Genomic DNA, 57671 nt, shown 5'->3' with positions numbered 1-57671 from the left:
GGCCCGTGGCCCGGGCCTGCCGCCGCTGGTGCTCGACGGCCAGCAGCTGGAACTGCTCTCGGTGACCCTGGCCGACCAGGAACTGAGCGCCGACGATTACCAGCTGACCGAGAACCACCTGACCCTGCAACCGGCCAGCGAAACCTTCACGGTCGACACCAGCGTCAGGATCCATCCGGAAACCAACACCGCACTGGAAGGCCTGTACAAGTCCGGCACGATGTTCTGCACCCAGTGCGAGGCTGAAGGTTTCCGCAAGATCACCTATTACCTCGACCGCCCGGACGTGATGAGCAAGTTCACCACCACCGTAGTGGCCGAGCAGCACAGCTATCCGGTGTTGCTGTCCAACGGCAACCCGATCGCCAGCGGCCCCGGCGAAGATGGCCGGCACTGGGCGACCTGGGAAGACCCGTTCATGAAACCGGCGTACCTGTTCGCGCTGGTGGCCGGGGACTTGTGGTGCGTTGAAGACTCCTTCACCACGATGGCCAATCGCAACGTGGCGCTGCGCATTTACGTCGAGCCGGAAAACATCGACAAGTGCCAGCACGCCATGAACAGCCTGAAGAAGTCGATGCGCTGGGACGAAGAGGTTTACGGTCGCGAGTACGATCTGGACATCTTCATGATCGTCGCCGTGAACGACTTCAACATGGGCGCCATGGAGAACAAGGGCCTCAACATCTTCAACTCCAGCGCCGTGCTGGCCCGCGCCGAAACCGCCACCGACGCCGCGCACCAGCGGGTCGAAGCGATCGTCGCCCACGAATACTTCCACAACTGGTCGGGCAACCGCGTGACCTGCCGCGACTGGTTCCAGCTGTCGCTCAAGGAAGGCTTCACGGTGTTCCGCGATGCCGGTTTCTCCTCTGACATGAATTCGGCCACGGTCAAGCGCATTCAGGACGTGGCGTACCTGCGTACCCACCAGTTCGCCGAAGACGCAGGTCCCATGGCCCACGCCGTGCGCCCGGACAGTTTCATCGAGATTTCCAACTTCTACACCCTGACCGTGTACGAAAAGGGCTCGGAAGTGGTCGGCATGATCCACACCCTGCTGGGCGCCGAAGGCTTCCGCAAGGGCAGCGACCTGTACTTCGAACGCCACGACGGTCAGGCCGTGACCTGCGATGACTTCATCAAGGCCATGGAAGATGCCAACGGCGTCGACCTGACCCAGTTCAAGCGCTGGTACAGCCAGGCGGGCACACCGCGTCTGGCGGTGAGCGAGTCTTACGACGCCGCTGCGAAAACCTACAGCCTGACCTTCCGCCAGAGCTGCCCGGAAACCCCGGACAAGGTTGAAAAGCTGCCGTTCGTGATTCCGGTGGAACTGGGCCTGCTCGACCGCCAGGGCAACGAGATTGCCCTGCGTCTGGCCGGCGAAGACTCGGCTCAAGGCACCACCCGGGTGATTTCGGTGACCGAAGCCGAGCAGACCTTCACCTTCGTCGACATCGCCGAACAACCGCTGCCGTCCTTGCTGCGTGGCTTCTCGGCGCCGGTGAAACTGAGCTTCCCGTATAACCGCGATCAGTTGATGTTCCTGATGCAACACGACACCGACGGTTTCAACCGCTGGGATGCCGGTCAGCAACTGTCGGTGCAGGTGCTGCAAGAGTTGATCGGCCAGCAGCAAAAGGGCGAAAGCCTGGTGCTCGACCCACGTCTGGTTTCCGCTTTGCGCACGGTGCTGTCGGACGAAACGCTGGATCAGGCGATGGTCGCGGAAATGCTCTCGCTGCCAAGCGAAGCGTACCTGACCGAAATCAGTGAAATCGCCGACGTGGACGCGATCCACACCGCCCGCGAATTCGCCCGTCAGCAACTGTCGGACAACCTGTTCGAGGCACTGTGGCTGCGTTATCAAGCCAACCGCGACCTGTCGAAGCAAACCCCGTATGTGGCCGAGGCCGAGCATTTCGCCCGTCGCGCGTTGCAGAACATCGCGCTGTCGTACCTGATGCTCAGCGGCAAGCCGCAAGTCCTGGCGGCAACCCTGGAACAGTTCGACACCTGCGACAACATGACCGAGCGCCTGACCGCGCTGGCGGTGCTGGTCAACTCGCCGTTCGACGAGCAGAAAGCCAAAGCCCTGGCCAGTTTCGCCGAGCACTTCAAGGACAATCCGCTGGTCATGGATCAGTGGTTCAGCGTGCAGGCCGGCAGCACCTTGCCGGGCGGTCTGGAGCGCGTGAAGGCGCTGATGCAGCACCCGGCGTTCAACATCAAGAACCCGAACAAGGTGCGTGCACTGGTCGGTGCGTTTGCCGGGCAGAACCTGATCAACTTCCACGCGGCGGATGGCTCGGGTTATCGCTTCCTGGCGGATCTGGTGATCGAGCTGAACGGCTTCAATCCGCAGATCGCCTCTCGCCAATTGGCGCCGCTGACGCGCTGGCGCAAGTACGACAGCGCTCGTCAGGCGCTGATGAAGGCGGAGCTGGAGCGGATTCTGGCTTCGGGGCAGCTGTCCAGCGATGTGTATGAAGTGGTCAGCAAAAGCCTTGCCTGAAGTCTTTTCAGGGCAATAAAAAACGCCGCTCGATGAGCGGCGTTTTTGTGGGTCGATGAAAAGCCCTTATTGGCGCAGATCAAACCGATCCAGATCCATCACCTTCGCCCAAGCTGCAACGAAGTCCGTGACGAACTGTTCCTTCGCATCGGAACTGGCGTATACCTCGGCCAGCGCCCGCAGCACCGAGTTGGAGCCGAACACCAGATCGACCCGGGTCGCCGTCCACTTCACGCTGCCGGTTTTACGGTCGCGGCCTTCGAACTCGGTTTTGGACGTTGGTTTCCATTCCACACCCATGTCCAGCAGATTGCGAAAGAAGTCGTTGGTCAAGGTGCCGGGTCTGTCGGTGAACACGCCGTGCTGGGTCTTGCCGACGTTGGTGTCCAGCACGCGCAGGCCGCCGATCAACACGGTCATTTCCGGCGCCGAAAGCGTCAGCAGTTGCGCCTTGTCGATCAGCAACGCTTCGGCCGGCACGCGATAAGTGCTGGCCGCGTAGTTGCGGAAGCCGTCGGTGTGCGGTTCAAGGAAGCCGAACGACTCGACATCGGTCTGCTCCTGAGTCGCATCGGTGCGCCCCGGGTTGAACGGCACGGTCACCGTGTGCCCGGCGTTTTGCGCCGCTTGTTCGACCCCGGCATTACCGGCCAGCACGATCAGGTCCGCCAGCGAGAGTTGCTTGCCTGCCGCCCCGGCGTTGAACTCGTTCTGAATGCCTTCGAGGACTTTCAATACCTTGTCCAGTTGCTCCGGCTGGTTGGCCTGCCAGAATTTCTGCGGTGCCAGACGCAGGCGCCCGCCATTGGCGCCGCCGCGTTTGTCCGAACCCCGGAAGGTCGATGCGGCCGCCCAGGCAGTGGAAACCAGTTCCGAAACGGACAGCCCCGACGCCAGTACCTTGCCTTTCAGCGCCCTGATATCGCTGTCGTCCACCAGTGGATGCGTGGCCTCGGGAATCGGGTCTTGCCACAGCAGTTCTTCCTGGGGCAATTCCGGGCCGAGGTAGCGCGACAGCGGGCCCATGTCACGGTGAATCAGCTTGTACCAGGCGCGGGCGAAGGCGTCCGCCAGTTGATCGGGATTGGCCAGGAAGCGCCGCGAAATCTTCTCGTAGGCCGGGTCGAAACGCAGGGCCAGGTCGGAAGTGAGCATGGTCGGGTCGATGCGTTTGTTCGGGTCGTGGGCGTGCGGAATGGTGCCAGCGCCGGCGCCGTTTTTCGGTTTCCACTGATGGGCGCCGGCGGGGCTCTTGGTCAGTTCCCACTCGAAGCCGAACAGGTTTTCCAGGTAGTTGTTGCTCCACTTGGTCGGGGTGGTGGTCCAGGTCACTTCCAGGCCGCTGGTGATGGTATCGGCGCCTTTGCCGGTGCCGAAGCTGTTTTTCCAGCCCAGGCCTTGTTCTTCGAGGCCGGCGGCTTCCGGTTCCGGGCCGACGTTATCGGCGGGGCCTGCGCCGTGAGTCTTGCCGAAGGCGTGACCACCGGCGATCAGGGCGACGGTTTCCTCGTCGTTCATGGCCATGCGGCCGAAGGTTTCGCGGATGTCCTTGGCCGAGGCCACCGGGTCGGGATTGCCTTCGGGGCCTTCCGGGTTCACGTAGATCAGGCCCATCTGCACGGCGGCGAGCGGGTTCTCGAGATTGCGTTCGCCCTGATTGGTGCGGCTCTCTTCATTGCCGTGTTCGGCAGGTTCAGCCACCAGCGTGCCTTCGCCCGGCGGCTGCATGGATTCCGGATCCTTGCCGTAACGGTTGTCGCCGCCCAGCCATTTGTTTTCCGAGCCCCAGTACACGTCTTCGTCCGGTTCCCAGACGTCCGCGCGGCCACCGGAGAAACCGAAGGTCTTGAAGCCCATGGATTCCAGCGCGACGTTGCCGGTGAGAACGATCAGGTCGGCCCAGGAAATGTTGCGGCCATACTTTTGCTTGATCGGCCACAGCAGGCGGCGGGCCTTGTCGAGGCTGACGTTGTCCGGCCAGCTGTTGAGCGGGGCGAAGCGTTGCTGGCCGGAGCCGGCGCCACCCCGGCCGTCAGCGGTGCGATAGGTGCCGGCGCTGTGCCAGGCCATGCGGATGAAGAGCGGGCCGTAGTGGCCGAAGTCCGCTGGCCACCACTCCTGGGAGTCGGTCATCAGCGCCGTCAGATCGCGTTTGAGGGCCTGGAAATCAAGGCTTTTGAAAGCCTTGGCGTAGTCGAAGTCCTTGCCCATCGGATCGGATGCGGGCGAGTGCTGACTCAGGATTTTCAGGTTCAGTTGATTCGGCCACCAATCGCGGTTCGTCGTGCCACCGCCGGCGGCGTGATTGAACGGGCATTTCGATTCATTTGCCATGTTCGGGTCCTTATCAGGTCTTCTGCGGCCGGCTCGTGCCGACTTCGGAGTAGTAAGGCTAGACCCGACTCGGCGAGTCAGCTAATAGGCGAAGTATTGCTATCTGATAGAGCTGCTCTCTCACAAAAAACGATGAGTAATGATGATCGTGGTGGTTACTTCGAATAGTGATAAAAAACTGTCGTAAATGACAGTTGGGGCGTGCAGTCGTCAAGTGTAGGTTTGAGTTGTGAAAGATGTAAAAGCCCCTCCATCCTTAAAAAAGGAAGTTTGTATGAGCCAAAATGTATACGGACCCAGCACAGGTACTTTTGATGCCTATATCAACGGCGTGCCGTTTCTTAAGAGCGACTTGGTTAAATTTCACAAGTCAAACAATGGGGACATCATTCAAGGTTATGACAATAAAAATAATTTCATAGTTTTTTTTATTGGTCTATTAGCGGGAGGGCCGCATGAAGTGATGTATGACCCGAACTCACCGGTCGCATGGACCGTCCAAATCGACAATGAAATTTATGCTATCGAATCCGGGCATGTGATCGTAACTATTGACCAAGATCACGCTAGCGTAACGGGTACAGTCAATTTCGTTTTGCAGGGTAATAAAGGGACGGTGACCGGGGATTTTAATATTACAAACCGGGTGGTTTAACCCAATAAGAAGCCGATTCAGGCAGACAGTGTGGCGGCCGGTGCGCTTTACCATCCAGGAGCAGCCTTCGGGTCGCTCCTGCATTGTCCACGGCGATCAACTGGATTGCGCCGTCTCGTCAGCCGGCGTTTCATCCAGCATATCTTCCTGCCCCGGCAGTTCGGTGATCACGCTGAAGTCACTGACTTCCACCGCGCCCAGCCCATACCCCAACAAGTGGAACGAGAACGCCTTGCGCGGTTGCGGGTTGTCGAAGCTGAAGTCCATTTCCAGCGGCTGATCCGCCGTGGCGACCATCTCGGTCGGCAGGCCCAGTTGCACGTCCTGCTCGAACTCCTTGGCCTTGAGCTGAATGTACGCCGCCTGCTGCGGATCCACCGAACGCACGGTCAGGCGCACGCGGGTGTGGGAGCCCTTAGGCATTTCCAGGTATTGCGCGCCGATCAGGTTGTCGGCCCAGTCGTCCTTGATCTGCGCTTGCAGCGGGATGACGTTGGCGCTGCCGAACTGATAGCGCTGGTTGAGCGGGGTGCGCAGCAGCGACAGGTCCAGGGCGGAGGCGCGGGCGGCGATGTCCCGGGCATTCTGGCCGCTGGCGTTGCCCTTGAACGTGGCGCTTTCGGCGATGAATCCTTCACTGGCGTAATTGCGGCAACGGCGTGGCATGTCGCATTCGGTCAGGAGGCCGCGACCGTCGTGATAACGCAGCTTGCCGTTGGTGAACGACATGATTTCGCGGCCAGAATCGTAATCGCGAAACAGCGAGCGACCGCTGAGGGCGGAGGGTACCGGAAAGTCGAAGTAATCCAGAATCGACGCGCTCAGGTCGACGTGACCGTAGACCCCGGCGTTCAGGCGCGGCAGTTGCGCCTGCTCTGGCGCGAGGGTCAGGTTGAAGCCCCAGGACGACGCGAGACGGACGCCATCGATGCCGTGGGATTCGTCCGAGGTGATGACCACCAGCGTGTCTTTCAGCACGCCCTGGCGTTCGAGGCCGCTGAGAAACTGTTCCAGTGCATCGTCCAGATAACCGACGGCGGCTTGTTTGGGTGTGTCGTAGCGTTGCAGGTATTCCTCCGGCGCGGAGTAGGGCTGGTGGGTGCCGACGGTCAGCAGCGTGAGCATCCACGGCTGTTTCTGCTTCTTCAGGTCGCCGACGTATTTCAGCGCGCCTTCGAAGAACGCCTTGTCATCCTTGCCCCACGGGAATTCCAGGTAGTTGGCGTTGGTGAACCACTCCAGGCCATGGGTCGCATCGAACCCGATGTGCGGCATGATCTTGTCTTTGGCCATGAACCGCAGCCCTGCGCCTTGCAGGTAGTGAGTGGCAAAACCGTGCTGACGCAACTGAGCCGGCAGGCAGGCCTGATTGCGCTCGTGCTGGGTCAGCATTTCCACGCCTTTGGGCGTGCCGTTGTCGAGTTTGTCGTAATCGCCGCAGAGCATGGCGTACAGACCGCGAATGGTCTGGTGGGTGTGCAGCACGTAATCCGGGGTGTTCATGCCGCGCTCGGCCCAGCGGCTGAGGTTGGGCATCAGGTCTTCCTGATAATGGCTGCCGATGGCCTGGCGATTGGCGCCGATGTAGGCGCCGGGAATGCCTTCGAGCGCGACGATCAGCACATTGCGCGCCTGGCCCTTGGCCGCCAGCAGCGGATGACCGTTCAGATCGACATCGGTGAGGCCGGCCATCGGTGGGGGAGCTACCTGAGTGTCGCCGTCCAGCCATTCTTCGGCCTGCATCTGCACGTCGGCGACCTGCGCGGCGAGCAGTTGGTGCGGCAGGTTGTACAGACGCCATGGGTCGGCATCGCTCGGGTTCAGGTGCTGCGCCCCCCAGTACGCGCAGAACAGCAGCACCGGCGTCGCCCAGGCTGTGCGGGGCAGAGCGCGAACCGGTGTTGCACGTCGAGTCCAATGACTGAGCAGCCACAGGGCCAAGGCCACCAGCAGCGCAACCGCCACACCGGGATGGGCGAATCCGCCGCCGGTGGAGTTTTCCACGAACTGCGGGTCGATCAGGTAATGCAGGTCTGCCACGGTCGGCAGGCGGCCGACTGCGCTGACCAGTTCAGCGGTCGCCACCGCCAGCAATCCCCAGAACAGCAGCACCGGCAGCGCCAGCCACCAGGGACGGCGATGCAACAAAACCAACAGCAGACTGCCGATGGCCAAGTCCGAGAGGTAACCGAACAGGCTCGACCAGCCGAGCGCCGCGCGCAGGCACACCGGCACGATCAGTACCATCAAAACCAGAGAAAGAAGGCGGGCATCCAGGCGCCGCAGCCGTTGAAAAAGAGCGCTCACAAAAAAGACCTTCCAGCCATTAAACCGTCATAAAAGTGTGGGCGATGATACCAAGGGTGGGCTGTCTGATCGCCTTTTTAAACGGCTGGGTGATCTGGTTCCGGAGGGCGCTGTTAGCCACCCGGATGAGCTGGGGCCTTGATTGGCGACCGTCATGGCGGTTTTCCGGCCTGATTGCGGCGGCGGTTTTATTGTTTCAGGCTGTTTAAGCGGCATTCACCTGCGTGTGACATTGTTCCCCGAAGCGGTCAGCGTAGAGGCGTCGGCGAGCAACGGGTTGCAGCGGTGTTCGATGGCCAGGACGCGGACTTGCAAGCGTTTCTGCAAGGCAGACGTTCAGGTGATATCAATATGCGATAACGGTATTTAAATTTCGTTTTTTATAGCGATAGAGTCCCGCCTCACAGATTTCCCTGTATATCACTGCGAGGTTGTCATGACCCTACCGTTCAAACGTTCTGCACTGACGCTGCTGGCGGCCTCGCTGGCTGGCGCACTGCTCGGCAACACTGCGCAAGCCGAAGGCAAGATCAGCATCGCCCAGCAATTCGGCATCGGTTATCTGATTCTGGATGTGGTGCGCGATCAGCAATTGATCGAGAAACACGGCAAGGCTCAGGGTCTGGACATCAAGGTCGACTGGAACAGCATTTCCGGCGCCACTGCGATGAACGAAGCGCTGCTCACCGGATCGCTGGACGTGGTCTCGGCGGGCGTGCCGCCGATGCTCACCGTATGGGATCGCACCAAGGGCAAGCAGAACGTCAAGGCCATCGCTTCGCTGGGCTCGATGCCCAACTACCTGCTGACCAATAATCCGAACGTGAAAACCCTCAAGGACTTCAGCGACAAGGATCGCATCGCCGTGCCGCCGGCGGGCGTGGGCTTCCAGTCACGCACGCTGCAGATCGAAACGGCCAAGGAATTCGGCAATGACCACTACAAGAAATTCGACGACATCTCCGTCAGCCTGCCGCACCCGGATGCCACGGCTGCACTGATCGCCGGCGGCTCGGAAATCAACGCGCATTTCTCCAGCCCGCCGTTCCAGTATCAGGCGTTGCAGAATCCCAACGTGCATAAAGTGTTGAGTTCCTACGATGTGCTCGGCGGCCAGGCCACGTTCAACGTGCTCTACACCACGGAAAAATTCCACGACGAAAACCCGAAAACCTACAAGGCCTTCTATGACGCCTTGGTCGAGGCCGAGAAGATCATCAAGGCCGATAAACCTGCGGCGGCTCAAGCCTACATTCGGGTTGAACAGTCGAAACTGCCGCTGGCGCTGGTTGAGAAAATCGTCACCGATCCGGAAATCGATTTCACCGTGGTGCCGCAACGCACCTTTATCTATGCAGAGAAATTGCAGGAGCTGGGTGTGCTGAAAAACAAGGCGGACAGCTGGAAGGATTATTTCTTTGAAGAGGCGCATGGCGGGGCGGGAAGTTGAGCAGCCGTGATTGCTGAACCATCCGCCCGTCCTCTTGCCGGATGAGCGCGCATCAGGTGTGCCCGTACTCGAAAGCGACGCGCAATAACATCCAGGCCGAAGTGACGCTGGTTTGAAACAGCGCCGGCCTGCCGCATTGCACGGGCAGGCCGGCTCGATCAGGCGATCAATGCATCTTGCTGTGATCGTGGCCTTCCATGGTCAGCGCCTTGACTGGTGCTTTCACTTCAACGGTTTCTTTTTCGCCCTTGGCGTTTTCCACGGTCAGGGTCAGCGGCACGCTGTCGCCTTCCTTCAACTGAGCGGTCAGGCCCATCAGCATCACATGGTAGCCATTCGGATCGAAGTTGATGGCTTTGCCCGCCGGCAGGTCGACCGATTTCACCGGGCCCATGCTCATCACGTCGTTCTTCATGGTCATCTCATGAATCTGCACGTCCTTGGCCGCCGGCGAAGCAACGCTGAGCAGCTTGCTGTCGCTGTCGGCGGTGACGGTCATGAATGCGCCGCTCGCCGACTGGTTCGGCACGGTCGCACGCACCCAGGCGTCGTCGACTTTGGTCTGCGCCGATACCTGGAAAGCCAGTCCCAGCAGGGACAGGCCCAGTGCGGCACGTTTGATGTGGTTCAGAAAAGGGTTCATCAGCAGACCTCCATGACGGTAAGCAAATCTTCCGTGCACTCTTGTGCAGAAAGCGATTGAGACAGGCCCACACGCAACGTGCCCCGGGTGTCGTAGACATAACTGGTGGCGGTGTGGGAAAGGGTATAGGTGTCGCCGGCCGGGACCTTTTCGTAGAACACGTCGAATTCCTTGGCCGTGGCCTTGGTTTCTTCGAGGGTGCCGTACAGCGCGACGAAGCTTGGATCGAAGGTCTTGACGTAGGCGTCGAGGATCTCCGGCGTGTCGCGTTCCGGGTCGAGGGTGATGAACACCACTTGCAGGATGTCGCCGTCCTTGCCCATCAGCTTCTTGATTTTCGCGGCGCGGGCCAGCGTCGTCGGGCAGATCGCCGGGCACTGGGTGAAACCGAAGAAGATCATCGGCATCAGGCCGCGAAAGCTCGACAGCGTCACGGTGTTGCCTTCGGTGTCTTTGAGCTTGAAGGTGCGTCCGAGGATCTTGTCGCTCAGATCCTTGCCGTACTTGTACGACAGTTCGCCGCGGGTGTCGCAACCGGCGAGCAGGCCGAGACCGAGCACGCCCATTCCCGCAAGCACCTTGCGGCGAGTCAACAAAGCCGTCATTTCATACCGCCCTTTGGAGCCCGCCAGTCGGCAGGACAGGCGGGCGGGTTAACCGTAAAAGCGGCGCATGATACCAAAATGATCCGGCAGGTCGGTTTTTGATCACCCGTCAATGTCGGAACGGGCGACAAAAGGTGTAAGAAAAAATGACTCAAGGTGTTGGCGGAAGTGGCTCGACCGGGCTCCAGCCGCCGCCCAGCGCAGTGTACAGATTCACTTGTGCTACCAGTTGCGCCAACCGGTCGGTAATCAGCCCTTGCTGAGAACTGAACAACGAACGCTGGGCATCGAGGAACGTCAGGCTGCTGTCGACGCCGCTGCGATAGCGGTGTTGTGCCATGTCGTAATAATCCTGGGTCGCCTGCACCAGATCGCGCTGGGCCTGGAGCTGTTGTTCGTAGGTCTGGCGCGCCGCGAGGCCGTCGGACACTTCCTGGAATGCCGTCTGAATGGTCTTTTCGTACTCGGCGACGCTGATGTGCTTCTGTAGCTTCGCGTAATCCAGGCTCGCCCGCAGGCTGCCGGCGTTGAAGATCGGCAGGTTGATCTGCGGCTGGAACGTCCAGGCCCCGGAGCCGCCCTTGAACAGCCCGGACAGATCGCGGCTGGACGTCCCGGCGTTGGCCGTCAGGCTGACACTCGGGAAAAACGCCGCTCGCGCCGCGCCGATGTTGGCATTGGCGGCGCGCAGCTTGTATTCGGCCTGGAGAATGTCCGGCCGACGTTGCAGCAGATCCGAGGGCAATCCGGCCGGCACGGTTGCCACCAGATCACTGTCCAGCGGACGCGCCGGCAGGTGCTCGGGCACCGGCGCGCCCACCAGCAACGTCAGGCTGTTCAAGTCCTGGGCGACCTGGCGCTGATAACGGGCCAGGCTCGCGCGGGTGCTGTCGACACTGGTCTGCGCCTGAATCTGATCCAGCGCCGAGGACTTGCCGGCCTCGCGGTTGCGAGTGGTCAGGTGCAGGCTGCGCTCGTCGGCGGCCAACGTTTCCCGAGCCAGCGCCAACAACTCCTGATCGGCGCGCCAGGTCAGGTAGGCGTTGGCGACGTTGGCCACCAGCGTTAATTGCGCACTGCGCCGCGCCTCTTCGGTGGACAGCCAGGTCAGCAGCGCCTGCTCGCTGAGGCTGCGCACCCGGCCGAAAAAGTCCAGTTCATAGGCGCTGATGCCCAGATTCACCGAGTAGGTCGAGGTGATTGCCGCTTGGGTGCGAGTCACGCTGGACGGCAGCCGCTGACGCAGCTCGTTGGCGTTGGCCGACACCGCCGGCAGCAGGTCGGCGCGCTGGATGCGGTATTGCGCCTGAAACGCCTCGACATTCAGGGCAGCTACCCGCAGATCGCGATTGTTGACCAGCGCGCTTTCAATCAATTGCTGCAACGCCGGGTCATTGAACAGCGCGCGCCAGTCCTCGAGGCGCAGAGTGGCCGGGGATTGCGCGGCATACGCCGGACCTTGCGGATACTGCGCAGCGCTCGGCGATGCCGGTCGCTGGTAATCGGGAATCAACGTACAGCCGCCCAGTAGCAGCGCGGCGCACAGCAGGGAAATCGACAACCTGGACATCAAACAGCCTCGTTCATGAAAGAGCGGACGCCGGGCGCCCGAAATGAGAAACGCCGGATCAGGCCCCGGCCATCCATTTCGCCAGACCGTGTCGCCCGCTGACCCCAAGCTTGGCGGCCGCACGCTTGAGGTAGGTCTCGATCGAGCTGTTCTTGACCCGCAATTTTTCCGCCATCTGCGGCACGGTGCCGCCGGTCAGCAGACCCAGACAGACCTCTTTCTCACGCACCGACAAGGTGATGTCGCCCAGCGCCAGACGCTCGTCGAACACCTGTTGCAACGGCGTCTGGGGTTGATCGGCTTGTGGCGCGCGGAGTTGGCGGGCGGTGACTTGGCGACTGATGTGCGCGTGGCGTTCGATCAAGGGCAGCAGGGTGTCGGACAGGCGCTTGAGGAACGACAGTTCCGGCAGGGAAAACACCCGATGCGTGCGGGGGCGGTAGAACGAGATGACGCATCGGCGGTTGGACGAGCGCGATACCAGGTTGCATTGGTGGACACTGTGGTGCGGGTGTCGATGCTGGAGCGAGGCTTTCAGTTGAATCAACAGCGAGTCGTTCATTTCGATCATTTGCTGCAACAGCGGGTGGTCATCCGGGTGCTGCAACGGATCCGGGGGCGGAAAGGTGTCCGGCAAACCCGCACTGCCCAACGCCTTGATCTCGACCACGCTGGACTGCCGTTCGTCCAGGGTCCACTCACTGAGATGGACGCGGTTGACCGGAACGAGGCTGTCGACCAGCTGGAACATGTTCGAGGCAAAACGCTCGTTGCCGGTGCTGGCGATCAATTCCCCCAGCTGCCAGTAGAAGTGCGGATTTTCCATGTTGCGAAGACTGCCGGTCAGATTCATATCCTTGTCATCCTTGATTTAAAGCCATTGCCGAATCGTCTGCCGTGCATGCACCCGTGAAACACCCACCCCACCGTTTCTCCATGAAATCGATCTGGAGCGGGATTTAAGCCTATGCATTTGTCCTACGTCTGTAGGGGAAAACAGGGACACAAAATGCCACCATCTCCGAAAAAATGGCGTCACGTTTCTGTCAGATGAGTGTGTCAGTTCACGTCGTCCGTGACTGAACGGTCTAGTACGAACCCCGGAATCCGGGGCTCGTCCCGCCGCGCTCCGAGTTTGCGAGGCGCTACCCGATAGCAAAGTGTGGCGATTGTCCTACAGGATTTTCAGCTATTTCTTTCCGAACTTTTAGGGGAATCGCTGACTTCTGCGGCCTTGTTGCTTCGCAGAACTGTACAAAGTGAGGAGAGTTGTCCGGGTTTCACGTGTCACGCGGATTTCAGGGCCGATGCTTGAATACGCGCCAAATCACGTGAGATGGATCTTATGAACCAATTTGCTGCCGATGCGGCGGACGGTCTGTCCGCGACTTCCGAGGCGTTCCCGCTGACCACTGCCCAGCGCGACATCTGGCTCGATCAACTGCGTCAGGGGAGTTCGCCGATGTACAACATCGGTGGCTATGTCGAACTGACCGGCCCGCTGGATCCGGCGCTGATGCAGGCGGCGCTTGAAGGTCTCGTGGCCAGGCATGACGCCATGCGCACGATTCTGTTGCCGGGGGCCGGTGAGCATGGGCTGCCGTTGCAGTGTTTTGCCCCGGCCATGCCGGTGCCGATGCAGGTCCACGATTTTCGCCGCCATCCTGATCCACACGCCGATGCGCGCCAGCTGAGTCAGCAATGCATTGAGCAGCCGTTCCTGCTGGACGGCGGGCCGTTGTACCGGTTTTGTCTGATCTGGCTCGATGACGACTGTCACTGGCTCTCACTCCAGGCCCATCACCTGATCGTCGATGGCTGGGGGTTCGGCGAGATGCTCAAATCCCTCGACGAGATTTACAACGCGCTGGCGCTCGGACAGCAGCCGCCCGATTCGGCGCCGTCCTATGTCGATTTCATCCATGACGATGCGCGATATTTTCAGTCCCCCCGTTACGCCCGCGACCGTACGTATTGGCTGGACAAATACCAGCACCGGCCCGAGCCGCTGTTGTTGCCGCGTTATCAGGAACGCTTTGCCGACGCTGCCGCACCGACGCGGATTTTCTCGCAGGTGTTTCCGGCTCGCTTGCACGAGCGCATGAAGCAGGTGGCCCGGGAGTACGGCGCCTCGGCGTTTCATGTGCTGCTGGCAGCGATCCATGTGTATTTCAGCCGCAGCGCCCAGCGTGACGAATGGGTGGTGGGGGTGCCGCTGCTCAACCGCTCCGGCGCCCGGTTCAAATCAACCCTGGGGCTGTTCACCCAGGTCAGCGCGGTGCGCATGGGGTTTGGTCGCGAGTTGTCATTCAAGACGCTGGTCAAGGCGATTCACGACGAATTGAAAAAAGACTTCCGCCACCAGCGTTTTCCCTTGAGCGAGATGAACCGCGCCCTCGGCTTGCTGCGCGAGGATCGCTCGCAGCTGTTCGAAGTGACCGTGTCCTATGAGCGCGACGCCCATGAATATCGCTATGGCGAAGCACAGGGGCGAGTGGTCAAAGTGTCGAACCACGAAGAGGGTACGCCGCTGTCCGTGCACTTGCGCAGCAGCCGGGGCGACGACGAGGACAGTCTGTACATGGTGTACAACGAAGCCTACTTTGACGCCGATGAAATCGCGGCGCTGAGCGGGCGCTTGCTGTGGGTGCTGGAGCAGGGGCTTGAAGACCCGGCGCTGATGGTGGGTGATTTCAGCCTGAGCCTGCCGGCCGAATCGGCGCTCTTGCAGCAGTGGAACGACACGCGCGCGCAATACCCTCAAAACCTGACCATCCACCAGCGCGTCGAAGCGCAAGTGGCGACACGCCCGGATGCGGTAGCGGTCGAATTGCAGGGACAGCGGCTGACCTATGCCGAGCTGAACCGACAGGCCAACGCCCTGGCCCACCATTTGATCGGGCTTGGCGTACGACCCGACGCCCGCGTGGCGCTGGTCGCGCGCCGAGGGCTGGACACGCTGGTCGCGCTGCTGGCGATTCTCAAGTCCGGCGCCGGTTATGTGCCGGTCGATCCGGCTCATCCTGCGGAACGGCTGAGCTATTTATTGCGCGACAGTGCTCCGGCCGTGGTCCTGACCCAGCGCGATCTGCGCGAACGCTTGCCGGTGCTCGACGTGCCGGTGATTGAAATCGATTCGCGTGCCTGGCCGATCAACGATCTCAACCCTGATGTTTCGGGTCTGACCACCGAGCATCTGGCCTACGTGATCTACACCTCCGGCTCCACCGGCCAGCCCAAGGGCGTGATGGTCGAGCATCACACGTTATCGAATCTGGTCGACTGGCATTGCACGGCCTTCGACCTGAGCGCCGGTTGCCACACTTCAAGTCTCGCCGGCTTCGGCTTCGACGCCATGGCCTGGGAAGTCTGGCCCGCGCTGTGTGCCGGCGCGACCCTGCACCTGGCGCCGTCCCGTGATGGCGGCGAAGACATCGACGCGCTGCTCGACTGGTGGCGTGCGCAACCGCTGGACGTGAGTTTTCTGCCGACCCCGATTGCCGAGTACGCCTTCAGCCGTCACCTCGAACACCCCACCCTGCGCACACTGCTGATCGGCGGTGATCGACTGCGCCAGTTCAATCACCAGCAGACGTTCGCGGTGATCAACAACTACGGCCCGACCGAAGCGACGGTGGTCGCGACCTCGGGCCGAATCGAACCGGGCCGGGCGCTGCACATCGGCAAACCCGTGAGCAATGCCACGGCCTATCTGCTGGATGACCGGCAGCGTCCGGTGCCGATTGGCGTTCCCGGTGAGTTGTACGTCGGTGGCGCCGGCGTAGCGCGGGGTTACTTCAACCGCCCTGAGCTGACCGCCGAACGTTTCCTCGACGATCCATTCAGCCGCGAGCCCAACGCGCGGATGTACCGCACCGGCGACCTCGCACGCTGGCGCCCTGACGGCACTATCGAATACCTGGGCCGCAACGACGATCAGGTGAAAATCCGTGGCGTGCGCATCGAGCCCGGCGAAATCGAAGCGGCGTTGAGCAGCCATGAATCCGTGCGCGATGCGGTGGTGCAGGTGCGCGACGGACATTTGCTGGCCTGGTTCACCGAACGCCAGCCGCTGGATATCACGCAGCTGCATGCTCACCTCAAGACCCGTCTGCCCAGCGCGATGCTGCCATCGGCCTACGTGCGTTTGACGGCGTTGCCCCTGACGGCCAACGGCAAACTGGATCGTCAGGTGTTGCCGGCGCCGGGGCCGGAGGCGTTGATCCGCCGCGAATATGAAGCCCCGCAAGGCGACGTCGAAATCCTCCTGGCGCAGATCTGGGCCGAGGTGCTGCAAGTCGAAAAGGTCGGGCGTCACGATCACTTCTTTGAACTCGGCGGGCACTCGTTGCTGGCGGTCAATCTGATCGAACGCATGCGCCAGCTCGGCATGAGCAGCGATGTGCGCGTGCTGTTCGGCCAGCCGACATTGGCGGCACTGGCCGCGTCGGTGGGCAGTGGCCGCGAGGTCGAAGTGCCTGCCAACCGTATTCCGCCGGGTTGCACGCAGATCACCCCGGATCTGTTGCCGTTGGCAGAACTGGATCAGGCCACCCTCGACCGGATCATCGCCACGGTGCCGGGCGGAGCGGCCAACGTGCAGGATATTTATCCGTTGGCGCCGTTGCAGGAAGGCATTCTTTATCACCACATCACCGCCGCGCAGGGTGATCCGTACCTGCTGCAGTCGCAGCTGGCGTTCGACAGTGTCGAGCGGGTCGAGGCCTATGCGGCGGCGCTGCGTCAGGTCATGGCGCGCCACGATATCCTGCGTACCGCCGTGGTATGGGAAGGCTTGACCAACCCGGTGCAGGTGGTCTGGCGCGAAGCCGAACTCCCGGTACAGGAAATCACCCTCGATCCGGCCGAGGGCGATGTCCTCACTCAATTGCACGAGCGCTTCGATGCCCGGCGTTATCGCATCGACGTCAGTCAGGCGCCGCTGATCCGGCTGATGTATGCGCGCGACCCGGCTCATGGGCGGATCGTGGCAATTCTGTTGTTCCATCACCTGGCGCTGGATCACATCGCGCTGGAAGTCCTGCGCCATGAAATGCGCGCCCACCTGCTGGGGCTCAATGAACCGCTGTCGCCAGCGGTGCCGTATCGCAATTACGTGGCCCAGACCCGGCTTGGAGTCAGCGAACGGGAACATGAAGCGTTCTTCCGCGAGATGCTCGCCGACATCGACGAGCCGACCTTGCCGTTCGGTTTGCAGGATGTGCAGGGCGACGGGCGCGGCATCGATGAAGCCGTGCGCATGCTTGCGCCGGAACTGGATCGGCGTTTGCGCCTTCAGGCGCGGCAGGCAGGCGTCAGCGTGGCCAGCCTGATTCACCTGGCCTGGGCGCAGGTGCTGGCGGCGACCTCGGGGCAGGAGCACGTGGTGTTTGGCAGCGTTTTTATGGGCCGGATGCAAGGCGGCGAGGGCGCGGATCGGGCGCTCGGGGTGTTCATCAACACCTTGCCATTGCGGGTGGACATGGACCGGGGCGCGCGCGATGCGGTGCTGCTCACCCACGCCCGACTGACCGACTTGCTCGGGCACGAACATGCATCACTGGCGCTGGCCCAGCGTTGCAGCGGTGTCGCGTCACCGGCACCGCTGTTCAGTGCGTTGCTCAACTATCGGCACACCGACCTTGAAGCGCAGGAATCGGTGTCGGACCCAGCCTGGCAAGGCATTCAGACCCTGGAAAACGAAGAGCGCACCAACTACCCGATGACCTTGAGCGTCGATGATTTGGGCAGCGCTTTGCAGATCACCACGCGAACCCTGATGAGCATCGGTGCGCAGCGCATCGGCGACTACGTGCAAACCGCGTTGCAGACGCTGGTGGATGCGCTGGAGCAAACTCCGCAACAGCCGCTGAATCGCTTGCCGATCCTGCCGGCGGCGGAGCTTGAGCAACTGCTGGTCGAGTTCAATGCCAGCGAAGTCGATTGCCCGCTCGATCAGCCGCTTCAGGTGCTGTTCGAGCAACAAGTGCAACGCAAGCCCGACGCCATCGCGTTGCAGGCTGGCGAGCAACAACTGACCTATCGCCAACTGAACGAACAGGCCAACCGTCTGGCGCATCATTTACGCGAGCACGGTGTGCAACCCGATTCGCGGGTGGCGATCTGTGTCGAACGCAGCCTGGACCTGGTGGTCGGCCTGCTCGGCATTCTCAAGGCGGGCGGCGCGTATGTGCCGCTGGACCCGGACTATCCGCTGGAACGCCTGCATTACATGCTGCAGGACAGCGCCCCGGTGGCGGTACTGGTGCATGACGCCACCCGCAATCTGTTGGGCGATCCGGGTGTGCCGGTCATCGATTTCGACCGTTGCACCTGGCAGGGCGCGTCGACTGAAAACCTGCAAGTACCGGGTTTGAGCGCTGCGAACCTGGCCTACATGATCTACACCTCGGGCTCCACCGGCACGCCGAAGGGCGTGATGATCGAGCACCGAAGCGCCTGCAACATGGTGCACTGGGGCTCGCAGATCAGCCCGCCGACCGAGCACGGCGCGCTGCTGCAGAAGGCGCCGTTCAGCTTCGACAGTTCGGTGTGGGAGATTTTCTGGCCGCTGTGTTCCGGCCTGCGGCTGGTGCTGGCGCGTCCCGACGGCAACCGCGATTCGGCCTATGTGACTCAGGTGATTCGCGAACGGCAGATCACCGTGGTCAAGTTCGTGCCGGCGCTGCTGCAACAGTTCATCGAACAGGACGATGTCAGCCAGTGCATCAGCCTGACCGACGTGCTCAACGGTGGCGGTGAGTTGACCGCCGCACTGGCCCGGCGCGTCCGCGAGCGCCTGCCGTGGGTGCGTCTGCATAACGTTTATGGACCGACCGAAACCACGGTCGACAGCACCGGCTGGACGCTGGAACCGGATCAACCGGTGCCGGAAGCCGTGGTGCCAATCGGCAAGGCCTTGAGCAACACCCGACTCTACGTGCTGGATGCCCACGATCAACCGGTGCCGTTCGGTGTCAGCGGACATTTGCACATCGGCGGGGTCGGGGTCGCGCGGGGTTATCTGGGGTTGCCGGACATGCAGGCCGAGCGCTTCATCGACAGCCCGTTCGTGGCCGGTGATCGCCTGTATCGCACCGGCGATCTGGTGCGCTACCGCGCGGACGACAACCTCGAATTCCTCGGCCGCAATGACTTCCAGATCAAGCTGCGCGGCCTGCGTCTGGAACCGGGGGAAATCGAAGCACGGTTGATCGAGCACCCGGCGGTGCGTGAAGCGGTGGTACTGGTGCGGGACGAGCGGCTGGTGGCGTATTTCACCGTGCGCGAAGGCTTCGACGCGCCCCCCATCGAAACCTTGCGCGCCCATGTGCTCGAGCGTTTGCCGGAGTACATGGCGCCGGGCGCCTACGTAAAACTCGACGCATTGCCCCTGACCCCCAACGACAAGGTCGACCGCAAAGCCTTGCCGGCACCGGGGGCAGAGGCGGTGCTCAGTCGCCGCTATGAGGCGCCCGAGGGCGAAGTCGAAATCCGGCTGGCGCAGATCTGGGCCGAGGTGCTGCAACTGGAGCAGGTCGGGCGCAATGACCACTTCTTTGAACTCGGTGGGCATTCGTTGCTGGCGGTCAGTCTGGTGGCGCGCATGCGTCAGGCCGGGCTGCACGTCGATGCGCGGACGCTGTTCAGCCAGCCGACTCTGGCCGCGCTGGCGGCGCAAACCTCGGCGCAGGCAAAACAGCTGGAAGTGCCGCAAACCACCATTCCGACGCTCAACCGCAAACGTCGGCTCTGAGGCGACATCGGCGTCGATTCGCGGTTCCCGCGGATCGACGCCATGACTGTCCGGTCACGGGGCTTGTCCCTGCTTCCCATGTCAGACACCCAAGCCCCGATGTTTTAGCTTTTCCAGGCTGCGCGCGACCGCACGGACTCGCCGCTGCACGCTCCTTTTTCCCGAATTTACAGCAGGTTACCCCCATGCAATTTCGCGAGCTGATGGCTGTTATTTCCACCCATGCGATCCGCCTTCAACAGGACGATGAAGACCTGGTCATTCTGGGCGATGACGACGCACTGGACGATGCGTTGTGGGACAGCCTCGCCAAGCACAAGGCGCAGTTGCTGGAGCTGGTGGCGAGCCACGGCGGCGACTGGTCTAGCCCGGCGCTGCGCATCACCCCGGACATGCTGCCGCTGGTGCAGCTGGATCAGTCGGCCATCGACCGTATCGTCGCCACCGTGCCGGGCGGCGTGGCGAACGTGCAGGACATCTATCCGCTGGCGCCATTGCAGGAGGGGCTGCTTTATCACCATCTCTCCGCGCCCGAGGGTGATCCCTATGTGTCGCAGGCGCGGTTCACGTTCGACAGTCGCGGACGGCTGGATACATTCACCGACGCGCTGCGTCGGGTGATCGGGCGCCATGACATTTTGCGCACCGCCATCCTCTGGGAGCATCTGGACGATCCCGTGCAGGTGGTCTGGCGTGAAGCCCCGCTGGTCTGTGAGGAAGTCGATCTGAATGATCGCGAGGACGTACTCGCGCAATTGCTGGCACGCCACGACCCGCAGTACTTTCGCCTCGACCTGCAACAGGCCCCGTTGTTGCGGCTGGTGTTCGACGAGGATCCGGCCAACAACCGAGTGGTCGCATTGTTGCTGTTCCATCACATGATCATGGATCACGTCGCGCTCGATGTGGTACGCCGGGAAATTCAGGCTTACCTGTCCGGCCGCGATGCGGAAGTCGCGAGGGCGGTGCCGTTTCGCGACCACCTGGCGAGGGCACGTCTGGGCTCGGATGAGCAAGCGCACCAGGCATTTTTCCGCGAGATGCTTGGCGACATCGACGAGCCGACGCTGCCCGGTGGCTTGCACGATGTACAAGGTGACGGTCAGGGCATCGAAGAAATCTCGTGCATGCTCGACAGCGATCTGAGCCAGCGCCTGCGTACCCACGCGCGACAGTCGGGCGTGAGCGTGGCGAGCCTGATGCACCTGGCCATGGCGCGGGTGCTGGGTCAGCTGTGCGGGCGCTCGGCGGTGGTGTTCGGCACCGTTCTGCTGGGACGGATGAACGCGGCTGACGGTGTCGAGCAAGCATTGGGGATGTTCATCAATACGCTGCCTTTGCGAGTGGATGTCGGCGCGTCGAGCGTTCATGACGGCGTGCTGGCGACGCACCGGCGCCTGACCGCGCTGCTCGCCCATGAGCAGGCGTCCCTGGCACTGGCCCAGCGTTGCAGCGCCGTGGCGGTGCCGACGCCGCTGTTCAGCGCCATGCTCAACTACCGCCACAGCAGCGTGGAGGAAGTCGCCGAGGTGATCGAGCTGTCGCCGGGGGTGCACGTGTTGGGTGCCCGCGAGCGCACCAATTACCCGTTGACCGTCAACATCGATGACCTCGGTCAGGACCTGCGCATCACGGTGCTGGCCGACGTGACGCTTGGCGCCTCACGCATCGCCGGTTACCTGCGCACGGCACTGGACAGTCTCGTCGATGCGCTGCAGAACAACCCGCAAGCCGCATTGCACAGCCTCAACATCCTGCCGCCCGCCGAGCGTGAGCACTGGTTGTATGGCGTCAATACATCGAAGGCGACGTTTCCCGACACGCCGTTGATTCATCAGCAATTCGAAGCGCATGCGCACACACGGCCCGAGGCAGTCGCGTTGCTGTTCGAGGGCAGGACTTACAGTTATGAGGCACTCAACCGACAGGCCAACCAGGTGGCCCATCGTTTGCTCGCACTCGGCATTCGTCCGGATGACCGGGTAGCGATCTGCGTTGAGCGCGGCCCGCAAATGATCGTCGGCCTGCTCGGTGTGCTCAAGGCGGGTGCCGGTTATGTGCCGATCGATCCGGCTTATCCGCTGGAGCGCATCACCTTCACCCTGCAAGACAGTGCGCCGGTGGCGGTGCTGATGCAGGCGGCGACTCTGGATCGGACTGCCGGGCTATCCGTGCCGCAGATCGACCTTGACGACCAAGGTTTGCAAAATGAACCGGAGTTCAATCCACAGATCCCTGATCTGAATCCGGCGCATCTGGCCTACGTGATCTACACCTCTGGCTCCACCGGGCTGCCCAAGGGGGTGATGGTCGAGCATCGCAACGTGGCCCGCCTGTTTGGTGCGACCCACGATTGGTTCCGGTTCAATGCGCAAGACGTCTGGGCGTTGTTCCACTCGTTTGCCTTTGATTTCTCGGTCTGGGAAATCTGGGGCGCGCTGGCTTACGGCGGTCAGTTGCTGGTGGTGCCGCAACACATCAGCCGCTCGCCGGACGGGTGTTATGCGTTGCTCTGCCGCACGGGTGTCACCGTACTCAACCAGACGCCGAGCGCTTTCCGGCAGTTGGTCGCCGCTCAGGGACGCAGTCCGCTGCAGCATTCGCTGCGCGAGGTGATTTTTGGTGGTGAGGCGCTGGAGCCGGGATCGCTCAAACCCTGGTATGCGCGGGTCGGCAACGCCGGCACCCGGCTGGTGAACATGTACGGCATCACCGAAACCACGGTGCATGTGACCTACCGTCCGTTGGCGGCGGCAGACGCGCAATTGACCGCCAGCAGCCCCATCGGCGTGCGCATTCCCGACCTGCAGCTGTACGTCCTCGATGCCCGGCGAGAGCCCGTGCCGGCCGGAGTGACCGGTGAGTTATATGTGGGCGGCGCCGGGGTTGCCCGTGGTTACCTGAATCGTGAGGCGTTGACCGCCGAGCGCTTCATCGCCGACCCGTTCAGTGGGCATGCCCAAGCGCGTTTGTACAAGACCGGTGATCTGGCACGCTGGACGGTGGAGGGCGAACTCGAATACCTGGGACGCAACGATGACCAAGTGAAAATCCGTGGTTTCCGTATCGAACTTGGCGAGATCCAGGCACGTCTTGCAGCCTGCGACGGCGTGCGCGATGCGCTGGTGATCGCCCGCGAGGACAGCCCCGGCGACACGCGTCTGGTGGCCTACTGGCTGGCCGCCGAAGGTGTCGAACCGAGCGTTGCGCAATTGCGCGATCACCTGCTGGCATCGCTGGCCGAGCATATGGTGCCGGGCGCGTTCGTGCGCCTCGATGCCTTCCCGCTGACAGCCAACGGCAAACTCGATCGCCGGGCGTTGCCGCAGCCGGATAACGAAGCCTTCGCCCGGCGGGCGTTTGAAGCACCGCTCGGCGAAATCGAAACCCGCATCGCTGTGATCTGGCAGACCTTGCTCGGGCTGGAGCAGGTGGGCAGGCATGACAATTTCTTCGAGCTGGGCGGTCATTCGCTGCTGGCGGTGAAGCTGATCGAGCGCATGCGTCAGCAGGACATGCAGTGCGACGTCCGCGTGCTATTCGGCCAGCCGAGCGTGGCGGCACTCGCGGCGACGCTGGGAGGGGACGCCAGGGTCAGCGTGCCGGCCAACCGCATCAAACCCGGTTGCACCCGCATCACCCCGGACATGCTGCCGCTGGCCACGCTGGATCAAGCGGCCATCGACCGTATCGTCGAGACCGTCGAGGGCGGTATCGACAACGTGCAGGACATCTACGCCCTGGCACCGTTGCAGGCGGGCATCCTCTATCACCATCTGGCCATTGCCGACGGTGACCCGTACGTGCTGCAAGCGCAGTTCGCCTTCGACGGACTGGCGCAGATCAAGGCGTTCGTTCGCGCGTTGAACAGCGTCATCGCTCGGCATGACATCCTGCGTACCAGTGTGGTCAGGGAAAACCTTGAGGAGCCGGTGCAAGTGGTGTGGCGTGCGGCGCCGCTGGCACTGGAGCGGGTGGATGCCGATCCGCAGGACGGTGATGTGTTGCGGCAAATGCAGGCGCGTTTCGATCCGCGACACTATCGCCTGGACTTGCAACGTGCGCCGTTGATGCGCTTCGCCTACACCGAAGACCCGTTGCAAAACCGCTGGGTCGGGATCCTGCTGTTGCACCACATCGTGCTCGATCACACCGCGCTTGAGGTGTTGGTGGCCGAGATGAGCGATGCCCTTCACGGGCAAGTCGGTGCGCTGCCGTCCCCCGTGCAATACCGCAACTATGTCGCTCAGGCTCGTCTCGGCTCGAATGCCGAGGCCCATGAAGCGTTCTTTCGCGAGATGCTCGGCGACATCGTTGAGCCGACCCTGGCGTTCGGCCTGCGGGATGTACTCGGCGATGGCACCGGCATCGTGGACAGCGAACGGGCACTGGATGAGCGTCTTGCCGGGCGCTTGCGCAATCAGGCCCGCACGCTGGGCATCAGTGTTGCGAGTCTGGTGCATCAGGCCTGGGGCCAGGTGCTTGCGCAGGTCTGCGGGCGCGAGGAGGTGGTATTCGGCACGGTGTTGCTGGGGCGCATGCAGGGGGGAGAGGGCGCCGATCGTTCGTTGGGTATGTTCATCAATACCCTGCCGCTGCGGGTCCATGTCGGGGCGATGGCGGTGGAGGCGGGTGTCAGGGCGACCCACGAGCGTCTGGCGCAACTGCTGGTGCATGAGCAGGCGCCGCTGATGCTGGCCCAACGTTGCAGTGGCGTGACGGGATCGGAACCGCTGTTCAATACCTTGCTCAACTATCGCCACAGTGCGCAACAGACGGCGACGCCGGGATGGGAAGGCATCCGGATTCTCGATTCTCGTGAGCGCAGCAACTATCCGCTGGTGGTCAGCGTCGACGACCTTGGACAGGGCTTCCGGCTTTCTGTCCAGGCAGTGCCCGACGTGGATGGCGCGCGGGTCTGCGATTATCTGCAAACGGCGTTGGACAATTTGCTCAGCGCGCTGGAGCAGGATCGCCATGCGTTAATGAATCAGGTGTCGATCCTGTCGGCGGCCGAACGCCAGCGCGTGCTGGTCGGTTTCAATGTCACCGGTCGCGACTTTGCCCACGGCCATGTGGTGCACCAATTGTTTGAAGCGCGAGCGGCGAGCCAACCCGACGCTGTGGCAGTGCTGCAGGGCGGGCAAAGTCTGAGCTACGACGGCTTGAACCGCCGCGCCAACCGCCTGGCCCATCACTTGATCGGCCTCGGTGTACGACCGGACGATCGCGTTGCGCTCTGCGTGCAGCGTGGTCCGCAGATGCTGGTCGGGCTGCTGGCGATCCTCAAGGCGGGCGCCGGTTATGTCCCGGTCGATCCCACGCATCCGGCAGAACGGATCGCTTACCTGTTGCAGGACAGCGATCCGGTGGCGGTCCTGGCACAGACGGCCACCCGCGACCTGCTGGGGGCCGTGCCGGTGATCAACCTTGACAGCGACGCCTGGCAGCATCTGCCGGACAGCAATCCACAGTTGCCGGAACTGACCCCGGCACATCTGGCCTACGTGATCTACACCTCAGGCTCCACCGGCCAGCCGAAAGGCGTGATGGTCGAACACGCGACCCTGGAAAACCTTGTGCACTGGCACGCCGAAGCCTTCGACCTGCACGCCGGCAGCCACACCGCCAGCGTGGCCGGGTTTGGCTTTGATGCGATGGCCTGGGAAGTCTGGCCGGCATTGTGCGTCGGTGCGACATTGCACCTGCCGCCGGAAACGGTGCGCAACGAGCACCTGGACGAGTTGCTCGACTGGTGGCGGGCGCAGCCGTTGCAGGTCAGCTTCCTGCCGACGCCGGTGGCCGAATATGCCTTCAGCCGCGAGCTGCAACATCCGACCCTACGCACCTTGCTGATCGGCGGCGACAAGCTGCGGCAGTTCAATCGCGAACAGACTTTCGCGGTCATCAACAACTACGGCCCGACCGAAGCCACGGTGGTCGCGACGTCCGGCCCGGTCGAAGTCGGCCAGCCGCTGCACATCGGCCGGCCGATGGCCAACGCCAAGGTATATCTGCTCGATGACCAGCAACGTCCGGTGCCGGTAGGCGTCACCGGCGAGTTGTACGTCGCCGGCGCCGGTGTCGCACGGGGCTACCTGAACCGTCCCGAGCTGACCGCCGAGCGCTTCCTGAAAGATCCGTTCAACGAAGGGCGCATGTACCGCACCGGCGACCTCGCACGCTGGCTGGCAGACGGCAACATCGAATACCTGGGACGCAATGACGATCAGGTGAAACTGCGCGGTGTGCGGGTCGAACTGCGGGAAATCGAAGCGGCGCTGGCCAGCCATCCGGCGGTGCAGGACGCAGTAGCGCTGGTGCGGGACGGGCAGTTGCTGGTGTGGTTCACCGAGCGAGCGCCGACCGATATCGAAGCCCTGCGCAATCATCTGCAAACCCGCTTGCCACAAGCCCTGATCCCGGCGGCTTACGTGCGCCTCGACGCCTTGCCGCTGACCGCCAACGGCAAACTCGACCGCAAGGCCTTGCCGGATCCGGATCAAAGCGCCTGGCTCAGCCGCGAATACGAAGCCCCGCAAGGCCCGGTGGAAACCGCGCTGGCGCAGATCTGGGCCGATGTTCTGAAGCTGGAAAAAGTCGGACGCCACGACAATTTCTTCGAACTGGGCGGCCACTCGTTGCTGGCCGTGAGCCTGATCGAACGCCTGCGCCAGATCGGCCTGAATACCGATGTGCGCGTGTTGTTTAGCCAGCCAACCCTGGCAGCCCTGGCTACGGCGGTGGGCAGCGGGCGCGAAATCGAAGTGCCGGCCAACCGCATTCCTGCCGACTGCACCCGCATCACTCCGGAGTTGCTGAGCCTGACCGAACTGGATCAGCCAAGCATCGACCGGATCGTTGCCACGGTGCCGGGCGGTGCCGCCAACGTGCAGGACATTTATCCGCTGGCGCCGTTGCAGGAAGGCATCCTTTATCACCACTTGAGCGCAGAGCAGGGCGATCCGTACTTGCTGCAATCATGCCTCGCCTTTGCCAGCGTCGAGCGCTTGCACGCTTTTGCCAACGCCTTGCAAAAGGTGATCGCGCGCCACGACATCCTGCGCACCAGTCTGGTTTGGGAAGGATTGCCGAGCCCGCAGCAAGTGGTGTGGCGAGAGGCTGCGCTGGCGGTGCAACCGGTCGCTCTGAATCCGCTGGATGGCGATATCCTCCATCAGTTGCGTGCACGATTCGATGCCCGGGATTTTCGCCTCGACCTCGGTCAGGCACCGCTGATCCGTCTGATGTACGCCGAAGATCCGCTGCATGACCGGGTGGCAGGCGTGTTGTTGTTCCATCACGTCGTGCTGGATCACACGGCGCTGGAGGTGGTTCGCCGGGACATGCAGGTGTATCTGCCGGGACAGCTTGAGTCTTTGCCGCCCGCCGCGCCGTACCGTAACTACGTCCATCAGGCCCGCCAGGGCATCAGCGAGGACGAACACGAAACCTTCTTCCGGGAAATGCTCGGAGATATTGACGAGCCGACCCTGCCGTTCGGATTGCAGGACGTCCAGGGCGATGGTCGCAACATCGAGGAGCACTCGCTTACGCTGCCGGTGGAATTGAATTGGCACTTGCGTCGCCAGGCGCGGCAATACGGGGTCAGCGTCGCGAGCCTGTTTCATCTTGCCTGGGCGCGGGTGCTGGCGGCGACTTCCGGACGCCGGGACGTGGTGTTCGGCACCGTGCTGCTGGGCCGCATGCAAGGCGGCGAGGGCGCGGATCAGGCATTGGGGATGTTCATCAACACCTTGCCGCTGCGCGTGCAGGTAGACGGACAGAGTGTGAGTGAAGCGGTCCGCACGGTTCATGAGCGGCTGGCGGCTTTACTGGGACACGAACATGCGTCGCTGGCACTGGCTCAGCGTTGCAGCGCCGTGGCCGCGCCTTTGCCGCTGTTCAGCGCGGTACTCAACTATCGACACAGCGGCCACGACGCTGCGCGACAGACGGTTGATCCGGTCTGGCAGGGCATCGAATTCCTGGCCCAGGACGGACGCACGAATTATCCGCTGACCCTGAGCATCAATGACCAGGGCGATGCCTTCAGCCTGTCGGTGCTGACCCCGGATCATGTGGGGGCGCAGCGAGTCTGCGAGCTGATGCACAGCGCTCTGACGGAGCTGGCGGCAGCGTTGGCTGACAACCCCGGACAGGCCTTTGAACGTCTCAGCGTCCTGTCGCAGGCGGCGCGCGCGCAGCTGCTTGGCGACTTCAACGCGAGCACGGCGGTTTACCCGTCAGCGCAAGGTGTTCATCGTCTGTTCGAAGCGCAGGTTGCGCGCACGCCGGAGGCCGTGGCGGTTCAGGCGGGCACGCAGCGCCTGACGTTCAGGCAATTGAACCAGCGCGCCAATCGCCTGGCCCATCATCTGCGGGGGCTAGGTGTTACCACCGATACGCGAGTGGCGATCTGTCTCAAACGCAGCCCGGAGATGCTGGTCGGGTTGCTGGCGATCCTCAAGGCCGGCGCCGCTTATGTACCGGTCGACCCGGCTTATCCGCCCGAGCGCATCGCTTATATGCTGGCCGACAGTGCGCCGGCAGTGGTACTGGTTCGCGACGTGGATTTGCCGAATCAGACAGGTGTGCCGGTGATTGATCTCGCTCATGAGAGCTGGCAAGGCCTGTCGGATGCTGACCCGCAGGTCGCCGATTTTACGCCGGACAACCTGGCCTATGTGATCTACACCTCGGGCTCCACTGGCCAGCCAAAAGGCGTGATGGTCGAGCACGCGACCCTGGAAAATCTTGTCCACTGGCACACCGACGCCTTCGACCTGCACGCCGGCAGCCACACCGCCAGCGTGGCCGGGTTTGGCTTTGATGCGATGGCCTGGGAAGTCTGGCCGGCGCTGTGCGTCGGCGCGACGTTGCACCTGCCGCCGGAATCGGTGAGCAATGAACATCTGGACGAACTGCTCGACTGGTGGCGGGCGCAGCCGTTGCAAGTGAGTTTCCTGCCGACGCCGGTGGCCGAATACGCCTTCAGCCGCGAGCTGCAACACCCGACCCTGCGTACCTTGCTGATCGGCGGCGACAAGCTGCGGCAGTTCAACCGCGAACAGACTTTCGCGGTCATCAATAACTACGGCCCGACCGAAGCCACGGTGGTCGCCACCTCTGGTCCGGTCGAAGTCGGGCAACCGCTGCACATCGGCCGGCCGATGGCCAATGCCCGTATCTACTTGCTCGATGACCAGCAACGCCCCGTGCCAGTAGGTGTGACGGGGGAGTTGTACGTCGCCGGCGCCGGCGTGGCGCGGGGTTACCTGAACCGTCCCGAGCTGACCGCCGAACGCTTCCTGAAGGATCCGTTCAACGAAGGACGCATGTACCGCACTGGCGACCTCGCACGCTGGCTGGCAGACGGCAACATCGAATACCTGGGCCGCAACGACGATCAGGTGAAACTGCGCGGCGTGCGGGTTGAACTGGGGGAAATCGAAGCAGCGCTGGCCAGCCATCCAGCAGTGCAGGACGCAGTAGCGTTGGTGCGCGACGGGCAGTTGCTGGTGTGGTTCACCGAGCGTGCGCCGACCGATATCGAAGCGTTGCGCAATCATCTGCAAACCCGCTTGCCGCAAGCGCTGATCCCGGCGGCTTACGTGCGCCTCGACGCCTTGCCGCTGACCGCCAACGGCAAACTCGACCGCAAGGCCTTGCCGGAACCGGATCAAAGCGCCTGGCTACGCCGCGAATACGAAGCTCCGCAAGGCCCGGTGGAAACTGCGCTGGCGCAGATCTGGGCCGATGTTCTGAAGCTGGAAAAAGTCGGTCGCCACGACAACTTCTTCGAACTGGGCGGCCACTCGTTGCTGGCCGTCACCCTGATCGAACGCCTGCGCCAGATCGGCCTGAACACCGATGTGCGTGTGCTATTCAGCCAGCCGACCCTGGCAGCCCTGGCGGCAGCGGTGGGCAGCGGTCGCGAGATCGAAGTGCCGGCCAACCGCATTCCTGCCGACTGCACCCGCATCACTCCGGAGTTGCTGAGCCTGACCGAACTGGATCAGCCAAGCATCGACCGGATCCTTGCCACAGTGCCGGGGGGCGCCGCCAACGTGCAGGATATTTATCCGCTGGCGCCGTTGCAGGAAGGCATCCTTTATCACCACCTGAGTGCGGAGCAGGGCGACCCGTACTTGCTGCAATCGTGGCTGGCGTTCGACAGCCTCGAGCGGCTCGACAGCTTCGCGGCGGCGCTGCGCAAGGTCATTGCACGCCACGACATCCTGCGCACGGCGGTGATCTGGCAGAAACTGGCCGAGCCGATGCAAGTGGTATGGCGTCACGTCGAGTTGCCGGTGCAGGAGATCCTGTTCGACCCGGCGGATGGCGACGTTCTTGAGCAGTTGCACGAGCATTTCGATGCCCGGCACTACCGCCTCGACATCAGCCAGGCACCGTTGCTGCGTCTGGTGTATGCCCGTGATCCAGCCCACGGTCGGGTGGTCGCGATGTTGCTGTTCCACCATCTCGTGCTCGATCACACCGCGCTGGACGTGGTGCAGCAGGAAATGCTCGCCTGCCTGCAAGGGCATGAAGCCTCGCTCGGCGCGGCCGTGCCTTACCGCAACTACGTGGCGCAGGCGCGGCTGGGCGTCAGCGAGCAGGAGCACGAGGCGTTCTTCCGCGACATGCTCGGCGACATCGACGAGTCGACCCTGCCGTTCGGCTTGCAGGATGTGCAGGGAGACGGTCGCGACATCGAGGAAACGCAACAGGCCCTGACCGCTGCCACCGCTCAGCGTCTGCGCAGCCTCGCGCGGCACCTGGGCATCAGCGTGGCCAGCCTGTTCCACCTTGCGTGGGCGCAGGTGCTGTCGGCGACATCCGGGCAGGAGCGGGTGGTGTTCGGCACGGTGCTGATGGGCCGTATGCAGGGCGGCGACGGGGCCGACCGGGCGTTGGGGATGTTCATCAACACCTTGCCGCTGCGGGTCGATCTGGGGGCAACCCCGGTGCGCGAAGGCGCTCGGGAGACGCATGCGCGGCTCAGTGCGCTGCTCGGCCATGAACACGCGTCACTGGCGCTGGCCCAGCGTTGCAGCGGCGTGGCCGCGCCGTCGCCGCTGTTCAGTTCGATGCTCAATTACCGGCACAGCGCCGACGAGGCGCAACAGCACAACCGGCGTCAGGCCTGGCAGGGCATCGAGACCCTGAGCAGCGAAGAACGCACTAACTATCCATTGAGCATGGGCGTCGATGATCTGGGCAGCGGTTTTGTGCTCACCGCCATGACCCCGGCGGGCGTCGGCTCGCAACGGATCTGCGACTACATGCAGACCGCGCTGGAGACACTGGCGGATGCTCTGGAACAGGCACCGGATCAGCCGCTGAACCGCTTGCCGATCCTTGACGGCGCAGAACGTCAGCGGGTGCTTTACGACCTTAACGTCACCGGCACCGCCGACAATCTGGAGCAAACCGTTCACGGGCTGTTCGAGGCGCAAGTGCAACGCACGCCGCTAGCCGTTGCTTTGCAGGCCGGTGAGCAGCGGCTGACCTACACCGAGCTCAACGCACGGGCCAATCGTCTGGCCCATCACCTGCGCGAACTGGGCGTGGGGCCGGATTCGCGGGTGGCAATCTGTGTCGAGCGCGGGGTGGAACTGATCGTCGGTCTGCTTGGCATTCTCAAGGCGGGCGGTGCCTATGTGCCGCTGGATCCGGCGTATCCGAAGGAGCGTCTGGATTACATGCTCAAGGACAGCGCCCCGGTGGCGGTGCTGGTGCATGGGGCGACTCGCGCCTTGCTCGACGAGAGCACTGCGCTGGTGATCGATCTGGATCAGGCGCAATGGACATCCAACCCGGATGACAACCCGCAAGTGCCGAACCTGAGCGCTTCGAACCTGGCTTACGTGATCTACACCTCCGGTTCGACCGGTGCGCCGAAAGGGGTGATGGTCGAACATCGTGGCGTCGGCAACCTGCTGCACTGGAGTTCGCAGCTGTGTCCCGCCGTGACGGACGGCGCCCTGTTGCAGAAAACCCCGTTCAGTTTCGACGCCTCGGTCTGGGAGCTGTTCTGGCCGCTGAGCGCCGGTTTGCGGCTGGTGCTGGCGCGTCCTGACGGGCACCGCGAGCCGGCGTATCTGGCGCAGGTGATTCGCGAGCAGCGGATCAGCGTGATCCAGTTCGTGCCGGTGCTGTTGCAACAGTTCCTCGAGCAGGATGACGTCAGCCAGTGCAGCAGCCTCACCGATGTGTTCTGTGGCGGCGGCGACCTGACGCCGGCGCTGGCGCGTCTGGTACGTGAGCGTTTGCCGCAGGTGCGTCTGCACAACGTTTACGGCCCGACTGAAGCCACGGTCGACAGCACGGTGTGGACGCTGGAGCCGTCGATGGCGGTACCGGACAGCGCGTTGCCGATCGGACGGCCGATCAACAACACCCGTCTGTATGTACTCGATGCTGCCGAGCGGCCGGTGCCGATGGGCGTCATCGGTCAGTTGTTCATTGGCGGTGCCGGGGTTGCGCGGGGCTACCTGGGGTTGCCGCAGTTGATGGCCGAACGGTTTATCCCGAGCCCGTTCGTGGCCGGCGATCGGCTATACGCCACGGGCGACCGGGTGCGCTATCGCACCGATGGGCAGCTCGAATTCATCGGGCGCAACGACTTCCAGGTCAAGCTGCGTGGCCTGCGTCTGGAACCGGGTGAAATCGAGGCGCAACTGCTCAGCCATCCGGCGCTGCGCGAAGCCGTGGTGCTGGTGCGTGAGGAGCGTCTGGTGGCGTACTTCATCTGTAACGCCGAGGCGGGGCAACCGGGGATCGAGGTGTTGCGCGAACACCTGCTCGCACGTTTGCCGGATTACATGGTGCCGTCGGCATTCGTCGCGCTCGACAGCCTTCCACTGAGCCCCAACGGCAAGGTGGATCGCAAGGCATTGCCCGCACCGGATTCGGCTGTAGTCAGCATTCGCGAATACGAAGAGCCGGTCGGCGAGATGGAAATCCTCCTTTCGCGCCTGTGGTGCGAATTGCTCAAGGTCGAGCGCGTCGGGCGGCAAGACCATTTCTTTGAGCTGGGAGGGCATTCGTTGCTGGCGGTCAGCCTGATCGGGCGCCTGCAACAGGCAGGTATCGAAGCCGATGTCCGGACGTTGTTCGAGCAACCGACTCTGGCTGGTTACGCAGCCATCACGGAAAGAATGGAGATCGTCCTGTGAACCTGAATGAACTGTTGGCGACGCTGAAGACAAAAGACATCCAGTTGGCAATCACGGACGGGCAGTTGCGGGTCAATGGCAACAAGCAGGCCCTGAGTGAGCCAGGTTTGCTGGCCGCATTGCGCGAGCACAAGTCGGCATTGATCGAGCTGATCGAGGCGGGCGATTACTCGGCCGCACGAGAGGGGCAGGTTGCAGTGCCGGTCAATGGCATTTCACCGGGCACAACACGGGTCACCCCGGCGATGCTGACAATGGTTGACCTGAATCAGGACACCCTCGATCAAATTGTCGCGCAGATCCCTGGCGGCGGCGCCAATGTCCAGGACATCTATCCACTGACGCCGTTGCAGGAGGGCATCCTCTACCACCACGCGAGCGCTGCACAGGGTGATCCGTATGTGATGCAGGCGAAATTCGCGTTCAGCGGACCCGAGCGGTTCGAGGCATTCGTCCAGGCCCTGCAGACCGTCATCGAGCGCCACGACATTCTGCGCACCGCCATCGTCTGGGAAGGACTGGACACGCCGGTGCAAGTGGTCCTGCGACGTGTCGGGTTACCTGTGGAGGAAGTGCAGCTCGATGCGGCTCAAGGCGATGTCCTGGAGCAGTTGCATGCGCGATTCGACGCCCGGCACTTTCGTCTCGACGTGACACGCGCGCCGCTATTGCGCCTGGCCCATGCCTGGGATGCAAAGACCGGGCGTATCGTCGCGATATTGCTGTTTCACCACATGGCGATGGACCACTCGGCGCTCGCGGTGGTCAGCGAGGAAATGCAGGCGTGCCTGTCAGGACAGAGCACCAGACTGGGAGCGCCCGTACCGTTTCGCAATTATGTCGCCCAGGCGCGGCTAGGCATCAGCGAGTCGGAGCACGAGGTTTTTTTCCGCGAGATGCTCGGTGACATCGACGAACCGACGTTGCCGTTCGGCCTGCAAGGCGTGCATGGCGACGGCAGCGACATCGAAGAATGCGGTGTGCCACTTGACCCGTTGCTGGGGCAGCGCCTGCGAGCCAGTGCCCGGTCGCTCGGGGTGAGTGTCGCGAGTCTGTTCCATCTTGGCTGGGGGCAGGTCCTCAACGCACTCACCGGAAAATCTGCTGTTGTGTTCGGTACCGTGCTGATGGGGCGGATGCAAGGGGCGGAGTCGACCGACCGCGCGCTGGGCATTTTCATCAACACCTTGCCGCTGCGGGTCGAGGTCGACGCGCTGGCAGCGGGTGAGTCGGTGAAGGCCACCCATGCACGTCTGACCCGTCTGATGCGCCATGAGCACGCCCCGCTGGTGCTGGCCCAGCGTTGCAGCGGGGTGGTCGGGTCATCGCCGCTGTTCAGTTCACTGCTCAATTATCGGCACAGCACCTCGAGCGCCAATGCCAGTGCCGAAGCGCTCTCGGCCTGGGAGGGGATCAGCGTCCTGCATGCGGAGGAACGCACCAATTACCCGCTGACCTTGAGCATCGATGACTTTGGCGATCACTTCAGCCTGACGCTGCTGGCCAGTCGTGAAGTCGAGGCGCAGCGGATCTGCGGCTATATGGTGTGTGCCATGGAAAACCTGTTGCAGGCATTGGAGCACGCGGCGGATACGCCGCTGAGTCAACTGTCGGTGTTGCCCGCCCTAGAGCGCGAACAGCTGTTGACGGGGTTCAACGCCAGCGATGTCGAATACGTTCGCGGACAGACAATTCATCAACGCTTCGAGGCGCAGGTCGTCGCGCGACCGCAAGCGCTGGCGGCGGTGCACCTGGACAAGCAACTGACGTTCCACGAACTGAACCGCCAGGCCAACCTTCTGGCACATCGCTTGATCGAGCTGGGCGTGCAACCGGATGACCGGGTAGCCATTGTCGCCCGGCGAGGGCTGGATACCCTGGCCGGATTGCTCGCCGTCCTCAAGGCAGGCGCCGGGTATGTGCCGATCGACCCCGCGCATCCGGCCGAACGCCTGAATTATCTGCTGAGCGATTGCGAGCCAGTGGCGATTCTGACTTCAAGTGACCTGCTCGCACGGCTGCCGGGACAGGAGCTGCCGGTACTCGATCTTGATCCGCGCACCTGGCGCTCAGGCAATGACGCAAACCCGGTGGTACCAGATCTGTCCGAGGCGAACCTGGCTTATGTGATCTACACCTCGGGCTCCACCGGTTTGCCCAAGGGCGTGATGGTCGAACACCAGACACTGGCCAATCTGGTCGACTGGCACAGCAGCGCCTTTGACCTGTGTGCTGGTCGCCATACGTCGAGTCTGGCCGGGTTCGGCTTCGACGCAATGGCATGGGAAGTCTGGCCAGCTCTGTGCGTCGGCGCGACCCTGCACCTGGCACCTGCGCAGGACGGCGGCGAAGACGTCGACGGGCTGCTGGCCTGGTGGTGCGCGCAACCGCTGGACGTGAGTTTCCTGCCGACGCCGGTCGCCGAATACGCCTTCAGCCGGCATCTCGAGCACCCGACATTGCGCACCTTGCTGATCGGCGGCGACCGCTTGCGTCAGTTTTCGCGCAATCAGCATTTCGATGTGATCAACAACTATGGCCCGACCGAAGCCACCGTAGTCGCAACGTCCGGACGGATCGAGGCGGGGGAGGCGCTGCACATCGGTAAACCGGTGAGCAATACCTCGGTGTATCTGCTCGACGAGCAACAGCGTCCGGTGCCGATCGGGGTGGCCGGCGAGCTGTATATCGGTGGCCGAGGCGTGGCGCGTGGTTACTTGAACCGTGCGCAACTGACCGCCGAACGCTTTCTGCCGGACCCGTTCAGTCAACGCCCGAATGCGCGTCTGTATCGCACCGGCGACCTTGCCCGCTGGCGCCCGGACGGGACAATCGAATACCTGGGGCGCAACGATGATCAAGTGAAAATCCGCGGCATGCGCATCGAATTGGGGGAAATCGAAAGCCGTCTACAGCAGCTTCCCGGGATTCAGGAATTGGTGCTGCTGGCCCGTGAAGATGAGCCCGGGCAACCACGGCTGGTGGCCTATTTCACCGAGCAGGCGCAGGTGCAGCCACTGGCTGTGGCGCAACTGCGTGAGCATCTGCTGGGCCAGTTGCCCGAGTACATGGTGCCGGTCGCGTTCGTCCGGCTCGACAGCCTGCCGCTCACCGCCAATGGCAAACTGGACCGCAAAGCCTTGCCGTTGCCGGAGCGCACGGCGCTGCTCACTCGCGAATACGAGGCGCCGCAAGGCGAGCTGGAATGCACGCTGGCGCAGATCTGGGCCGAGGTGCTGCAGGTTGAACGGATAGGCCGACAGGATCATTTCTTTGAGCTGGGCGGCCATTCGTTGCTGGCCATGCGCATGGTCGCGCAAGTGCGTCAGCGGCTGGGCGTGGAGCTTGCGCTCGGCGAGTTGTTCGCCAATGCCGAGCTGGCGTCGGTGGCGCAGTCGCTTGCCCGGGCCGGACGCTCGACGCAGCCACCGATTCTTCCGGTACCTCGGGAAGGTGTATTGCCGCTGTCGTTTTCCCAGCAGCGCTTCTGGTTTCTGGCGCAGATGGAAGGTGCCAACACGGCTTACAACATTCCGATCGGTCTGCGTCTGCGCGGTGTGCTCGACGCCGATGCACTGCAACGGGCGCTGGCCAGGATAGTCGCCCGGCACGAAAGCCTGCGCAGCCGTTTCACGCCGTACAACGGCGAAGCCCAGGTGTTGATTACTCCGCCCGACAGCGGTGTGCTGCTGCGGGTCGAGGACCTGCGCCAGCACCCGCAGGCCGACGAAGCCTTGCAGGCGCTGATTCAGGGGGAAGCTTCCGGCCCGTTCGACTTGCAGGATGATCCGTTGATTCGCGGACGACTGGTGCGTATGGCCGACGATCACCATGTGTTGCTGATCACCTTGCATCACATCATCTCCGACGGTTGGTCGATGGAGGTGCTGACCCGCGAGCTGATGGCGTTGTATCAGGCTTTCAGTCAGGGGTTGGCGGACCCTTTGCCGCCGCTGGCGTTGCAATACACCGACTATGCCGTCTGGCAGCGGCGCTGGCTGAGCGGGGAGGTTTTGCAGCGCCAGAGTGAATACTGGCAACGTACGCTGGCCGATGCGCCTGCCTTGCTGACGTTGCCTGCCGACCGACCGCGACCACCGCAACAGGATTACGCCGGCAGCAGCGTCGAAGTTTGCCTGGACGAACGCTTGAGCGCCGGACTCAAAGCCTTGAGCCAGCGCCATGGCGTGACGCTGTACATGACGATGCTGGGCGCGTGGGCGATGCTGCTCAGCCGGTTGGCCGGGCAGTCGGACATTGTGGTCGGCTCGCCGGTGGCCAACCGTTTCCGGGCCGAAATCGACGGACTGATCGGGTTGTTCGTCAACACCCTGGCGTTACGCATTGATACCTCCGGTGAGTTGAGTACCGAAGCGTTGCTGGCGCGGGTCAAGGCGCTGACCCTGCAGGCCCAGGATCATCAGGACTTGCCATTCGAACAAGTGGTGGAAATCGCCCGACCGGCCCGCAGCCTGGCCCACAGCCCGCTGTTCCAGACCATGTTCAACTGGCGCAGCAGCGACGGACCGGTGTTGGCGCTGGGGGATCTGACCCTGGAAGCGGTGGCCGAGCCGAGTCACTTCGCCAAGTTCGATCTGACCCTGACCCTGGGGGAGTCGCCCAACGGGATAAGTGGCTGGATGGAGTACGCCACAGCGCTGTTCGATGAGGCGACGGCACGGCGTTATGCCGGTTACTTCCAGCGCTTGTTGCAGGCCATGGTCAACAACGACCAGGCAGTGCTGGAGCATGTGCAGATAATCGAGGATCAGGAACGCACGCAGTTGCTCGACGAATTCAACGCCACCGCACCGGACTGTCCGCAAGTGCTTACCGTGCACCGGGTCTTCGAGATGCAGGCCGCCGAGCATCCGCAAACCGTTGCCGCGGTGCACGGGACGCAGGTGTTGAGTTACGCGGAACTGAACCGCAGCGCCAACGGCCTGGCGCATCATCTCATCGCTCAAGGTGTGCAGCCCGGCGATCATGTGGCGATTCTGTTGCCACGCTCGCTGGAGTTGTTGGTCGCGCAGTTGGCGATCATCAAGTGTGCGGCGGCCTATGTGCCACTGGATATCCACGCACCCGCCGAGCGTCAGGCATTCATGGTGCAGGATTGTCAGGCGGTCGCGCTGTTGACCGGCAGCGATCAGGCCATCGATTACCCGGTACGGCGAATGGATCTGGATACCCTGGCGCTTGCCGAGAGTCCTTCGCACAACCCGGACGTGCCTCAGTCCTCGGAGGCCTTGGCGTACATCATGTACACCTCGGGCTCCACGGGCACCCCGAAGGGGGTCATGGTGCCGCATCGCGGCATTACCCGCCTTGTGATCGACTGCGGCTACGCCGATTTCAACCCGAGTGACCGGGTGGCATTCGCTTCGAACCCGGCGTTCGATGCGAGCACCATGGATATCTGGGGCGCCTTGCTCAACGGTGGCCAGGTGGCCGTGATCGATCATGCGACCTTGCTCGACCCGCAGGCATTCGGTCGGGAACTGAAGCGCTGCGGGGCGACAATCCTCTTCGTCACCACCGCGTTGTTCAATCAGTACGTGCAATTGATTCCCGAGGCGCTCAAAGGGCTGCGCATCCTGCTGTGCGGTGGGGAGCGTGGCGATCCGGCGGCGTTTCGAAAGCTGCTCGCCGAAGCACCGGACCTGCGCCTGGTGCATTGTTATGGCCCGACCGAAACCACGACGTACGCCACCACCTTCGAAGTGCGTGAGGTGGCGCCGGATGCGGACAGCGTTTCGATTGGCGGCCCCATCGGCAATACCCGCGTATATGTGCTGGATGACCGGCAACAACCGGTGCCGTTCGGCGTCACCGGCGAGTTGTACATCGGTGGTCAGGGGGTTGCGCTGGGCTATTTGAACCGGCCTCGACTGAGTGCCGAGAAATTCCTCCGTGATCCGTTCAGCGACAATCCGCAGGCCTTGATGTATCGCACGGGCGACCTCGTGCGCTGGCAGGCGCCGGGGCGACTGGAATGCATCGGCCGCAACGATGACCAGGTGAAGATCCGCGGCTTCCGCATTGAGCTCGGAGAAATCGAAAACCGCCTGTTGAGCTGTCCGGGGGTCAAGGAAGCGGTGGTTCTGGCCCGACGCGACGGACAGGAACCAACGCGGCTGGTGGCCTATTACACGGCGCACGATCCTGCATTGCAGGGCGCTACTCTCCGCGCGCTGCTGCAAGCCAGGTTACCGGAGTACATGGTGCCGACTGCCTGGGTGGCGCTGGAGAGCCTGCCGCTGAACAACAACGGCAAGGTCGATCGCAAAGCGTTGCCGGCGCCGACACACCAAGCGCTGGTCATGCGTGACTATGAAGCGCCGGCCAATCCTCTTGAGGAATCACTGGCCGGGCTCTGGGCGCAAGTGTTGCAAGTCGAGCGGGTAGGCCGCCATGACAACTTCTTCGAACTGGGCGGGCATTCGCTGCTGGCGGTGCGGCTCGTCGATCTGATGCAAAAGTCCGACAGGCCGATTTCGTTGGCCGAGCTGTTCCAGCATCCGACCGTCGCAGGGACTGCCACGCTGCTGTGTCAGCACAGCGACGCTGTGCCGCTGCATGACGGCGTGGTCGTGGTGCGTGCAAGTGACCAAGGCACGCCGTTGTTCCTGGTGCATGAGTTCAGTGGTCGTGACCTTTATTTCCCGGCGCTGGGCCTGCATATTGGCGGCGAGTTCCCGATTTACGGCTTGCCGGGTATCGATCCCGGTATGACGCAACTGCGCACCATGGAGTGCCTGGCGGCCCGGCTGGTCGAGGTGATCCGCGCCAGACAACCCCACGGCCCCTATCGGCTTGCCGGATGGTCGTTCGGTGGCGCGCTGGCTTATGAAATCGCGGCGCAACTGCTCGGGATGGACGAGTCAGTGGCGTTCGTCGGGCTGATCGACACCTATGTGCCGCGCCTGGCCGATCCGAACAAGGCGCAGTGGAACGATGCACATGTGCACAAGCGCCAATTGCTTTTGCATTGCACGGCGCATTGGGCCGGGCACGAGGCACAGGAGCAGCAAGCACTGGCGCGTCTGGCGGTGTTGCAGACCGAACTTGAGCAGTGGGCGTTCGCCGATTTGTTCAACCACTGTCACGAGCAGCAGTTGCTCAGACCCGAGCTGGCAGCTGTCTCGGCAGCGGATGCCTGGCAATACCTCGACCGGGAAGTGGCCCACGGGCATGCGTTGGCCCATTACCGGATCAACCCGATCGGTTTGCCATTGCATCTGCTGCGTGCCACGGAGCGTTCGGCGCCAATGTCACGACTCAGCCCCACGCGCGGTTGGGCAGAAGAATTGCCAGGTGTGGAGCTGAACTGCATCGACGTACCGGGCGACCACCAGAGCATGATGAAAGCACCGCACGTTCAGGCGCTGGGGCAGGCCCTGACTCAGGCGCTGGAAACGGCAAATGCGCCCGCGCCAACGGCGTATCAGCCGATCCTGACCATTCAGACCGGTCACACCGGGCATGCACCGATTTTCTGCGTGCCGGGGGCCGGCGACAGTGTCACCGGGTTCATCCACCTGACCGAGGCGCTGGGGCCGGAGTGGCCGATTCATGGGCTGCAACCTCGAGGCCTCGACGGCGCAACGGTGCCGCACAGCCGGGTCGAAAGCGCGGCCACGTTCTATGTACGGGCGCTTGAGCAGTTGTACCCGCAGGGGGCGGTGCATCTGATCGGGCATTCGTTCGGTGGCTGGGTGGCTTACGCCATGGCAGCTCAGTTGCAGGCGGCGGGGCGCGAAGTGGCGTCCCTGACCCTGATCGACAGCGAATCACCGGGCGGCAACAGCGTGGTGGGCAAGCCGTACACCACGACGGCGGCGTCGTTACGCCTGATCGAGTCGCTGCAGCTGTCCAGCGGCAAGTCTCTGGGCATCGATGCGCTGGCCTTTGCCGAAGCCGACGACAGCACGCAAATGCGCCTGCTGCACGAGGGGATGGTGCGCGCGGGTGTGCTGTCCGAACGTGCATCAGCCGATGCGATGCACGGCCCGGTACGCACCTTCGCCACCGCGCTGCGCACGGTCTATCGGCCAGCACTGGCCTACACCGGGCCGGTGCGTCTGGCGTTGGTGGACGACCCGACGCTGGACGCCTCGGGCAACCGGCGCGAACAGGCGGCGATGCTCGAAGGCTGGCAGCGTGAGGCCAGGGATCTGGCGGTGTGGTACGGCCCGGGCAACCACTTCACGATCCTCAAGGCGCCCAACGTCTTCAGTCTTGCAGCGTGGTGGCATGACGGGCTGACGGTGGCGGCGGGGCAAGTGTTGTCCTGATTGACGTTTTTATCCTGGAACCCGGCCGCTGGCCGGGCTCAACCCTGAACGGAATTGTGGTCATTTATGGAACAGTCGAAGGTGCGCAAAGTCGGTCTGGGAATCGCGTTGACGCTGGTGGCCGGGTTGGTGTTCTACACGGTGCAGGCGCCGGCCGAAGCACCGCAATACCTGACCGCCACGGTCGAACGCGCTGACATTGAAAACGCAGTGCTGGCCACCGGTCTGCTGGAGGGCATCAAGCAAGTGGACGTCGGCGCCCAGGTTTCGGGGCAGTTGAAGTCGCTGAAGGTCAAGGTCGGCGACAAGGTCAAGAAGGGCCAGTGGCTGGCGGAAATCGACCCGTTGGTGCTGCAGAACACCCTGCGTCAGGCACAGGTCGATGAGGAAAACCTGCAAGCCCAGCGCCGGGCGACCCAGGCTCAGTTGCGCCAGACCAAGGCGATCTACGAGCGCTATCAGAACCTGCAGGAGGACGCCTCGATCTCGCGGCAGGATTTCGAAACCGCGCAGTCGAACTACGAAGTGCAGCAGGCCAACCTGATGTCGCTGGATGCGCAAATCAAAAGCGCGCACATCCAGATCGACACCGCCAAGGTCAATCTGGCCTACACGCGGATCGTCGCGCCCATCGACGGCGACGTGGTGGGCATCGTGACTCAGGAAGGCCAGACCGTGATCGCCAACCAGCTGGCGCCGATCCTGCTGAAACTGGCGGACCTGGACACCATGACCGTCAAGGCTCAAGTGTCGGAGGCCGACGTCATTCACATCACGCCGGGGCAGGAGGTGTACTTCACCATTCTCGGCGAGGACAAGCGTTATTACGGCAAGCTGCGCGGTACCGAGCCTGCGCCGCAGAACTTCCTGGAAACGCCGCCCGCCGGCACGCCGAAACAGAACACCGCGGTGTTCTATAACGCGCTGTTCGAGGTGCCGAATCCCGATCACCGTTTGCGTATTTCCATGACCGCTCAGGTGCGGGTGGTGCTCGACACCGCCAAGTCGGTGCTGACGATTCCGGTCGCCGCGCTGGGCCCACGCAACAGCGATGGCAGCTTCCCGGTGCGGGTGCTGGACGCCAAGGGCCAGGCGCAGTCGCGCAACGTGCAGACCGGGATCAACAACAACGTCAAGGTGCAGGTCAACGACGGCCTGGCCGAAGGCGACCGGGTGGTGATCGGTGATCCGGTGGCGAAAGTGGCAGGGGCATGAGCATGAACGAACCTCTGCTGCAACTGACCGGCATCAGCCGCAGCTTCACGGCTGGCGATCGCGAATTTCTCGCGCTGAAGAACATCAACCTGACGATCAATGCCGGGGAAATGGTCGCGATCATCGGTGCCTCGGGCTCCGGCAAATCGACCCTGATGAACATTCTCGGTTGCCTCGACTACGCCACGGCCGGAAGCTACAAGATCAACGGCCGGGAAACCCGGGATCTGGACAATCAGGCGCTGGCCGAACTGCGTCGCGACTATTTCGGCTTCATCTTCCAACGCTATCACTTGCTGCCGCACTTGAGCGCGATGCACAACGTCGAGATGCCGGCGATCTATGCCGGCACGCCGGAGCCACAACGGCATGCGCGGGCCCGTGAATTGTTGGCTCGGCTGGGCCTGGAAGGCCACCTGACCCATCGCCCAAGCCAACTCTCGGGCGGTCAGCAGCAGCGGGTGAGTATCGCCCGGGCCTTGATGAACGGCGGCGAAGTGATTCTCGCGGACGAGCCCACCGGCGCCCTCGATACCACCAGCGGCAAGGAGGTGATGCGGATTCTGCTGGAGCTGCACGCGGCCGGGCACACGGTGATTCTGGTGACTCACGACCCCAAGGTCGCGGCCAACGCCGAGCGCATCATTGAAGTCAGCGACGGCGAAATCCTCAGCGACCGCCGCAACGAGCGCGACAGCACGGCACTGACCAATGAGGGCGCGGTCCCCAAATCCACAGCAGCGCGGCGGCTGGTGGCCAGCCTCGGATTGTTCAAGGAAGCGTTCAACATGGCCTGGGTCGCGCTGATTTCCCATCGCATGCGCACACTGCTGACCATGCTCGGGATCGTCATCGGCATTACCTCGGTGGTGTCGATCTCGGCCATCGGCGAAGGGGCCAAGCGCTATGTGCTCAAGGACATTCAGGCCATCGGCAGCAACACCATCGATATCTATTCCGGCACCAGTTTCGGCGACAGTCGCTCGGCGGCCATCGAAACCCTGGTGCCGGCGGATGTGGCGGCGCTCAATCAGCTGTACTACGTCGACAGCGCCACGCCGGTGGTCGGGCGCAATCTCCTGCTGCGCTATCGCAATATCGACCTCGATGCGCAGGTCAACGGCGTCAGCGATCTGTACTTCCAGGTGCGCGGGATCAAGATGGAGTCGGGCATCCCGTTCAGCGAAAGCGATGCCCGGCGCCAGGCTCAGGTGGTGGTTATCGATCACAACACTCGCCAACGGTTATTTGGCGAGGGAGTCGATCCGCTGGGGCAGGTGATCCTGATCGGTAATTTGCCGTGCACCGTGATTGGCGTGGCGGCAGAGAACAAGAATATCTTCTCGTCGAGCAAATCCTTGAATGTCTGGGTGCCTTACGAAACCGCAGCCGGCCGGCTGTTGGGCCAGCGTTACCTGGACAGCATCAGCGTGCGGATCAAGGACGGCCAGCCGAGCAAGGTGGTGGAAGACAACGTCAACAAACTGATGCTGCAGCGCCACGGCACCAAGGACTTCTTCACCAACAACCTCGACAGCGTGATGCAGACGGTGCAGAAAACCAGCCGCTCGCTGGCGCTGTTGCTGTCGCTGATTGCGGTGATTTCGCTGGTGGTGGGCGGCATCGGGGTGATGAACATCATGCTGGTGTCGGTCACTGAACGTACCCGGGAAATCGGCATTCGCATGGCGGTGGGGGCGCGGCAGTCGGACATCCGTCAGCAGTTTCTGGTGGAGGCGGTGATGGTCTGTCTGCTGGGCGGGGCGATTGGAATTTCGTTGAGTTACGCCATCGGCCATTTGTTTTCGCTGTTCATCAAGGAATGGGAGATGGTGTTCTCGCTGGGCTCGGTGCTGACAGCGGTGTTCTGCTCGACGCTGATCGGCATCGTGTTCGGCTTCGTGCCGGCGCGCAATGCTTCGCGGCTCGACCCGATCGAGGCCTTGGCGCGGGACTGAGGGGCCGGACATGAAAAAAACCGTCGTCCCTGGCAGGACGGCGGTTTTTTTACAGGCGCGTGATCGATCAGGCCGCGTTGGAAGGATCGCAGGCGGCCGGGCAGTCCTCAGGTGAATACATCCAGCGCATCAGCGAATGGCGACCGCTGATCCCCAGTTTGATGGCGGCGCGCTTGAGGTAGCTCTCGACGGTGTTGACCTTCAGTTGCAATTGCTCGGCCAGTTCAGGCGCGGTGCGCCCGGCCAGCAGACCCACGCACACTTCCATCTCTCGGTTCGACAGGCTCAGGCCCAGTTGCTGCACGCGCTCGCAAAAACGCAAGCGCAGGGTCTCCAGGCCTTGAAGCGATGCTTCGGTCGCTGCGGCTTGCACTTCGGGATCCGCACTCGCCGGTTGCAGCGCGTGGATATGCTTTTCCACCATCGGCAGCAGCACCGGGGAGATGTCCTGCAACAGGCTGCGCTCTCGCGCGGAGAAGCGCTTCGACGGGCCGCAGCGGTACACGGAAATCACATAACGGTAACCGTCCTTGCGCCGGGTCAGGTGCAACTGCGACGCATCGGTGACCGTGGAGGGTTCGGGGGCGGGCACGTCACTGTTAGCGGGATCGGTGCTCAGTTCGGAATACACCGTCTCGGCCGTCAGTGCCGCCTCTTTGGGGCATTCAGGGTCGATGCGCGGTTGTGCACGCCCGACCGGCTCCACGCGCATCTGCCGGATGTGTGTGGCATCCACGGCCAGTTGGGTGAGGATCAGGTCGTGCAGCATCCGCGGAAAATGCCGGCTGCCAGTGCTGGCGATGACTTTGCCGATGTGAGGGAACAGGTGTGAGTTCATGTGTTTCATCCATGAGTAGCAATGGGGGAATTGCGCTTTCCCGAGTCTCCGGCGGATGTCCTTGGCCGGCGACCACAAATCGGGAAATTTGGATCCTATCCTAGTACAACGTTTGAGCGACGGATTAATGAAGGGGCTATTAGCTCATAACCCGAACATTCAATGGCCGGACAGGCGCCGGTCCTCATGAGCGCGCGGTGTTCGAGCGATGATTGACCGCTCCAGAGCGTTTTGAAGTTTGCAGGAAACGGGCAAAAGCCATTTTGTCGATGGGCCGGCTCATGAAATAACCCTGCACTTCGTTGCATTGATCCTTGCCGAGAATGGCCAGTTGCTCTTCGGTCTCGACGCCTTCGGCCGTGACATTCAGGCCCATCGCCTTGCCCAGACCGATGATCGCTTGCACCACCGCACGATCATTGCTGCCAGTGCTGATCGAAGCAATGAAACGCTTGTCGATCTTGATGCCGTCGAACGGATAGGCGCGCAGGTAGCCCAGCGAGGAGTAGCCGGTGCCGAAGTCATCCATGTTCAACCTCACGCCCAGCTCTTTCAGCGCGTTCATGGTTGTCAATGCACCGTCGGTGTCGTTGAGCATGACGTTTTCAGTGATCTCCAGTTCCAGACGACTGCCCGGAAAGCGGGTTTCGACCAGTACCTCGCGCACATCCTGGACGACATCGCTCAGTGCAAACTGGGCAGGGGAGAGGTTCACCGACAGGAGGATTTCTGCAGGCCAGGTCAGGGCGGTCTGGCAGGCTTCGCGCAATACCCAGCGACCGAGGGGGACGATCAGGTCCGTCTGCTCCGCCAGCGGAATGAACAGATCGGGACCGAGCAGCCCTTTCGTCGGATGCTGCCAGCGCACCAGGGCTTCAACCGAAACAATTTCCTTGCCGTCCACCTTGTAGCGGGGCTGGTAGTGCAGCACCAGTTCGTTGTCTTTCAGCGCTTTGCGCAAGTCGTCTTCCATTTGTCGACGCGTCTGAATCTGGTCGCTCATGTGCGCTTCGAAATAGCACCAGGTGTTCTTGCCCTCCGACTTGGCCTGATAGAGCGCGATGTCGGCGCAGCGAATCAGCTCTGCGGCTTCGAAGCCGTGGCGCCGGCTCAGGGTGATGCCGATGCTGGCACCGATGTGCAACGGATGATGCTCGAACATCACCGGCTCATGCAGGCTGCCGATCAGACGTGTGCAGAACCGGTCGATTTCCTGATGCGAGTCCATGCCACTGAGTACGACGACGAATTCGTCGCCGCCCAGCCGCGCAACAATGTCGTGATCACGCGTGCATTCGCGCAGGCGCCTGGCGACTTCCTGCAGGACCGCATCACCGGCCGGATGCCCCAGTGAGTCATTGATCGGCTTGAAGTTGTCCAGATCGATCATCAGCAGTGACAGGGGTGCGGCATGCTCTTTGAGTTGCAGGGCCTCTTCCAGATAGCGCGCCAGTTTGTTGCGATTGGGCAGCCCCGTCAGTGCGTCGTGCATGGACAGGTGCTGGATCTGTGCATGGGCCGCCACTTCATCGGTAATGTCGCTGGCGGTGCCGCGATACCCGACGATGGAATGGCTTTCGACGATCGGCCGGGCGGACAGCCGGCAATAGCGTTGCTGTCCTGTTTCATCGCGGTAGGTACAGCGCAGGTCACTGGCGTTGACCTCTTCGTTCAGTTTCTTGAGCCATAGCTCCAGCGGCGTGGTATCGCAGGACAGTAACTGCATGATGTCCTGTCCCAGCCACTGTTCACGTGGGTAGCCGGTCACAGTACTGAAGCGCGCCGAGAGATAGGTGAGAGACAGGTGCCGGTCGATTTCCCAGATCCAGTCCGAAGCCGCTTCAGCCACGGCGCGAAAACGTTCTTCACTGGCCTCAAGTGCCTGATTGGCCGCTTGCATTGCGCGGTGTGAGGTCTGCATCGCTTCGAAGCTGTTGTCCACGTACTGCGACGAGCGCAAGGCATGCCGGAAAAAGTAGCCGGTCAACAGCATGAGGATGAGCAAAATGCTGCCAAGCGTCGGCAGCAATGACCACAGCAACTGTTGCCCCGGACGCTCGAGGTCTGCGACCAGACTGTAACCGGTACTGTCCAGCGGCACTCGGGGCTGGCCCGCTTCGATGGTTTCGTCCGGGGCCAGGGTCAGGTTGTTCAGGCCGAAGCCGCTGCCGATCTTCCGCAGTTTGGCAGGCGTCAGCTTGTCGACGAATACCAGCACGGAGGTGTTACGGGGTTCTTCGGTGGGGCGCTCGTCATTGGGAATGATGGCCGCCGCCGTCACCAGCGCCGGCCAGTCTTCAAACAACGAATAGGTACTGACGGGCTTGGTGAGGTCGCTCTGCAGCTGTACCTGGTCGACCAGTGCAGTGGCCGACGCCTTGAGAAAACCGGAAATGTTTGCTTCGACCAATTGGCCGCGCACCACCGCATATTTGGTCTGTTCCCGGTTCAGGACAAATACGCCGTCATAGCCATCGCTGGTGAACAGGGTTTTGCCGAGGTTTTGTTCAACGTAGGCCCAGTTCGTGTCGACCTGAGCGCTCAGGTGCTCATAGGCCGTTGTCCAGTAGGCGTAACTGGTGATGTAGTTTTTTGAAGCCAGGATGCGGTTTTCCAGGGCTCGGGTCGAATAGAACAGGTTGTCGTTCACATCGTCGTCATCGAGCCGCGTCGCAATACTGAACAGGGCACCGACGGCGGTGATGACACCGGCTATGAACAGCACGCCTACGGCAAAGGCCAGGCGTCGGGTGGCGTTACGTTGAGGCGAGGGGAGCGGGGCCGCATGAGTGGAAAAGTCCATTCGCTCATCCTTGATCCGTGATTACGGCATCTAGAACACTTGGATCGACGCAATGTTCAGTCTTGTCTGCGCCACCGTTTGAAGGGTAGCAGGCACTTCGGACTTTCATCGACAATGCGCGTCCACCAACTCGATCCAGTGCCTGACGGGCGTGCGGCCGGCGCCGTCGAGGTGGATCTGGCAGCCGATGTTGGCGGTGGCGATGATCTCGGGATGACCACTCTCCAGCGCATCGAGTTTGTTGTCGCGCAGTGACCTGGCCAGCGCCGGTTGGGTGATCGAGTAAGTACCCGCCGAGCCGCAGCACAGATGAGCGTCGGGGACGGCAGTCAGGTCGAAGCCCAGGCGGGTCAGCACCGACTCCACCGCACCGCCGAGTTTCTGTGCATGTTGCAAAGTGCACGGGCAATGGAAAGCTACACGTTGATTGGCGCGGATGCCGAAGGACTCGAGCGGCTCCTCGCGCAGCACCTCAACCAGGTCTTTTGCCAGCGCGCTGACGGCTTTGGCCTTTTCGGCATAAGCCGGATCGGCGCGAAGCAAGTGCCCGTAATCCTTGATGAACGCACCGCAACCGCTGGCAGTCTGTACGATCGCCTCGGCGCCCTGTGCGATGGCCGGCCACCACGCATCAATGTTGTGGCGCGCGCGCTCAAGACCGCTGGCCTGGGCGTCGAGGTGATAATCCACCGCGCCGCAACAACCCGCCTCGCGGGCAGGAATCACGCTGATGCCCAGACGATCCAGCACTCGGGCTGCTGCGGCATTGGTATTGGATGACAAGCCTGGCTGCACGCAACCCTCGAGCATCAGCACTTGTCGCGCATGACGGATGGCGGGACGTGGGGCAGGCAGCACCACGTTGCGTGGCAGTTTGTCTTGCAGGGAATGGGGCAGTAGCGCCCGGAACATCCGGCCGGCTTTGATCAGCCCTTTGAACATCTGTGGATTGGGCACGACGCGTCGAAGACCTTCACGCAACAGACGCTGCCCGAGCGGCCGCGCAACGGCGTCGTCGACCACCGCCCGGCCGATGTCGAGCAGGTTGTGATAGTCCACGCCGGAAGGGCAGGTGGTTTCACAGTTGCGACACGACAGGCAGCGATCCAGATGCTGCTGGGTTTTGGCCGTGACTTCGTTGCCTTCGAGCACTTGCTTGATCAAGTAGATGCGCCCGCGCGGGCCGTCCAGCTCATCGCCGAGCAATTGGTAGGTCGGGCAGGTCGCATTGCAGAACCCGCAATGCACGCACGTGCGCAGGATGCTTTCGGCCTCTTCGGCACGGGGCAGTTGTCGGGCTTGCGGGCTGAGGTTGGTCTGCATGGCTCAAAGCTCCGCGTACAGACGCCCGGGGTTGAAAATGCCCCGGGGGTCGAGTTGTCGTTTGAGTTGGCGGTGATAGTGCAGCAGGGCGGGTGCCAGAGGATGGAACGGTTCATCGATCAGGCCGTGGCTGTAGCAGGTCGCGTGGCCGCCGACGTGGCCGACCACTTTGCGAATGTTCGCCGCTTCTGCCGTGGATTTGAGCCAGCGTTGCGCACCGGCCCAGTCAAGCCACTGCTCGCCGGGCAGGTTCAGCGGCGGGGTGTTGAGCGGCACGGACAGGCGCCAGAGCGGTTGGTCTTGATCAAAGAAGCCCAGACGCTGTTCGTTGAGATCGGCCCAGAACGAACTGTCGATCAGCTCGCCGCCAAGTCGATCATGGGCGGCCGCCACTGAGCCTTCGCCGCCCTCCAGACGCAAGTGCAGTTGCCGGCCATCGTGACAGGCAGCGCTGATCGGCAACGGCTGCTGGCCCCATTCGGCCAGACGCAGCAACGCCTGTTCGCCGGACATCTCCAGACTGAGGCTCAGGCACGCTCGCGGTTTGGGCAGCACCTTTAACGAGACTTCGGTGATCACCCCAAGCGATCCGTAACTGCCGGCCATCAGGCGCGACAGGTCATAACCGGCAACGTTCTTCATGACTTCGCCACCAAAGCGCAGGTGTTTGCCGTGACCGGTGATGATCCGTGTGCCGAGCACAAAGTCGCGCACCGATCCCGACCACGGGCGACGCGGGCCTGACAACCCGCTGGCGATCATGCCGCCCACGGTGGCGTCGTCGGCGAATGCCGGCGGTTCGCAGGCCAGCATCTGTTGCGAGGCGTCCAGCATCGTCAGCAATTCTGCCAACGGAGTGCCGCAGCGCGCGGTAATCACCAGTTCGGTCGGGTCGTAGCGGACGATGCCGCAGTGAGCGCGGGTGTCGAGAATTTCACCGCCGACGATGCGTCCCAGAAAAGCCTTGCTGTTGGCGCCCTGAATGCGCAGCGGCGTGGCATTTTCCAGCGCTAGCTTGACCTGTTCGAGCAGATTGGCGCTGTCATCGAAATCCTTTGTATCGCCCATCAGAACCGCTCCAGTTCGGGGAAGGGCAACTGCCCGTGGTGTACGTGCAGGGCGCCGAATTCGGCACAGCGGTGCAGGGTCGGAATGTTTTTGCCGGGATTGAGCAAGCCACTCGGATCGAACGCCGCTTTCACGGCGTGAAACAGGGTCAGTTCGTCACCGTTGAACTGCGCGCACATCTGGTTGATTTTTTCCCGGCCCACACCGTGTTCGCCAGTGATGCTGCCGCCGACCTTCACGCACAGTTCGAGGATCTTGCCACCCAGCGCTTCGGCACGTTCCAGCTCGCCGGGCTGGTTGGCGTCGAACAGAATCAGTGGGTGCATGTTGCCGTCGCCAGCGTGGAATACATTGGCGACCCGCAAGCCATATTCGGCTGAAAGCTGCGCAATTGCGTGCAGTACACCGGGCAATTCGCGGCGCGGAATTGTGCCGTCCATGCAGTAATAGTCCGGCGACAACCGGCCCACGGCGGGGAACGCATTCTTGCGTCCGGCCCAGAATCGCACGCGTTCGGCTTCGTCCCGGGCCTGGCGCAGTTCGGTGGCGCCGGCGTGTTCAAGTACTTGCCGGACCCGCGTGCAATCATCGTGGACATCGGCTTCAACGCCATCGAGTTCGCAAAGCAGAATCGCCTCGGCGTCCACCGGATAACCGGCGTGGATGAAGTCTTCGGCCGCGCGAATCGCCAGGTTATCCATCATTTCCAGGCCGCCGGGGATGATGCCGGCCGCGATGATGTCGGCCACTGCGCGGCCGGCCTTTTCCACGGAGTCGAATGCCGCCAGCAGCACTTTGGCCGTCTGCGGTTTGGGCAAGAGCTTGACCGTGACTTCGGTAATCACCCCGAGCAGGCCTTCGGAGCCGGTGAACAGTGCCAGCAGGTCGAAACCGGGGGAATCCAGCGCGTCCGATCCCAATGTCAGGCGTTCGCCATCGACGCTGAGGATCTCGACCTTGAGCAGGTTGTGCACAGTCAGTCCGTACTTGAGGCAGTGCACGCCACCGGCGTTTTCCGCCACATTGCCGCCGATGGAGCAGGCGATTTGCGAGGAAGGATCAGGCGCGTAATACAACCCGAACGGCGCCGCGGCCTGGGAGATCGCCAGATTGCGCACACCGGGTTGAACCCGTGCAGTACGCGCCGCGGGATCGATGTGCAGGATGTTATTGAAACGCGCCATCACCAGCAGCACACCTTTTTCCAGCGGTAGAGCGCCGCCGGACAATCCGGTCCCGGCGCCCCGGGCCACCACCGGCACACGTCGTTCGTGGCAGATTCGCAACACGCCCTGAACTTCATCGATATGTCGTGGCAGTACCACCAGCAGCGGCGTGGTGCGATAGGCGGACAGCCCATCGCATTCATACGGCTTCAATTCTTCGCGCTGATGCAACACTTCCAGGTCTGGCCATTGGTGCAGCAGGGCCTGCAGAAGTGCAGTCTTGTCGACGTCGGGCAAAACGCCGTCGACCTGTTCGTCGTAGAGAATGTTCATGATCGCTGGACGACCCTCCGTTGTCGTTATTCGAGGTCGGTGCCGGTTTCCATCATTGGGCTGCTGACACCGAGAAGTAAAGCGTAGCGGCCGGAGGTCCGTTGGCTCCCGCGCTCCTGTAATATGCCGCCACCTCACCCCAACGAGCATGGAAAATGGATTCTCACTCGATTCTGGCCTTTACCCTGGTTGCCGCGATTGCGATCGCCAGCCCGGGGCCCGCGACCCTGATGGCGATCAACAACAGCCTGGCCCATGGTCAACGCAGTGCAATCTGGTCATCCCTCGGCAATGCCAGTGGCCTGTTCTGCCTCTCGGCTGCCGCGATGCTGGGACTTGGGGCCTTGCTGGCCAGCTCCGAAATGCTGTTCAACGCGGTGAAAATCATCGGTGCCGGTTATCTGTTCTACCTCGGGATCCGGCAGTTGTTCAAAAAAGGTTCGATGCTCCCGGAGCACGTTGAAGATGAGTCGAAAAAGGTCCGGCCTACTCGCAGCAAACTGTACAAGTCAGCGTTCCTGACGGCCGTGACCAATCCCAAGGCAACAATGTTCTTCACCGCACTGTTTCCTCAGTTCATCAATCAGGGCGCGACATTGCTGCCGCAGTTTCTGATCCTCACCTCGATTTTCATGGCGTTGTCGGTGACGTCGCTGACGCTTTATGCAGCGCTCGCCTCGCGGGCCAAGGGCGTGCTGACCCGGCCTGCGCTGTCCCGCTGGGTCAGTCGGGTGGTGGGAACTACGTTTATCGGTTTTTGGGGCTGCGATTCTGACGATGCGTCGGCAGGCCGCGTAAGTAAAAGCTGTCCGACTGAAATCAGTCATCCATTTCAAGGAAGCATTGCGTGGCACTCAGGGTTTTAGTGGTCGGCGGTTATGGAAATTTCGGCAGCATTGTCAGTCGGCATTTGATTGAGATGCCTGACATCGAGTTGGTGATCTCAGGCCGCGACCCGCAGAAATTGGCGCACAAAGTCGACGAGCTGAAAGCCCGGTCGGGCGTTGTCTGCGAGAGTTGGTGCGGCAACGCGATGGGGGACGGGTTTGACGCAGCTCTGAAATCGATGAACATTCAACTGGTCATCCACACCGGCGGCCCGTTTCAAGGGCAATCCTATGCGGTTGCCGAGCGCTGCATCGGCGCGGGTGTGCATTATTGCGACTTGTCCGACTGCCGAACTTTCGTCAACGACATCGGAATCCTCGATGCCCGCGCGAAACAGGCCGGCGTGGCGATTCTCAGCGGTTGCAGTTCGGTGCCGACACTTTCATCGGCCCTTATCGATGAACAGCGGCATCGCTTCTCCCGCATCGATTCGATCAAGCATGGTATTTCCTCGTCGGCGAAAATGCCGGGCCTGTCGACGGTTGAAGGTGTTCTGGCCTACGCCGGCAAGCCGATCAGGCAACTCAGGAATGGCCAGGTTCATGAGGTGGCAGGCTGGCTGGACCTGACGTTGCGCAAGATGCCTCACCTGGGCGTTCGGGTGATGGCGAACGTCGACGTGCCGGACATGGATATCTTCGCTAAACGCTATGGCGCACAAACCTTGAGTTTCAAAGCGGGTGCGGGCCTGAAGCTGGGTGGTGTGGCCAACGGTCTGTTCGCGCTGGCCCGCAGGTTTGGTGCGTTTCGTGATCATCTTCCCTGGGCCGCGCGGCTTCATCGTTGGGGGACCTGGTTCGAGCGATTCGGTGATGGCAAAAGCGCAATGTATATCGACGTGACAGGACTCGGTATCGACGGAAAACCGCTGGCCATGACGGTGCAGCTCACCGCCCGGAATGACAAGGGACCGGAAATCCCCAGCTGCGCAGCCGTTGCCCTGGCCGCGAAAATCGCGCAGGGATACCAGCCCGAGGCTGGCGCACGTCCTTGTGTAGGAGAGGTCAGCGTTGACGAGTACATGGCGGCCATCAACGATCCGCAGAATCTGAGCCTGTCGATGCATTTCTCTGACGGGCAGAACTGACCGTGCTCTACCTATGCCTCAAATACATTCACATCATCGCCGCGGTTTTCCTGTTCGGATTCGGCATGGGGTCGTACCTCTACCTGATCGCCGCGAGCCGTACAGCCAACCCTCTGGTGATCGCGCACGTGGCGAGAATGGTCGTACGGTTCGACGCCTGGATCACCACACCGGCGGGCTTTATTCAGGTCGCTACGGGATACGGGTTGACCAGGCTTGCCGGAATGACCTTGACCACGGAGTGGGTACTGACGTCCTTGATCATTTTCCTGTGCGTCGGCTCGCTCTGGTTGCCGGTTTTGGTGCTTCAGAAGCGTTTGTACGTGATGGCTTCAAGCGCAGTCGAGACTGGGGCAGGGCTCGCTGATGACTACCGCTGCGTGTATCGAAAGTGGTTCTGGATGGGTGTTGCCGGTTTTCTGGGGATGTTTGTGATCGTGCTGCTGATGGTGACGAAGATGACGCCGGGGCAGTGGGCCGACCTGTTGGTGTAGCGAACGCAACGCCCGATACACCCGCACCGGACGTCGCGTCGTATCAGGCAAAGCTCAATCCAGATCGCTCGCCTGATGCCGCTCCGGAACCTGGCTCGCTTCATCGCCCCACGTCCGGTTGACGCGCTGGCCACGAATCACCGCAGGCCGTTCGGCAATCTCTTGCGCCCAGCGCTGCACATGGGTGTATTCATGGGCGGAAAGAAACTCGGCGGCAGAATAGACATTGTTGCGCACCAATTGCCCGTACCAAGGCCAGACCGCGATGTCGGCGATGGTGTAGTCGTTGCCGGCAAGGTAAGGGCTTTCGCTCAGTCGGCGATCGAGCACGTCCAGCTGCCGCTTGGTTTCCATGGTGAATCGATTGATCGGGTATTCGAGTTTCTCCGGCGCATACGCATAAAAATGTCCGAAGCCACCGCCGAGGTAGGGCGCTGAGCCCATCTGCCAGAACAGCCAGTTCAGGGTTTCGGTGCGTCCCGCCAGGTCGGTAGGCAGGAAGGCGCCAAATTTTTCCGCCAGATAAAGCAGGATCGAGCCGGATTCGAAGACGCGAATGGCCGGTTCTGCGCTGCGATCCAGCAACGCCGGAATTTTCGAATTGGGGTTGATCTCGACAAAGCCGCTGGAGAACTGATCGCCCTCGTTGATGCGGATCAGCCAGGCGTCATACTCGGCGCCGGTGTGTCCGAGCGCCAGCAGCTCCTCAAGCAGGATAGTCACCTTCACGCCGTTGGGTGTGGCCAGCGAGTAGAGCTGCAGCGGGTGTTTGCCAATTGGCAATGTTTTTTCATGCGTCGGCCCGGCAATCGGACGATTGATGCTGGCGAACTGGCCGCCGGACGGAGCGATGTGTTTCCAGACCTTGGGTGGAGCGTAGGGCGCCTTGCTCATGAAACGGACCTCATCGGTTGTATGCTGGATGACGTGAGCCGGGCAGGGAGCGTGCCGGGCTCTTGTCGAACAGGACACCATAGAAGGGCGTTTGAATGCCACTGGTTGTTCGCTGAAATGGTTTGGGTAAAAAACGAGCCCGGCATGTGCCGGGCTTCTGGCCGCTTCTTCTATATAGAAGAATGTTGTGTGTCGGTAGCAGAGCTATGGCGCGAATCTGTGCGCAATTGCGCCGGACTCACGCCAAGGCGCTGTTTGAAGGCTGTGGTCATATGCGCCTGTGAGTTGAAGCCGCAAGCGAGAGCTATCTGCGAGAGGCTGGCCGTTGTATCGCGCATCGACGCTCGGGCTTTGGCCAGCCGCCTGTCGATCAGGTAACTGTGAGGGCTTTTGCCGGTCGCCTGCTTGAAGGCGCGCATGAAATAGCCCTCTGACAAGTCCAGCAATTGCGCCATTTCCGGGACGCTGAGCGGGCTGCCGAGGCCGGCGTCGATGAACTCGTCCAGCAGGCGCATTCGGCTGCCGGTGATCGAGCCTTGATGCATTGCGGCCTCATGGCCCTCAACCCGTTCAGCCAGGTTGAGCGCCCAGCTTTCCCAGTCATCATCCAGAGAGGCTTGCAGCAGCGCATTGCGCATTCGCGACGCGAGGTGAATAGCCTGCGGGTCGATGCGATTGTTGAACGCACTGTCTCCCGCCAGTGCCGTGCCGTCTGTGCGTATCACTCGCAGGTACTCGCCGCCCATGGGTGACTCGGACAACACGTCACATCCAGCCGGAACAAACGCCAGGCCATTGGGCATCGCATCGAAGGGGCGTATCCGGTCAGTACCAATGGCGTGCACGCCGCGCTGGCTGTCGAAGGCAAAGCCGATCGCGGACTGGGTCGCCACGTATCGCACCGAGTAGGCAGCGCCGGGCAGCAGCTCGATCGCCCACGGACCGGCTTCGACACGACGTATCGGCTCATCAATGACTATGGAATGGCGACGGTTTCGCTGGCTCATGAACACCATAGTAGTGAAGGGAGCGCACAAAAGTCAGGTCGGTTTTTTGAAAGCCGACGTCATGCGTCCGTGCCTAGACTGAGCCAAAACTCAAGGAGCTACCTATATGCACGCATTGACTCGCGATGATATTGAAAATGCTGCCCGTCAGGTTTATCAGGTGATGCCGGCCACCGCCCAGTACCGTTGGCCGTTACTGGCCGAGCGGTTGGGCTGCACCGTTTGGGTCAAGCATGAAAACCATACGCCCACCGGCGCCTTCAAGGTGCGCGGCGGTATTACCTTTATGCACTGGCTGCGTCGTGAACATCCGGCTGTCAAAGGCATTGTCTCTGCGACGCGTGGCAATCACGGTCAGAGTCTGGCGCTGGCGGCGCGGGCGGCGGGGCTGAAAGCGTTGATTGTGGTGCCGCGGGGCAATTCGCTGGAAAAGAACAACGCCATGCGTGGCTTTGGTGGTGAAGTGGTCGAGTGCGGGCGCGATTTTGACGAGGCTCGTGAGGAGGCGGCGCGCCTGGCGCAGGAGCATGACCTTTTCCTGGTGCCGCCGTTTCACGTTGAACTGGTAAAGGGGGTGGCAACGTATGCGCTGGAGTTGTTCGGTGCTGCGCCGGATCTGGATACGGTTTACGTGCCCATCGGTTGCGGATCGGGGATCTGTGGTGTGATCGCCGCTCGCGACGCGCTAGGACTGAATACCGAGGTGGTGGGGGTGGTGTCGACAGAGGCCGCGGCTGCCAAGTTGTCGTTTGAAGCGAACGTGATCTGCGAAACCCCGTCGGCGAACACCTTTGCCGATGGCCTGGCCGTGCGCAAGCCGATTGCGCAGGCGTTCGACATCTATAAGGAAGGGGCGACGAGGATCGTCTCGGTCAGCGAAGGCGAGATCGCCCAAGCCATGCGTGTCTATTACACCGATACCCACAACCTCGCAGAAGGCGCGGGTGCCTCAGCGTTGGCCGCATTGATGCAGGAACGTGGAAAAATGCAGGGGAAACAGGTCGGCGTGATTCTGTCCGGGGGAAATATTGACCAGTCGGTGTATGCCACGGTGATTGGTTGATTGTCGGTGAAAAGAATTTTCAAACGGGGGTTGACCACGAATTTCAATCCGGTATTATTCGCCTCCCGTTAGCGAGCAACGTTATGTTGCTTCTGACGCAAGTGATTGAATTTAAATGAAAATAATCACTTGACAGCAAATGAGGCTGCTGTAGAATGCGCGCCTCGGTTGAGACGAAAGATCTTAACCAACCGCTCTTTAACAACTGAATCAAG

The 57671-nt window shown here is 62.2% G+C and carries 24 protein-coding genes and 1 pseudogene (1 of these 25 running past the window's edge); 12 read left to right on the top strand and 13 right to left on the bottom strand.

Annotation, left to right across the window (positions count from 1 at the left end):
• Positions 1 to 2518, top strand: the 3' portion of a protein-coding gene (pepN, locus tag CAF77_RS27710; RefSeq protein ID WP_064382277.1) for an aminopeptidase N. The gene continues 140 nt to the left of window position 1, outside the view; only the last 2518 of its 2658 coding nucleotides appear in the window; its start codon lies off the left edge, out of view; its stop codon occupies positions 2516 to 2518.
• Between the two features lie 66 nt (positions 2519 to 2584).
• Here the strand turns inward: pepN and katG are convergent, their stop codons facing one another.
• Positions 2585 to 4852 carry a catalase/peroxidase HPI gene (katG, locus tag CAF77_RS27705; protein ID WP_064382276.1) on the bottom strand — a complete coding sequence of 756 codons (2268 nt, stop codon included), beginning with the start codon at positions 4850 to 4852 and terminating at the stop codon, positions 2585 to 2587.
• Between the two features lie 274 nt (positions 4853 to 5126).
• On the opposite strand from katG, the gene CAF77_RS27700 reads away from it, so the two are divergent.
• Positions 5127 to 5507, top strand: coding sequence for a hypothetical protein (locus CAF77_RS27700; protein ID WP_064382275.1), 381 nt, complete (start codon positions 5127 to 5129; stop codon positions 5505 to 5507).
• 96 nt (positions 5508 to 5603) lie between these two features.
• Here the strand turns inward: CAF77_RS27700 and CAF77_RS27695 are convergent, their stop codons facing one another.
• Positions 5604 to 7814 carry an LTA synthase family protein gene (locus CAF77_RS27695; RefSeq protein WP_085655748.1) on the bottom strand — a complete coding sequence of 737 codons (2211 nt, stop codon included), beginning with the start codon at positions 7812 to 7814 and terminating at the stop codon, positions 5604 to 5606.
• A gap of 436 nt (positions 7815 to 8250) precedes the next feature.
• Between CAF77_RS27695 and CAF77_RS27690 the strand changes: the two genes are divergently transcribed.
• Positions 8251 to 9264: an ABC transporter substrate-binding protein gene (locus CAF77_RS27690; protein WP_085655747.1), complete on the top strand. Its 1014-nt coding sequence runs from the start codon at positions 8251 to 8253 to the stop codon at positions 9262 to 9264.
• Positions 9265 to 9430: 166 nt separating this feature from the next.
• Here CAF77_RS27690 and CAF77_RS27685 read toward each other — a convergent pair whose 3' ends face one another.
• The 4 genes from CAF77_RS27685 to CAF77_RS27670 form a co-directional block, all read right to left on the bottom strand.
• A complete protein-coding gene (locus CAF77_RS27685; RefSeq protein WP_085655746.1) occupies positions 9431 to 9907 on the bottom strand; it encodes a copper chaperone PCu(A)C in 477 nt (158 codons plus the stop codon).
• Positions 9907 to 10512 (bottom strand): SCO family protein, encoded by a 606-nt coding sequence (locus CAF77_RS27680; RefSeq protein ID WP_039770777.1) that lies wholly within the window; start codon positions 10510 to 10512, stop codon positions 9907 to 9909. The genes CAF77_RS27685 and CAF77_RS27680 overlap by 1 nt, the downstream gene beginning before the upstream one ends.
• Positions 10513 to 10663: 151 nt before the next feature.
• Positions 10664 to 12082, bottom strand: coding sequence for an efflux transporter outer membrane subunit (locus CAF77_RS27675; protein ID WP_085655745.1), 1419 nt, complete (start codon positions 12080 to 12082; stop codon positions 10664 to 10666).
• Between the two features lie 58 nt (positions 12083 to 12140).
• Entirely contained in the window at positions 12141 to 12935 is a 795-nt protein-coding gene (locus CAF77_RS27670) for a helix-turn-helix transcriptional regulator (RefSeq protein ID WP_064382270.1), read from the bottom strand.
• A 492-nt stretch (positions 12936 to 13427) separates the two neighbouring features.
• Here CAF77_RS27670 and CAF77_RS27665 point away from each other — a divergent pair, with 492 nt between their 5' ends.
• The 5 genes from CAF77_RS27665 (at position 13428) to CAF77_RS27645 (ending at position 44492) form a co-directional block, all read left to right on the top strand.
• Positions 13428 to 19838 carry a non-ribosomal peptide synthetase gene (locus CAF77_RS27665; protein WP_085655744.1) on the top strand — a complete coding sequence of 2137 codons (6411 nt, stop codon included), beginning with the start codon at positions 13428 to 13430 and terminating at the stop codon, positions 19836 to 19838.
• 185 nt (positions 19839 to 20023) lie between these two features.
• Positions 20024 to 33022: a non-ribosomal peptide synthetase gene (locus tag CAF77_RS27660; protein WP_085655743.1), complete on the top strand. Its 12999-nt coding sequence runs from the start codon at positions 20024 to 20026 to the stop codon at positions 33020 to 33022.
• Entirely contained in the window at positions 33019 to 41319 is an 8301-nt protein-coding gene (locus CAF77_RS27655) for a non-ribosomal peptide synthetase (RefSeq protein ID WP_085655742.1), read from the top strand. Before CAF77_RS27660 ends, CAF77_RS27655 begins: the two co-directional genes overlap by 4 nt.
• A 66-nt stretch (positions 41320 to 41385) precedes the next feature.
• The gene (macA, locus tag CAF77_RS27650) at positions 41386 to 42534 is read left to right on the top strand and encodes a macrolide transporter subunit MacA (protein ID WP_064382266.1); all 1149 of its coding nucleotides are present in this window, start codon (positions 41386 to 41388) and stop codon (positions 42532 to 42534) included.
• A gap of 2 nt (positions 42535 to 42536) precedes the next feature.
• On the top strand, positions 42537 to 44492 hold the full coding sequence (locus CAF77_RS27645) for a MacB family efflux pump subunit (RefSeq protein WP_064382265.1): 1956 nt from the start codon (positions 42537 to 42539) through the stop codon (positions 44490 to 44492).
• 67 nt (positions 44493 to 44559) lie between these two features.
• Here CAF77_RS27645 and CAF77_RS27640 read toward each other — a convergent pair whose 3' ends face one another.
• The 5 genes from CAF77_RS27640 to glcD all read right to left on the bottom strand — a co-directional run bounded on the left by CAF77_RS27640 (position 44560) and on the right by glcD (position 52023).
• Complete coding sequence (locus tag CAF77_RS27640; RefSeq protein ID WP_064382264.1) at positions 44560 to 45330, bottom strand: helix-turn-helix transcriptional regulator; 771 nt, start codon at positions 45328 to 45330, stop codon at positions 44560 to 44562.
• A gap of 184 nt (positions 45331 to 45514) precedes the next feature.
• Entirely contained in the window at positions 45515 to 48133 is a 2619-nt protein-coding gene (locus tag CAF77_RS27635) for an EAL domain-containing protein (RefSeq protein ID WP_064382263.1), read from the bottom strand.
• A 105-nt stretch (positions 48134 to 48238) separates the two neighbouring features.
• A complete protein-coding gene (gene glcF / locus CAF77_RS27630; RefSeq protein WP_064382262.1) occupies positions 48239 to 49456 on the bottom strand; it encodes a glycolate oxidase subunit GlcF in 1218 nt (405 codons plus the stop codon).
• Positions 49457 to 49459: 3 nt separating this feature from the next.
• A complete protein-coding gene (glcE, locus tag CAF77_RS27625) occupies positions 49460 to 50524 on the bottom strand; it encodes a glycolate oxidase subunit GlcE (protein ID WP_064382261.1) in 1065 nt (354 codons plus the stop codon).
• Entirely contained in the window at positions 50524 to 52023 is a 1500-nt protein-coding gene (gene glcD, locus CAF77_RS27620; RefSeq protein ID WP_064382260.1) for a glycolate oxidase subunit GlcD, read from the bottom strand. The genes glcE and glcD overlap by 1 nt, the downstream gene beginning before the upstream one ends.
• Positions 52024 to 52178: 155 nt before the next feature.
• Here glcD and CAF77_RS27615 point away from each other — a divergent pair.
• From CAF77_RS27615 to CAF77_RS27605, 3 genes and pseudogenes are all read left to right on the top strand, one after another.
• Positions 52179 to 52821 (top strand): annotated as a pseudogene (locus CAF77_RS27615) (LysE family translocator).
• 49 nt (positions 52822 to 52870) lie between these two features.
• A complete protein-coding gene (locus CAF77_RS27610; RefSeq protein WP_085655741.1) occupies positions 52871 to 53998 on the top strand; it encodes a saccharopine dehydrogenase family protein in 1128 nt (375 codons plus the stop codon).
• Between the two features lie 2 nt (positions 53999 to 54000).
• On the top strand, positions 54001 to 54492 hold the full coding sequence (locus CAF77_RS27605; protein ID WP_085655740.1) for a DUF2269 domain-containing protein: 492 nt from the start codon (positions 54001 to 54003) through the stop codon (positions 54490 to 54492).
• A gap of 54 nt (positions 54493 to 54546) precedes the next feature.
• On the opposite strand, the gene yghU is transcribed toward CAF77_RS27605, so the two are convergent.
• Both yghU and CAF77_RS27595 read right to left on the bottom strand, forming a co-directional pair.
• The gene (gene yghU, locus CAF77_RS27600) at positions 54547 to 55386 is read right to left on the bottom strand and encodes a glutathione-dependent disulfide-bond oxidoreductase (RefSeq protein ID WP_085655739.1); all 840 of its coding nucleotides are present in this window, start codon (positions 55384 to 55386) and stop codon (positions 54547 to 54549) included.
• 170 nt (positions 55387 to 55556) lie between these two features.
• On the bottom strand, positions 55557 to 56402 hold the full coding sequence (locus CAF77_RS27595) for an AraC family transcriptional regulator (RefSeq protein ID WP_064382255.1): 846 nt from the start codon (positions 56400 to 56402) through the stop codon (positions 55557 to 55559).
• A gap of 97 nt (positions 56403 to 56499) precedes the next feature.
• Between CAF77_RS27595 and CAF77_RS27590 the strand changes: the two genes are divergently transcribed.
• Positions 56500 to 57456 carry a threonine dehydratase gene (locus tag CAF77_RS27590; RefSeq protein ID WP_064382254.1) on the top strand — a complete coding sequence of 319 codons (957 nt, stop codon included), beginning with the start codon at positions 56500 to 56502 and terminating at the stop codon, positions 57454 to 57456.
• The last annotated feature ends 215 nt before the right edge of the window (positions 57457 to 57671 follow it).

Source organism: Pseudomonas sp. R15(2017), from assembly GCF_002112685.1.
Classification (GTDB): domain Bacteria; phylum Pseudomonadota; class Gammaproteobacteria; order Pseudomonadales; family Pseudomonadaceae; genus Aquipseudomonas; species Aquipseudomonas glycinae.
This window is presented reverse-complemented; position numbering and strand designations above follow the sequence as displayed.

What these genes read in the sequence shown, in the direction of transcription:
- katG (WP_064382276.1), bottom strand. Translation starts at nt 4,852, where the DNA reads ATGGCAAATGAATCGAAATGCCCGTTCAATCACGCCGCCGGCGGTGGC.
- CAF77_RS27700 (WP_064382275.1), top strand. Translation starts at nt 5,127, where the DNA reads ATGAGCCAAAATGTATACGGACCCAGCACAGGTACTTTTGATGCCTAT.
- CAF77_RS27690 (WP_085655747.1), top strand. Translation starts at nt 8,251, where the DNA reads ATGACCCTACCGTTCAAACGTTCTGCACTGACGCTGCTGGCGGCCTCG.
- CAF77_RS27685 (WP_085655746.1), bottom strand. Translation starts at nt 9,907, where the DNA reads ATGAACCCTTTTCTGAACCACATCAAACGTGCCGCACTGGGCCTGTCC.
- CAF77_RS27680 (WP_039770777.1), bottom strand. Translation starts at nt 10,512, where the DNA reads ATGACGGCTTTGTTGACTCGCCGCAAGGTGCTTGCGGGAATGGGCGTG.
- CAF77_RS27675 (WP_085655745.1), bottom strand. Translation starts at nt 12,082, where the DNA reads ATGTCCAGGTTGTCGATTTCCCTGCTGTGCGCCGCGCTGCTACTGGGC.
- CAF77_RS27670 (WP_064382270.1), bottom strand. Translation starts at nt 12,935, where the DNA reads ATGAATCTGACCGGCAGTCTTCGCAACATGGAAAATCCGCACTTCTAC.
- CAF77_RS27665 (WP_085655744.1), top strand. Translation starts at nt 13,428, where the DNA reads ATGAACCAATTTGCTGCCGATGCGGCGGACGGTCTGTCCGCGACTTCC.
- CAF77_RS27660 (WP_085655743.1), top strand. Translation starts at nt 20,024, where the DNA reads ATGCAATTTCGCGAGCTGATGGCTGTTATTTCCACCCATGCGATCCGC.
- macA (WP_064382266.1), top strand. Translation starts at nt 41,386, where the DNA reads ATGGAACAGTCGAAGGTGCGCAAAGTCGGTCTGGGAATCGCGTTGACG.
- CAF77_RS27645 (WP_064382265.1), top strand. Translation starts at nt 42,537, where the DNA reads ATGAACGAACCTCTGCTGCAACTGACCGGCATCAGCCGCAGCTTCACG.
- CAF77_RS27640 (WP_064382264.1), bottom strand. Translation starts at nt 45,330, where the DNA reads ATGAACTCACACCTGTTCCCTCACATCGGCAAAGTCATCGCCAGCACT.
- CAF77_RS27635 (WP_064382263.1), bottom strand. Translation starts at nt 48,133, where the DNA reads ATGGACTTTTCCACTCATGCGGCCCCGCTCCCCTCGCCTCAACGTAAC.
- glcF (WP_064382262.1), bottom strand. Translation starts at nt 49,456, where the DNA reads ATGCAGACCAACCTCAGCCCGCAAGCCCGACAACTGCCCCGTGCCGAA.
- glcE (WP_064382261.1), bottom strand. Translation starts at nt 50,524, where the DNA reads ATGGGCGATACAAAGGATTTCGATGACAGCGCCAATCTGCTCGAACAG.
- glcD (WP_064382260.1), bottom strand. Translation starts at nt 52,023, where the DNA reads ATGAACATTCTCTACGACGAACAGGTCGACGGCGTTTTGCCCGACGTC.
- yghU (WP_085655739.1), bottom strand. Translation starts at nt 55,386, where the DNA reads ATGAGCAAGGCGCCCTACGCTCCACCCAAGGTCTGGAAACACATCGCT.
- CAF77_RS27595 (WP_064382255.1), bottom strand. Translation starts at nt 56,402, where the DNA reads ATGGTGTTCATGAGCCAGCGAAACCGTCGCCATTCCATAGTCATTGAT.
- CAF77_RS27590 (WP_064382254.1), top strand. Translation starts at nt 56,500, where the DNA reads ATGCACGCATTGACTCGCGATGATATTGAAAATGCTGCCCGTCAGGTT.